The sequence below is a fragment of the Hydrogenophaga sp. UC242_53 genome (assembly GCF_042696965.1).
Classification (GTDB): Bacteria; Pseudomonadota; Gammaproteobacteria; order Burkholderiales; family Burkholderiaceae_C; genus Hydrogenophaga.
Genome location: NZ_CP170552.1, coordinates 4,925,076 through 4,979,648, shown reverse-complemented (window position 1 = coordinate 4,979,648; position 54,573 = coordinate 4,925,076). Strand labels below are relative to the sequence as shown.

Below are 54,573 nucleotides of genomic sequence, written 5' to 3'. Positions count from 1 at the left end.
GGAGACCAGGTGCGTGCCGTCCTGCAGGTACAGGCGCACGCCGGGGATGCCGACTTCCTCGGCGTCCTGGATGCGGTTGCGGTTGCAGTCCATGAACACCTTGCCCATCACGCAGGCTTCCTGGAAGAACACGCCGCCGGTGATGCGGATGCGGGCCTGCGCGCGGTTGGAGGTGACGGGCACGCCCCCCACCACACCTGCGGCCTGGGCGCGGTTGATGCCATCGCCCTGCTGGGCGCCGACACCGACGCGCACGCGGTAGGTCACGGTGACCGGCGTGTTGGCGGCGAAGTTGCCCAGCGCGAAGTTCAGCACCGGGCCGGGCGAGCCGGCCGGGTCGGCCACGACCACGCCGTCCTGCGCCACCGTGCCCGGGATCAGGCGCAGGCCGGCCGGCAGGCTGTCGGTGATGACCACGTTGCTCGCCGCGCCGTTGGGGCTCTGCACGCGCAGCGTGTACTGCACCGAGTCACCGATCTCGACCACGTCGCGCAGCACCTGCTTCTGCAGGAACAGGCCGGCGCCGTTGAAGGGTTCCAGCGGGATGTGGTTGTGGATCAGGTCGGGCATGCCCGGCGCCAGGTTCAGGCGCAGGTAGTAGGTGGTGGGCTGGCCGATCGGCGGCGGGCCGGCCTGGGCCTGCACCAGGTAGGGCGAGGCGCCCGAGGGCGTGAACACGCCAGGGGCCGGCGGGATCGAGGCGATCGGCGTGGGCGCGTAGTTGGGCGCCGAGGCGCTCAGCGTGTACTCGCCGGTGGGCGCGCCCGGGGCCAGCAGGAACTGGTAGAAGCCCAGCGGCCCGGTGGTCATCTGCGCGCAGTTGCCCACGGCCACGTAGCTCGCGCCACCCACCAGCATGGTGGCGGGGTTGAAGCCGGCCGGGCCGCAGAAGCGCACCAGCGAGGCGTCGACCGGCGCGCGGGTGTTGGCGTCGTAGACCACGCCCGAGGGGTCGAGCGGCAGGTCCTGCTGCTGCAGGTTGGCGCCGGGCTGCAGCGAGACGGCCAGGTGGTCGCGCTCGCGGGCCAGGCGCGAGTTCGTGTCGGCGCCGCTGTTCTGCGGCGTGCCGTAGATGACGTTGTTGGCCGGGTCGCGGAAGTACACCTTGTAGTCGCCGGGCACCAGGCCGATCACGCCGTAGGCGCCGTCGGCCCCGGTGCGGAACAGGCTGCGGCCGTCGGGCATGCTCACGCAGCCCTGCGCGCTGTTGGACGGCACCAGGCGGCAGGCCACGGCCTGGCCGTCGCTGCCGACCACTTCCACCGCCCAGTCGGGGATGGGTGTGTCATTGCCGTCGCGGCGGCGGTCGCCGTTGTTGTCGCGCCAGACGAAGCCCGAGAGCGCGGCGGGCAGCGAGGACAGCGGCACGCCGGTGGCGTCCAGGCCCGGGGTCTGGTACGGCGTCTGCGGCACGCTGCCCGGTGGGATCACGCCCGAGGGCGGCTGGCCCGGCCCGCCGGTGGGCGTGCCGTTGTCCACCGCGTCGGTGCGGATGCCGGTGGGGCCGGCCGTGGCCTGGTTGAAGCGCGTGGTGGTGGCGCCGGCCGTGACGATCACCGGGATGTCGACCGACACCCAGGCGCCTGCGGGCAGGTTCGCCGAGCCCAGCAGGTCACCGCCCGCGGTGCCGGTGAAGCCGGCGTTGGGCGTGAACACGCCGCCGTTGCCGCCGCCATGGGTGATGGCGGGCGCGCCGGCGCGGGTCATGAAGTCGGGCAGCGTGTCGCGCACGTCCACCGTGACCGGGTAGGCGCTGTCGTTCTGGTAGATCACCTGCCAGACCACCTCGGCACCGGGCGAGACGCCCAGGGCGGCGGCCGGCGAGACGATGCGGGCGGACTTGTAGCCGCGCACGCCCTCGCCCTGCGTTTCACCGAAGTTCACCTGCAGCGCCGCGCCGGGCGTGGCGACGAAGCGCAGCGCGATGGTCTCCACGGCGCCACCGAGCGGACCCACGGTGCCGGCGCTGCCACCGGTCACGGGGCCGGGCGTGTTGCGCACGCTGGTGTAGCCCAGCGGCTGGGTCTGGCGCACGGTGTAGTTGCCCGGCGCCAGGCCGGTGAAGCTGTACTGGCCGCTGGCGTTGGTGGTGGTGTAGCGCGTGATGGGGTTGCCGAACGCGTCGGTGCCGACCAGGCCCAGGGTGCCGCCGGGCAGGCCCACGTCGGTGCCGCCGAACTGGCCGTCGAAGTCGCGGTCTTCGTAGACGCGGCCGGCGATCTGGATGTTGGCGACCAGCGGGAAGTTGTGGTGCGCCGTGCTCTGGTTCGCGGCCACGGCGATGTTGGCGATGGACGCGGGCGCCGCGCCCGGCGCGCTGGGCGTGCCGTTGGGCGCGCCCGCCAGCGTGCCGGCGCTGGTGATGCCGTGGGTGGTGCCCGTCGGCAGCGCCGGCATGAGCACGCGGTAGTTGCCCACCGGCAGGCCGCTGAAGCTGTAGGCGCCGCTGGCGTCGGTGGTGGTGGTGGCGATCAGCGCGTTGCTCGCCTGGTCGCGCAGCTCCAGGGTGCGGCCCGGCACCGGCTGGTCGTCGGGCGTGAACACGCCGCCGCTGTTGTCGGGGTCGAAGTAGACGACGCCCGAGATCTGGCTGCCCGGCAGGGTCTTGGTGAAGTGGTTGTCCACCGAGGCGGTCTTCACGCCGCTGAGGTCGATGCCGGTGATCGCGGGCACGGCCTGGGTGCCGCCGGCCGTGCCGCCGGTGCTGCCCGGCCAGGCCAGCGGCGCGGTGCTGTTGAGGAAGCCGGCCGGGGGCGCGCAGGTGGTGCAGGTGACCGTGTAGCTGGTGCCCGGCGGCACGCCGGTGAAGTTGTATTGGCCGCTGGCGTCGGTGGTGGTGGTGATCGACACCGGGTTGCCGTTGAGGTCGTTGCCGGTGAGCGTCAGCGTCTGCGGCACGTTGTTCGCGCCGCCCGCGCCGCTGCCCACGCCGGCATCGCTGCCGTTGAAGGCGCCGTCGCCGTTGCCGTCGGTGAAGATGCGGCCGCTGATGCTGCGGTCGTTGCCGATCTCGCCGAAGTTGTTGCCGGCCGAGCGCGCGTTGGGCGGCAGCACGATGCCGGCGATGCGGCTGGTGCCGGCCGGGATGCTGTAGGCCGGTGCGCCGTGGCTGATGGCGGGCGCGTTGTTCGAGGCCGTGCCGGCGGTGCCGGTGGCGCCGCCCGAGCCCAGGTCGTTGACCGTGCCGGCCGTGGGAATGCCGTTGACCGTGCCGGCGGGCTGCGCGCCCTGCGTGACCACGTAGCCCGGGCAGGTCGGGGCCGCCAGCGGGCTGCAGCTGGGCCGCAGGTCGGTGAAGCGGTAGCGGCCGCTGGCGTCGGTGGTGGTGGTCAGCGAGACCGGGTTGCCCCGGTCGTCCACGCCCACCAGCGTGATCTGCACGCCCGGCAGGCCGGGCTCGGTGCCGTTGGGCACGCCGTTGTGGTTGTCGTCGCGGTAGACCTGGCCAGCGATCTCGGACGCGCGCAGTTCACCGAAGTGGTTGCCCACCGAACTGGCACGTTGCCGCCGGCCGCGTCGAGCCGGATGCCGCTGCGCAGCGAGACCGCGTTGATGCCGTCCACGCTGGGCGTCGCAACCTGGCCGGTGCCGCCCACCAGGCTGGCTTCGGCCGCGGTCGCGGCGGTCACGCGGGCCTGGTAACTGCGGCTCGAGGCGTTGAGCGCGCTCGACGGCGCGAGCGCGCTGCCGCCCACCGAGTCGCTGCCCGAGCGCAGGTAGCGCACGGTGTAGGCCGAGCCCAGGGTGGCGGAATCCACCAGGCCGCTGAACACGTAGAAGCCGCCCGCGTCGGTGGTGGTCTTCTGCAGCACCTGGCCGTCGCTGGCGCGCAGCAGGCTCACGGCCTGGCCGGCCAGCGGCGCTTCACCGGCGGTGAAGGCGCCGTCGTTGTTGGCATCGAGGTAGACGCGGCCGGAAATGGAACCCAGCGGGCTGACCACCAGCGGGGCCTCGGCCGGCGTGGGGTTGCTGCCCGCGTCGGTGCGCAGCGCGCCGGCCAGGATGCGGTTGGGGTAGGTGCCGGCCACGCTGGCCGTGACGTTCACCGAGATCGTGCAGCCGCCGGGCGGGATGCTCGCGCCGCTGGCGTAGCGCACCAGCGCCGTGCCGGCCGCGGCCGTGACCGAGCCGGTGCTGCAGGTGCCGCCGATGGCGGGCGTGGGCGCGACCAGCACGCCGGCCGGCAGCGTGTCGTCCAGCGCCTGCGCCAGCGTCTGGGCCGCCGGGTTGGCGTTGCCCAGCGTGATGGTCAGGCGGGACACGCCGTTGGGCGAGATGCTCGGCGGCACGAAGGCCTTCACCACCGTGGGCGGCTCCAGCACGCGCACCGGCGCGCTCGCCGGGTCGGGGTTGCTGACCCCCTCGTTGCTGGTGATCGCACCGGCGGGGATGGTGTTGGTGTACAGGCCCGGCACGTTGGAGACGGTGTCGAAGGCGAAGCTGCACGAGCCCCCGGCCGGCACGGTGGCGCCGGCGATCTGGGCGCTGTCGGCCGAGGCGACGGCGCTCACCGTGCCCCCCGCGCAGGTGGTCGAGGCGTTGGGCACCTGGGCCACGAACAGGCCGGTGGGCAGCGGATCGCGCAGCACGACACCGGTCAGGGCCTGGGCGGCGTTGGGGTTGCTGATGGTCACCGTGAGGCGGTTGCGCCAGCGCCAGGTGCCACGGTGCCCTGCGCGAACGCCTTGGCGATGGTGGGTGGCTGCAGCACGTGCAGCGTGGCGCTGGGGCCGGGCTGCGGGTTGGTCACCGCGCCGTCGTTGGCGATCACGGTGCCGCCCGGCATGGTGTTGACGTAGGCGCCCGCGACCGGCACGACCACGTTGACGCGCACCTCGCAGACGCTGGGGCCGACGGGCAGCTGCGCGCCCCGGAACGAGACCTTGTCACCGACGGCGGTGATCACCGCGCCCGCGCAGGTGGTGCTGACATTGGCCGGGCTGCGCCACGACCATGCCGGCGGGCAGGTGGTCGGTGGTGGAGATGTTGGTGAGCGGCTGCGGCAGCGAGTTGCGCACCTGGATCACCAGGCGCGCGGGCTGGCCGGCCGCCACGGCGGAGGGCTCGAAGTGTTTCTCCACGCCCATGCCCGCGAGCGCGCCGAGGTTGGCGGTGAAGGGGCTGGCGTTGGTCACGCCCTGGGTGTTGGTGATGGCCCCGGCCGGCAGGGTGTTGTTGAGCGTGCCGACGACGCTGGAGGTGATGTCCGCCGAGACCGTGCAGCTCGCGTTGCCCGCGAGCGTGCCGCCGCTCAGGCGCACCACGCGCGTGCCGGTCACGGCCTCCACGCGGCCGCCCGGGCAGGTGGTGGCGGCGTTGGGCACCACGCCGACCACCATGCCGGCGGGCATGTTGTCGGCCACCGCGAGCTCGGTCAGCGCGGTGGCGGTGGTGTTGTCGATGACGATGGTCAGGCGCGAGACGCTGCCAGGCCCGGCGATGGAGGTGGGCGCGAAGCTCTTGGTCAGGTTCACGCGGCTGGTGACCTTGTTGAGCGTGGCCGTGGTGGTGCCGGTGCTGCGCACGCCGCCGTCGGCCGTGACGGCGCCGGGCGCGAGCGTGTTCACCGACGGTGTGCCGCTGGTGCTCAGCACGTCGAACAGGAAGTCGCAGCTGGTGCCGCCGGCGATGGTGGCGCCGCTGATCGAGGCGGTGCTGCCGCCGTCGGGCGCGTTGAGCACCACCGGGCCGGCGCAGGTCGTGCTGGCCTTGGCCGGGGTCGCGAGCGTGAGGCCGGTGCCGGCCAGCGGGTCGGTGGCGCGCACGCCGGTGAGCTGGCCGTTGCCGGTGTTGCCCAGCGTGATGCGCACGCGGCTGGTGCCACCCACCTGCACCGGGTTGGTCAGGAAGGTCTTGCGCAACGGTCAGCGCGGGCAGGTACTCCAGCGTGGCGGAGGTGGCGTTGAGGTTGCGCACCGTGGTGCCGGGCACGTTCGCCACCGTGCCGGTGGCGCTGACGGTGGCGGCCGCGTTGCTGCCGTTGTAGGCCGGGATGCTGTTGGTGTGCACGCCGATCGTGCCGCCGACCACGTTCACGCGCACGCTGCACTGGCCGGGCGAGAAGGGGCTGGTGCCCGCGCGCGCCGGCAGGCTGCCGCCGCTGAGCGAGAAGGACGTGTCGCCCGGGTTGGCGCTGACGCTGCCGCCGCAGGTGGTGGTGGCGTTGGCCGGGTCGGCCACGCGCAGACCGGCGGGCAGGCTGTCGCTGAAGGCGAGGCCGGCGAGCGCCGAAAAGTTGTTGTTGGTCAGCTCGATCTGCGCCACCGAGGGCGCGCCCTGGAAACGCTGGCGCGCGGTCACGCCGTCGAAGGTCTTGGTGACCACCAGCGGGTTGACCGCCGTGAGGCTCACCGCGCCCGAACTGCCCGTGACCGTGCCGTTGCCGGCGCTGAAGCTGCTGTTGGTGAGCGTGGCGCCCGGCACGGCGTTGGCCGGCACGCGCGCGGTGAAGCTCACCACGCAGGTGGTGCCGCCCGGTGCGGCGCCGGGGAAGTTGAAGCTGAAACCCGGCGTGGTGGCCAGCGGCGTGGGCATGGGCACGCCGCCGGCGAAGCTGCAGCCGCCGCTGATGACGGGCGTGATGCCGCCGGTGGTGGCGTCCACGTAGACCATGCCCGCCGGCAGGGTGTCGGTGAAGTTCACGCTGGTCTGCGGCGTGAGGCTGAACGAAGTGACCGCCACCGAGAAGAGCGCCACGTCGCCGGGCGCCACGGTGGTCGGGGTGATCGCCTTGGCGACCGTGAGCGCGTTGTCGCGCACCTCGATCGGCGCCGAGCTCGCGGGCGAGGTGAAACCCTGGGTGTTGCTCACCGCGCCGCTGGGCAGCGCGTTGGTGTGGGTGCCGGTGGTGGTCGAGGTGACGTTGAACTGGACGCGGCATTCGCCGCCGGCGGCGATCTCGGCGCCCGCGAGCACGAAGCCCTGGCCCCCGGGCCCGGCGACCAGGCTCGCGCCCGCGCCGCAACCGCTGAGCTGGGCCGCGCCGATGGCGCCCGAGTTGGTCAGCGCGGCCGGCCAGCGCGCGCCCACGGTGGTGTCGCTCAGGCCGACGCCGGTGAGCGCGGCGGCGCTGTTGTTGCCGATGCGCACGGTCATCAGCGAGTCGGCGCCCGCCGTCAGCGGCGTGACCGAGAAGCCCTTGCGCACCGTGATCGGGCTGTTGACGGTGATGTTGGTGGTGTCCGCGGGCGAGGTCAGGCCACGCGTGTTGCCCACGGCGCCGGCGGGCAGGCTGTTGACGTCGGCCAGCGAGGCGGTGGCGGCCGGCAGCACGCCGCGCACGGTGAATTGCAGCTGGCAGGTGCCGGGTGAGCCGGCGGGAATCGCGCCGCCGGTGAGGGTGACGCTGCTGGCCGTGAAACCTGCCGTGCTGCCGCAGGTGTTGGAGACCACGCCGGTGACCTGCAGGTTGGAAGGCAGGTTGTCGGTGAAGCTGGTCAGCGGGATGTTGTACGCGCTGTTGGGGTTGCTCAGCGTGATGGTCGCGGTGCGCGAGAGGCCCTGGGTGAGCGTGGCGCCGCCCAGGTTCTTGGACACCGTGGGGTTCCTGAGTTCGGTGACCGACACGCTTTGCGTCGCCGCCGAGACCGCCGCGGGCGAGAGGTCGCCGGGGTTGATGACGTTGTCCCAGATGTCTCCGCCGTCGTAGGAGGTGAGGTCCACCGAGATCGTGCAGCTGCCGTCCACGCCGCCGACGTGGGGCGGGATGGTGAAGCCGCTGACCTGGAGCCGGTCGACGCCGCCGGGGCCCGCGCCGAGGTTGATCGACGCGCCGGCGCAGGTGCTCGTGGGGGCCACGTAGCCCGGATGGCCGGCGGGATAGAACCGCAGCTGCGGCGGCAGGGTGTTGGTCAGCGCGGCGTTGTCTTCCTGCGTGTCGCTGTTGCTGATGGTGATGGTCAGTCGCGTGCGGTCGCCCACCGCGATCGTGCTGGCGCTCACCGCCTGGCTCACCACCAGCGTGGCCTGGGCCGCGCCCACCGAGAACACCGTGGCCGCCGCCCACAGGCCGAGCGCGCGAACGGGCCGGCCGAACGCGCGCAGGAAGGCTGGCGAACGCGCAGGCGCGCCCTCACCCGTGGCCTGCGCAGCGTGCAAAAAATCGAAGCATGTTTTTTCCCTCTGAGTGGCACGCGAACGACCGTCGCGTGTCCCTTGGGGCGCCCGGCCCGGTGGACCTGAAACGCCATCGCACGGCGGCGCATGGACCGGGGCCCAGGCACTTCAATGCATTTGGTTACAAGTGCGCACTGTATCGGGACGTGCAGCTTGTTACAAATTCACGACTTAATTAGTGCGTTAAAAGTCATGAATTTGAAAAAGTGCTGTAGGAAAAAACATGCCTGAGCATGAATTCAATTGTTAAAAGATTGTTGTTTTTATTTTGTTTTTTGAAATACCATCCAAATTTTGGACAAATTTTCAGCTCTATATTCGATAGCAGCCGCGAGCACTCACTCACTTATATTAGTTAACAATTAGTTAAAAGATTGTTAAAAATCAATCCGACGAACGGTTGGGAGGGATTGCACGGCGTTTCGCCATGAAAAAAGCGCCGAGAGACCCTCACGGCGCCTCGGCGCGGCCACCCACTGGCGTGGACCTCGGCGCGGCGGCCGGCCCTAGGCCTCGCTGTGCCGGGCGAGGAAGGCGTGCAGGGCCGCCGCCCCCGCGCCGGGCGGCGCATCGCCCGCCGTGCAGAGCAGCAGACGCCGCGTGGCCCAGGCATCGCCGAGCGGGCGCACCACCACGCGCTCGTTCGCCAGGCGCAGCGCCGTGGCCTGCGGCACCACCGCCACGCCCACGCCCTCGCCCACCAGCTGCATCACCGCGTCCAGCCCGCGCACCCGCACCCGGTGGTGCAGGCCCCGGCCATGCTGCAAGGCCTGGTCGTGCAGCAGGCGGCTCAGGCCGCTCTCCACCGGCAGCCCGACGAAGGGGCGGTCCAGCAAGTCCACGAAAGGCAGCGGTCGGCGCGTGGCGCGCGCGCCCTGCCGGGGCAGCACCGCCACCAGCCGGTCTTCGCGGAAGACCCGGGTGGCCAGGCCTTCGGTGCCCACGTGGTCGGACACGATGCCGATGTCGGCCTGCTCCTGGCGCATGCCGAGCAGCGCGTCGAGGCTGCTGAGTTCGCGCAGGTCGACGTCGATGTCCGGGTGCTCGACCAGGAAGCGGCCGAGCAGCCCCGGCAGGTGCTCGGTCATGGCGGCGGTGTTGCAGATCACTCGCACCGTGCTGCGCACGCCGTGGGCATGGGCCGCCATGTCGGCGTGCAGCGCTTCCATGCCGCGCTGCAGGCGCGCCGCGTGCAGCAGCAAGGTGCGGCCGGCGTCGGTGGTGCGCACGCCCTGTTTGGAGCGCCGCAGCAGGGTGGCGCCGAGCGCGTGCTCCAGCTGCTGCAGCCGCGTGCTCGCTGCGGCCAGCGAGAGGTGGATGTGGCGCGCCCCGGCGGTGATGGAGCCGTGCTCCACGACGGCGGCGAACAGGCGCAGGTCGAACGGGTCGACGCGGTAGGTGGGCGCGGCGCGGGGGGCGGTCATGGGCGATCCTCCGGAATCGGCGAAGGATACCTCTGGCGATGCGCGATGGACAGACCGGGCCCCGGACCGCACCATGCCGCCCCATGGACCTCTCGCTGCTCGGGCTGATCGCCGTCGTTTTTCTGGCCGCTGGCGCGGTCAAGGGCATTTCCGGCATGGGCCTGCCGACCTTCTCCGTCGCGCTGCTCGGCCTGTTCATGCCCACCGCCGCCGCGGCCACGCTGATGCTGCTGCCTTCGCTGTTGACGAACATCGCCCAATGCATCGGGCCGCACGCCCGTGCCCTGGCGCGCCGCCTGTGGCCCATGTGGCTGATGCTGGCGGCGGCCACGGTGTTCAGCCCGCTGCCCGATCTGGGCAGCGCCGGCGCGGGCGCGCGCCTCACCCTGGGCACGGTGCTGGTGGCCTACGGCCTGTGGGGCCTGGCCAGGGCGGCCCTGCCCGATCCAGGCCGCTTCGCGCGCCCGCTGGGCGGCGTGGCGGGCGCGCTCTCGGGCCTGCTCACCGCCGCCACCGGGGTGTTCGTGATGCCCATGGTGCCGTACCTGCAGTCGCTGCGGCTGGAGAAGGAGGTGATGATCCAGGCCCTGGGCCTGAGTTTCCTGGTGCGCAGCGCTGGCCCTGGCGTTGCGGCTCGGGCCACTGGCCGTGCTCAGCGGCGCGGCGGTGCCGCTGGCGGGCCACGCCATCGCGCTGGGGGCGGCCTTCACCGGGCTCTGGCTCGGCTCGGTGCTGCGCCGGCGCCTGCCGCTGCTGGTGTTCCAGCGCGCGCTCTACAGCGTGTTCATCGCCCTGGGTGCGCTGATGCTGGCGCGCGCCCTGTAGGGACCCCCATGCCGCCCGGCCCCGACGCGCTGGCCCTGGCCGAGGCCCTGGAGCGGGCCTACCGGCTGGCGCTGGCGGTGGAGGCGCTCGCGGCCGGGCCGACGGCCTCGGAAGGCCAGGCGATCTCGGTGATGGCCAACGGAATTGCTCGGCCTGCTGGACCAGGCCCGGGCGTCGATGCTGCGGCCCAGCACCAGCAGCCGCACCGGCTGGTGAAAGCCCGCGCTGTTCGCGGCCAGGGTCTGCACGGCCTCGCTCAGCGCGGCCCCGTCCACCCCCTCCTCCTCGGCCACCATCAGGGTGGCGCGGCGCGGCCGGAACGCGCGCAGGGCCTGCGGTTCGCCGATCAGGTAACCGGCGTCCCAGGGGTCCGAGGGTTGGCGTTGGCGCCACCACATCGCGTCCTGGCCCTTCACGCGCAGGCGCAGCAGCAGGCCCGCGAGCGCACCACCGGCGGCGGCGAGCTGGTCGCTGCCGTCGAGCCGACGCGAGAACGCCTCGACCAGCCCGGCCCGCTCGGCCGCTGGCCCCTGCGCCAGCGTCGCCAGCGCAAAGCGCTCGTCTGTGAAGCACCACGCCTGCAGGGCCGCCCAGGTGGCGGGGGCCAAGGCACGGCGAGCCCCAGACCCCTCGGCGATGGGCCGGGTGGACTCGACGCGCATCACCGCGCCGTCGAAACGGGCCAGCAGCAGGCCGGCGCGCGCGGCCAGCGATGCGGAAAAGGAGCGTGGCGGCGTCATGGCGCGGGCGACTGGGCCAGGAAGAAGCGCAGCATCTCGGCCGAGGCGTCGGGGCCGCTGCCGTCGGTGTACGAACCCGACGCATGCCCGCCCGACCAGGCATGGCCGGCGCCGTGCAGGGTCCACCACTCCACCCAGGGCCGGCCCGCCGCGTCGGCGTGCACGGTGCGGGTGTAGCGCCGGCCACCGGGCACGGTGGCCGTCTCGGTGTGGACGTGCAGGCCTTGCGGGCCGTGGGCCTGGGCGGCGTGTTCGACGACGCGCTCGCCATTGCGCGCCTGCACGGTGTGGTCGCGGTCGCCATGGAAGACGATGGTGGGCACGGCCCGCCCGGTGGGCGGCGGCGCGGCCGCGCCCCGCCCCTTCATCGCGGCCAGCGCCGAGGGGATGTCGCTCGCGCTGCGGTAGGGCAGGCCCGAATGCACGCCCACGGCGGCGAACAGATCGGGGTGCGTCTCGCCCAGGATCACCGCCATTGCCGCGCCGGCCGAGAGGCCGGCCACGAAGATGCGGCGCGGGTCCACCGCGTGCTCGGCCGCCACGGCCCGCACGATGCCCGCGATGAGCGCGGGCTCGCCGCCCTCGCGCCCCTGGTCCTCGGCGCGGAACCAGTTCCAGCAGCGCGATGGGTTGGCGCCCGCGGGCTGCTCGGGGTAGACCACCAGACAACCTTGGGCGTCGGCCAGGCGGTTCATCTGCGTGCCGGCGGCGAAGTCGTCCGCCGACTGCGTGCAGCCATGCAGCATCACCACCAGCGGCAGGGGCGCGGCGCTGGCCGCGCCGGCGCGCGCGGCGGGCAGGTAGAGCTTGTAGTCGCGCGACCCGGTGGGATGGGTGAAGCGGCGGCGCAGGAACTGGCCCTCGCCCGGGTCGCGTGCGACGACGTCAATGACCTCGGCGCCCCCAGCGGCCGTGGGGGACGGGGCCGGGCGGCGCGGCGCGAACACGTCGGCCAGACCGGCGCCCGCCAGCGCTTGGCGGATGGTGTCGGTGACCCCCTGCAACGGGCCCGGGCGACCGTCCAGCCCGGCGCGGGCCAGGGCCTGCTCAATGGTGTGCTGCACGCTCACCGGGATCGTGGGATGGGGGGTCATGGGCGCTTTCGAAGGAGGAAGACAGAGGAAAAAAACCGGTTCAGACGGTGCGGTCGGCCAGCGCGCGGCGCACCGCGGCGCTGGCGTGGAAGGCGCCGAGCACCGAGACCGACTCGATCGCGGCGCGCGCGAGCTCGGGCGTGACGTCGTCGTCGATGCGCGCCAGGCCCACGACCTGCACGCGCAGGCGCTCGCCCGCCGCCACGGCGCGCTCGAGATCGGCCCGGCCGAGGTGCTGCAGGCCCAAAGTGAGGGTGCGGCGCGCGACGGTCTGCCGCAAGGTGTCGCCGTGCTGGGTCAGCAGGTTGCGCACCGCCGTGCGGACCAGGTCGGACCGGTTCGAATAGAAACCTTCCTGCACCAGCAGGTCCACCTGGCCAAGATCGACCACGCCGAGGTTCACGGTCATCTTTTCGGAGTCCCCGATGCGGGGCTTGGGTTCGAGGGTTCGGTCGGTCATTTCACCATCCATATGGATTCCATATGGATGGCATTTAAACAGCTTTCCAAGGGTGGCGCAATCGGCCCCATACTTTGAGCACCCTTTTTCTCCCTCAGCGCCCATGCCACCTTCCAACGAAGCGCCACCGGCCCAGACGCCCGAGCCGCCCCGCCCCAGCCCGCCGTCCATGTCGCCGGTCTCCGGTTCGCTCATGCTGCGCGTGCTGCTGGGGGCGGTGACGGTCGCCTTCATCTGGATCCTGCTGCCCTTCTACGGCACCATCCTCTGGGGCGCGATCATCGCGCTGCTGTTCGCCCCGCTGAACCGCTGGCTGCTGCCGCGCCTGGGCCAGCGCCGCAACCTCGCGGCGCTGACCACCATGCTGGCCGCCGTGGTGATCGTGGTGCTGCCCACGGTGCTGGTGGCCGCCTCGCTGACGCGCGAGGCCAGCCAGCTCTACGCCCGCATCGAGTCGGGCGAGATCAAGCCCGCGCAGTGGCTGCGCGGCGTGTTCAACGCCCTGCCCGACTGGCTCACCGACCTGCTCGCGCGCTTCGGCCTGGGCAATTTCGACCTGATCCAGCGCAAGCTCACGCAGGCGCTCACGCAGGGCAGCCAGTTCATCGCCACGCAGACCTTCAACCTGGGGCAGGACATGCTGGGCCTGGTGATCGGCCTGTTCATCGCGCTCTACCTGGCCTTCTTCCTGGTGCGCGACGGCGGCTCCCTCGTGCGCTCGATCCGCCTGGCGATCCCCCTGCCGCCCGACGACAAGCAGGAGCTGCTGGAGCAGTTCGGCACCGTGCTGCGCGCCACCGTGAAGGGCAACCTCGTGGTCGCGCTGGTGCAGGGCGCGCTGGGTGGCCTGGCGTTCTGGGTGCTGGGCGTGAACGCCGCGCTGCTGTGGGCGGTGCTGATGGCGGTGCTCTCGCTGCTGCCGGCGGTGGGCGCGGGCCTGGTCTGGGGCCCGGTGGCGATCTGGCTGTTCGCCACCGGCGAGGTCTGGCAGGCCGTGGGCCTGGCGCTGTACGGCGTGCTGGTGATCGGCCTGGTCGACAACGTGCTGCGCCCGCTGCTGGTCGGCAAGGACACCGGCATGCCGGACTACCTGGTGCTGATCAGCACGGTGGGCGGCATCGCGGTCATGGGCATCAACGGTTTCGTGATCGGTCCGGTGATCGCCGCGATGTTCGTGGCGGTCTGGGACATCCAGACCGCGACCCGGGTGCGCGCGCGCGCGGCCGCCTTCGGCATCGACACCACGGAGCCCGCCGCCCCACCCGCCATCGCGCCGCCCGCCCCGCCCATTGACACCGGCGGCGAACCGCGCTGACCATGCAGACCATGAACAAAAAACTCGCGCTCTGCATCGCCACGCTGCTGCCGTGGCTGGCCGCCTGCTCCACCACCACACCCACACCGCCCGCGAGCGAGCGCTCACCCATCATGTGCACGCAGGATGTGCTGCAGTGCCCCGACGGCCGCTTCGTCGGCCGCACACCGCCGGGATGCGTCTTCGTCTGCGCCGCCAACACGGCCCCGGCCGCGCGCTGACATGCCCTGGCGCCACCCGCGCCTGAGCCTTCTGGTGGCCGCGCTCGCGTGGTTCGGCCTGGGCCTGCAGCTGCTGCTCTCGCTGCGGCTGGTCGTCGCGCAAGGTGGCACGCCCCTGGGCGGGCTGGTGGTCTACCTCGGTTATTTCACGGTGCTCACCAACCTGCTGGTGGCCGTGAGCCTGAGCCTGGCGCTTTGGCGGCCGGGCAGCGCCGCCGGGCGCTGGTTCCGGCGGCCCGGGGTCGCCACGGCGGTGGCCGTGAACATCGCGCTGGTGGGCCTCACCTACCACCTGCTGCTGCGCCACGTGTGGGATCCGCAGGGCCTGCAGAAGCTGGCCGACATCACCCTGCACTACGCCGTGCCGCTGCTGGGCGTGCTGCACTGGTGGCTGGCGGTGCCGCCCGCCCGCATGGCCTGGCGCGCGCCGCTGGCCTGGGCCGCCTGGCCGCTGGCCTACCTGGGCTACGCGCTGCTGCGCGGCCTCTGGCTCGGCACCTACCCCTACCCGTTCATCGCGTGCGCACGCTGGGTTACCCACGCACCCTGCTGAACGCGCTGGGCCTGCTGGTGGTGTTCCTGCTGGTGGGTCTGGCCTTCGTGGCGGTCGGCCGCGGGCGGCTCAGGCGATCGCCGCGCTGAGCAGGCGCTGCACCAGCGGGTGCTGCACCTTGCGCGCGGTGCCGATCGCATAGAAGTGCTCCTGCACCCCGTCGCAGGGCGCGACCCAGGCCAGGCCATAAGCCTGCGCGAGCTGCTCGCGCATGCGCTCGGCGGCCGGCAGCACGCCCATGCCCGAGGCGCCGAAGGTGCGCAACAGGGCGCTGTCCTCGAACTCGCCCACCACGCGCGGCGCCACCCGCTGGCGCTCGAACCACTGGTCGATGCGCAGGCGCACCGAGGACTGCGCCGTGGGCAGCAGCACCGGCACCTGCGACAGGCCGCGCGGAAAGTCGCTCCGCGCCTGGGCCAGCAGGGCCGAGGGCGCGTACCAGCCCAGGGGCGAGGCGCCCAGCGCGTGGCTGTACAGCTTGAGGTTGGGGTTGGCCGGCGCGGGCCGGTCGGACAGCACCACGTCGAGCCGGTGCAGCGCGAGCGCGGCCAGCAGGTCGTCGAAGCTGTCCTCGTGGCAGAGCAGGCGCAGGTTCGCTTCGGTCAGCACCGGCGCGAGCAGCTCGCGCACCGCCAGTTTGGGCAGGCCGTCGGAGATGCCCACCACCAGGCGCACCCGCTGCTGGCTGGCGGCATCGCTCACCGCGCCACGCAGCTGTTCGCCGAGCGAGAAGATCTGCTCGGCCAGCGCCAGCGCGGTCTGCCCGGCCTCGGTGAGCGCCAGGCCGCGCCCGGCCGGCTTGAACAGCGCGTGGCCGAGCGACTGCTCCAGCTGGCGCACCTGCGCGCTCACGGTCTGCACCGCCATGCCCAGGCGGGCCGCCGCGTGCGACATGCCGCCCTCCTTGGCCGTGACCCAGAAGTAATACAGGTGCTTGTAGTTGAGTTCCGGGTCCATGCTTCGTATTTTTAGGATATTGCTTCTCTGATTTGCTGCTTTTTGCGAAGTTCAAAACTGCGTATCGTCGAGGCTTTCCCTCTCCAAGGACATCGACGCCCATGCGCACCTATCCCACCAACAGCCCGCAGGCGGCCGCGCGCCTGCTGGCCATGGCCCTGGTGGCCGACGGCAACTACTCGTTGACCGAAATCCGCGCGCTCGACCGCATCCGGGCCTCGCGCCGGCTGGGCCTGAGCGCCAGAGCCCTCAAGACCGTGCTCGACCACTTCTGCGAGGACCTGCTGGCCGCCGCCCAGGGCCGCTGGAGCGGCTCGGCCGACATGGACGACGCCCTGCGCCAGCAGCTGCTGGACGAGGTGCGCGACCCCGCCCTGCGCACGCTGGTGGTGGACCTGTGCCAGGCCATCGTGCAGGCCGACGGCCACGAGGCCGATGGCGAAGCCGCCCTGCTGGACACCTTCACCCGGGCCTGGCGGCAGCAGCCGGCGACCCGCCGGGTCGCCTGGTCGGTGGGAGCCCTGTCATGAAGCCGCTCATCTGGGGGGTGTTCGGCCTGCTGGCCCTGTGCTGGACCGGCCTGGCCGCGGCCTCGGTGCAGATCACCGAATGGCTGCTGACCCTGGTGGGCACGGGCCAGGCGACCGACCTGGCCACCGCCGCGGGCCAATGGCCGGTGCCCGACTGGCTGGCCCTGTGGGTCGATCCGGCCTGGGTGAAAACCATGCAGGGCGCGTGGCTGGGCCTGGTGCAGTGGCTGGGCCAGGTTCTGCCCTCGGGCAGCGGCCTGATGGCCTGGGTCACGCCCCTGGTGTGGATCGCCTGGGCGCTGGGCCTGTTGTGCCTGCTGGTGCCGGCGATCGCGCTGCACTGGCTGGCCGGCCGCCTGAAGCTGCCGCCGCGACCCGTCAGGGGCTGAGCCCCCGGGCGCGGCGCGCCGAAACCACCGCAGCGTGCGCAATGCACGGACCGGGGAGAAACGGGCCGGCGCGTCACGAGGGAAGTGAGGACCGACCCCTAAAATCGGCCCACACTTCCCTGGACGCACACCTTGACGCCCAACACCACCCCCGCGCCGACCGATGCCTGCCCGCTCTATGTGGACCTGGACGGCACGCTCACGCGCAGCGACACCCTGCACGAATCGGCCATGCTGTTCGTGCGCGCCAACCCGCTGAACCTGCTGCGCATGCTCACCTGGCTCCCGCTGGGCAAGGCCGGCTTCAAGCAGCGGCTGGCCAGCGCGGTGCGGCCCGACCCCGCGCGCCTGCCCTACAACGAGCCCTTCGTTCAGTACCTGCGCGACGAACACGCGCGCGGCCGGCCCCTGGTGCTCGCCAGCGCGGCCGACGCGCGCATCGTGCAGGACGTGGCCTCGCACCTGGCCGTGTTCGACGACAGCCTGGGCACCAACGCGCAGGCCGACGGCATCAACCTCAGCCGCGGCAACAAGCGCGCGGCGATCGACGCCCACGCCCGCGCCCAGGGGCACGGCAGCTGGGCCTACGCCGGCAACAGCCGCGACGACCTCGACGTGTGGGCCGGCAGCGCCGAGGCGGTGGCGGTGAACGCCCCGAGCGGCGTGGTGGCCTCGCTGCAGCGCACGCACCCGCAGGCGCGGGTGTTCGAACGCGAGCCGCTGAGCCTCAAGACCGTGCTGCGCGCGATCCGGCTCAAGCAATGGTCCAAGAACGGCCTGCTGTTCATCCCGCTGCTGGCCGCGCACTCGCTGGACCCGGCGCTCTGGGGCGCGGTCTTCCTCGCCTTCATCGCCTTCGGCCTGTGCGCCTCGGCCACCTACCTGGTCAACGACCTGCTGGACCTGCCCAACGACCGCGCGCACCGCATCAAGCGCAACCGCCCGCTGGCCTCGGGGGCCATCGGCATCACCACCGCCGTGGGGCTGGGCGCGGCCATGCTGGTGCTGGCCTTCGTGCTGGCCTTCGCGGTCTCGATCGGCTTTGCCGTGATGCTGCTGGCCTACACCGTGACCACGCTCGCCTACTCGATGTACCTCAAGCGGCTGGCGCTGATCGACGTGCTGGTGCTCTCGGGCCTGTACACGCTGCGCATCGGCGCGGGCGCGGTGGCCTCGGGGGTGGACCTGTCCAACTGGCTGCTGGCGATCTCGATCTTCCTGTTCCTGAGCCTGGCGCTGGTCAAGCGCTGCGCCGAGCTCGAAGAGCTGGCGGACGACCGCAGCACGCTCGCGCCCGGCCGGGGCTACCAGCCGCGCGACCTGGCCTCGCTGCGCGCCATGGGCATGTCCAGCGGCTTCATGGCGGTGCTGGTGCTCACGCTCTACATCGACAGCCAGAACAGCCAGAAGCTCTACGCCCACGCCGACTGGCTGTGGGCCGCCGCGCCCGTGCTGCTGCTGTGGGTCATGCGCATCTGGCTCAAGACCGGGCGGCGCGAGCTGCACGGCGAGGACCCGCTGCAGTTCGCGCTGAAAGACCCGTTCAGCTGGGCCACGCTGCTCGTGATGGGCGGCATCGGCTTCGTGCGCCCCGTCGGTTTCTGAACCCAGGACACCCCCTCCCATGAAATCCATCGCCCTGGGCCTGGCCCTGTTCTGCGTGCTGCTGTCTTCGGCCGCGCAAATCGCCATGAAGCGCGGCATGGGCGCGCCCAGCGCCGCCGCCGACGTCGGCGGCACCTACCTGCAGGCGCTCAGCAGCCCGCTGGTGTGGGTCGGCCTGATGCTCTACGGCGCCAGCGCCGTGCTCTGGCTGTGGGTGCTCTCGCGGCTGGACGTGAGCGTGGCCTACCCGCTGGTGAGCCTGGGCTTCGTGGTCACGCTCGCGCTGGGCGTGCTCTGGCTCGGCGAACCCTTCTCGTGGCTGCGCGTGGCCGGCTGCACGCTGATCGTGGTGGGCGTGAGCCTGCTCGCCCTGGACGCCTGATTCCCTGACCATGCACGCCTCCGAGTTTTCCGCCCACACCTCGCGCCAGATCTTCTGGGTCGCGTTCGCCGCCACCCTGCTGCTCAAGCTGGTCATCGCCGCCGGTTTCCCCATCACCGGCGACGAGGCCTTCTTCTACCAGTGGGGCGTGTTCCCGTCCTGGGGCTACTCCGACCACCCGCCCATGGTGGGCTGGCTGATCGCGGCGCTGCGCCAGATCAGCGACCACCCGCTGGCGCTGCGCAGCTTCACGCTGCTGCTCACCAGCCTCATCGCGCTCGGCGTGGTGGACCTGCTGCGCCGCTTCCTGCCCGAAGACCGCGAGGCCAGTGCCTGGCTGGCGGGCGCTGTCTACCTGGCGATGCCCTGGTCGTGGATGTTCGTGCTGGTGACCACCGACACGCCGCTGATCTTCTTCATGGTGCTCTCGGCCTGGTGCTACCTGCGCGCCGACACCAGCGCGCAGCGCAGCGCGCCCTGGTACGCGCTGGCCGGCGCCTTCCTCGGCCTGGCCTTCCTCTCCAAGTACTTCGCGGCGCTGCTGGGCTTCGCCTACGCGGCGCACTGCTTCGGCTGGCGGCGCGAACGCTGGTGGGGCCCGTTCCTCATCTTCGTGCTCGCCCTGCCCTCGATCGCGCTCAACATCGCCTTCAACGCCACGCACGGCTGGAGCAACGTGATGTTCAACGTGTTCAACCGCAACGAGGGCTCGGCCTGGTCGTTCGAGACCTTCGGCGTGTACCTCGCGATGGCGCTTTACCTGCTCACGCCCTGGCTGCTGTGGCGCGCCGCCGCCGCGCGCGTGGCGCCCGGCGTCTCGCCCACCACCTCCCGCACCCTGGCCGTGCTGTGGCTGTTCCCGCTGATCCTGTTCGCGCTGCTGAGCACGCGCCGCACCATCGGCCTGCACTGGGTGCTGGGCTTCGTGCCGCTGTTCGTGGTCTGGGCCGGCCTGCGGCTGGACCCGCGCGCGCTGCGCCGTTGCCTGACCTGGACCGTGGCGCTCTCGGTGCCCCACCTGCTCGTGGTCGCCGCCATCGCCTGGGCACCGCTCGCCTGGTGGCAGCCCTTCAAGATCTACGACCGCGCGGTCTTCCTGCGCGAAACCGCCGCCGTGGTCGCCGCGCTGGAGAAAGACCTGCCGGCGGGCGCCACCCTCATGGGCCGCACCTACAACCCGGCGGCCATGCTCGCCTTCCACCACAAGCAATACGTGCCCGTCTTCGGCGTGGGCAAACACCATGCGCGGCAGGACGACCAGATCATCGACTTCCGCCGGTACGACGGCCAGCCCATCCGCGTGTTCCTCTACGACGAACCCCAGCTGGCGGACTTCGAACCCTACTTCGAGCGCGTGAGCGCCAAACGTTTCGAGGTGGACGGCGTCGCCTTCTACGCCGTCGACGGCCAAGGCTTCAAATACCAGCCCTTCCACGACACCGTGCTCGCCGAAGTCGCGCGCGAATTCCACGACATCCCGACATGGCTGCCCATCCTCGGCAGCCCCTTCTGCGAGCGCTACGGGTTCGCACACTGTTCGCCGGGACGCTGAAGCAACAGAACGAATGAGGGGGAGCCCGCCCCCGATCCCGAATCCGATCCCGCCTGTGCCGTGTGGCCGGGCCGAGACCCGGCTCGCCACGAAAGAAAAACCTTACATCAGGAGAGCGCAAACGGAACCCGAGGCGCCACCGCGCACATCAACTCATAGCTGATGGTGCCCGCGGAAGAAGCCACCTCATCGATCGGCAGCACCTCGCCGGAAGACGACGAGGCCCGCCCCCACAACACCACCTCCGCCCCGATCCCCGCGGACGGAACGGAAGAAAGATCCACCGTGATCATGTCCATGCTCACCCGCCCGATCAGGCGCGTGCGCACCCCATCCACCAGCACCGGCGTGCCCGTGGGCGCGTGCCGCGGATAACCATCCGCATAACCACAGGCCACCACCCCGATGCGCATCGGCCCCTCGGCCGTGAACGTCGAGCCGTAGCCCACGGTATCGCCGGCCTGCAGCGTCTGCGTGCCGATCACCCGGCTGGACAGCGTCATGGCCGGTTGCAGGTCCCAATCGCTCACCCGCTTTTCGGGGAAATCGGGCGCGCTGCCGTACAGCGCGATGCCCTCGCGCACCCAGTCGGCCGACAGGCTCTGCGCCCCGCGCAGCGCCAGCTTCGCGTGGCGCAGGATGGCCGCGCTGTTGCACAGCGTGCGCTCGCCGGGCAGGTCGGCGGTGGCGGCCTCGAACGCGGCCACCTGGTGCGCGATGCCGCGCGCGCCGTCGGCGTCGCTGAAGTGCGTCATGAGCGAGATCTCGTCCACCTGCGGCAGCGCGTTGAGCCGCGCCCAGGCGCTGCGGAAGGCCGCGGGCGTGAACCCCAGGCGGTTCATGCCGCTGTTGAGCTTGAGAAAAATGCGGTGCGGCACCTGCGTCTTGTGCGCGGCCAGCCAGTCGACCTGCTCGGTGCAGTGCACCGTGTGCCACAGGTGCAGGCGCGAGCACAGCTCCAGGTCGCGCGGCTCGAACACGCCTTCGAGCAAATGGATGGGGCCGCGCCAGTCGAGCGCGCGCAGGCGCTCGGCCTCGGCCAGGTCCAGCAGGGCAAAACCGTCGGCGCTGCGCAGCGCGTCGAAGCAGCGCTCGATGCCATGGCCGTAGGCATTGGCCTTGACCACGGCCCACACGCGCGCATCGGGCGCGAAGTGGCGCGCGCGCGCCAGGTTGTGCTGCAGGGCGTCGGCATGGACGGTGGCAAGGATGGGACGGGGCATGGCGGCAGGGTGCGGTCTTCGTCGAGGGAGCGTGCGGGAAGTCGCGGGTTGGACTGCCGGGTGAAAACCCGGTGGAACCCGCCCCGGTATTTTCAGGGTGGCGTGCTATAACCCGGCATCGTCTGGAGACCCGTCAACTGTCGCACAAAAAAGGCCGGTGCATCGGCTCAGCTCCCCCTGGCTGAAACGCCCCGGCACACAAAATCATCTCCATGAAGCGCGGCTTCTACACCATCATGACGGCGCAGTTCTTCAGTTCGCTGGCGGACAACGCGCTGTTCGTGGCCGCGATCGAACTGCTCCGCACGCGCGGCGCACCCGAGTGGCAGAGCGCCGCCCTGGTGCCGCTCTTCGCCCTGTTCTACGTGGTGCTCGCGCCCTTCGTCGGCGCCTTCGCGGACGCCAGGCCCAAGGGCCAGGTCATGTTCATCAGCAACGCCATCAAGGTCGCGGGCTGTCTGCTGATGCTCGCGGGCGTGCACCCGCTGCTGGCCTACACCCTGGTGGGCCTGGGCGCGGCGGCCTACTCGCCGGCCAAGTACGGCATCCTCACCGAGCTGCTGCCGCCCTCGCAGCTGGTCAAGGCCAACGGCTGGATCGAAGGCCTCACGATCGCCTCCATCATCCTGGGCGTGCTGCTCGGCGGCCAGCTGGTGAGCCCCTGGATCTCGGCCCGGCTGCTGGCCCTCGACCTGCCCGGCATCCACCATGCGGCCGAAGCGGCGGTGGCCGCGCTCGTGGTGGTCTACGCGCTGGCGGCCTGGTTCAACACGCGCATTCCGCTCACCGGCGTGACGCCGCGGCCCATGCCGAAGAACCCGCTGGCCCTGCTGCCCGATTTCTGGCGCTGCAACAGCCGCCTGTGGCGCGACCGCCTGGGCCAGATCTCGCTGGCCACCACCACGCTGTTCTGGGGCGTCTCGGGCAACCTGCGCTACATCGTGCTGGCCTGGGCCGGCGCCGCGCTGGGCTATGGCACCACCCAGGCCTCGTCGCTGGTGGGCGTGGTGGCGCTGGGCACCGCCGTGGGCGCGGTGGTCGCGTCGATGCGCATGCGGCTGGACCAGGCCACGCGCGTGATGCCGCTGGGCATCGCCATGGGGGTGCTGGTGATCCTGATGAACTTCATCGACAACGTCTGGGTGGCCGCGCCCTTCCTGGTGCTGCTGGGCGGCCTGGGCGGTTTCCTGGTGGTGCCGATGAACGCGCTGCTGCAGCACCGGGGCCACAACCTGATGGGCGCGGGCCGCTCGATCGCGGTGCAGAACTTCAACGAGCAGGCCTGCATCCTGAGCCTGGGCGCGCTTTACAGCTTCTCCACCGGCATGGGCTGGTCGGCGTTCGCGGCCATCACGGCGTTCGGCGTGCTGGTGGCTGGCTGCATGGCGCTGATCGCGCTGTGGCACCGCCACAACCAGCGCACGCACCCGCACGAACTGGAACGCCTGCTGGAAATCGCCCGCCGCGACGACCTGCACGGTTGAGGCGCAACGCGCGAAGTGACGCCCGTCCAGAAACACCGCGGAACCGGCTTTGCCGGGCCGCTGGTGTTGCCCCCTGGAGGGGGTCGCGCGAAGCGCGGCGGGGGTGCTTCCTAGAACCCGACGTTGGTGGGCGCGAAACCGTTGAGGCTCACCAGGCGGTGCTGGGCCAGCACCTTGTAGAGCTCGGCCTCGCCCACGGAGCGTGAGAGGTAGGCGTCGCTGCCGGCCAGCCCGGCTTTCATGCGGTCCATGCTGCCCGCGGTGGGCGCGAACATGATCACCACCGGTGCGCCCTTGGGGCCCTTGGTCTGCTTGGCGGCGCGGCAGATGTGGTTGGCGTCGGGCTCACCCTTGAGGCGGTCGATCGCCACCACGCGGTAGGCATGGGCCTTGAGCATCACCAGCGCCTGCGCGCCTTCGCGCGACCAGTCCACCGTCAGGCCGTACTTCTTGAAGCGCTTGAGCAGGATGCGCCCTTCCACCAGGCTCTCGGCGACCAGCAGCATGTCGCCGCGCGGCACGTCGGGCGCGGGCGCGGCCTTGTCGGCGCTGAGGCGGGACTTGGGTGAGCGGGTGCGGGGCGCGGCCGGCGCGGGCAGGTCTTCGAGGCTGCCGAAGTCGGTCATGCGCATCACGCCAGGGCGTGCGGCCGGCGCGGGCGCTGGCACGGCGCTGCCGCGCGCGGGAGCAGCAGCAACCACCTCGCCGCGCACCAGCGGCCGCGTGGGCGGAAACTCGGTGTCGGGCGAGCGGCGCCGGCCGACGCGCGCGGCCGGCGCCACAGCAGGCAGCGGCAGCAAGGCCCCATAGGGCTGGGTCAGGGCAAAACCCCGGTCGGCCCCCGCGCCGGGCGCGACCTGGGGCGGGTGCTGGGGGGTGGGCATCGCGCGCCCGCTGGCCAGCTGCATGCTCGCGTCCAGGCCCTGGAACTGGGACGGCGGGAAGGGCTCGCCGCCGTTCGCGGCATCGGGCGCGCGGCGCCGCGCGGGCGGGGGCCGGGTGGCGCCCACGATCTCGTCGAGCGCGGCCAGCATGCGCACCAGCTTGACGGGCTTGCGCTGCAGCGGCCAGCCGGTGCCGCCGTCGGAGCTGCCCACCAGCATCACCCGGCCGGGCAGCTCGGCGTCGCGCACCAGCACCACGGCCTGCACGTTGTCGGCGTTGACGATCAGGATCTGCGCGTCCATGACCTCGTCCTGCACCAGGTAGCCCGGCGGCCGGCGCGAGGCCAGGCGAAAGAACGATTCGAATGTCGACGACTCGGTCTGGGAGAACCCCACCAGCGCCACGGTGTATGCAGCCACCATCTCCAGCCCCAGATTCGTTATTGGATGTTGCGGGTCAGTATGCCCGCACCGCCCAGGCCGGGGGAAGGGGGAAGCGTTACGCCAGCGCCCGCGAATGCACCTTTCGTCGTACATCCCCGCTGCGGCGCACAATCCGTCACACTGCACCCACACCCGTCCCAGGAGCCCGCATGAGCAGCATCTACGACTTCGAAGCCCAGTCCATCGACGGCAAGCCCGTGCCTTTGCGGCAGTTCGAGGGCAAGCCTTTGCTGATCGTCAACACCGCGAGCGCCTGCGGGTTCACGCCGCAGTTCGGCGGGCTGGAGAAGCTGCACCAGGCGTATGGCGCGCGCGGCCTGGTGGTGCTGGGTTTTCCGAGCAACCAGTTCGGCGGCCAGGACCCGGGCAGCAACGACGAGATCGCCAGCTTCTGCCAGCTCAACTACGGCGTGAGCTTTCCCATGATGGGCAAGATCGACGTCAACGGCGCGAACGCGCACCCGCTCTACCAGTGGCTCACGGCCGAGGCCCCGGGCCTGCTGGGCAGCAAGGCCATCAAGTGGAACTTCACCAAGTTCCTCGTGGGCAAGGACGGCCGCGTGCTCAAGCGCTACGCGCCGCAGGACGCGCCGGAGAAGCTGGCGAAGGACATCGAGGCCGCGCTCGCGGGCTGAGGCCGAACAGCGGGCGCAGCCACGCCGAGCGGCGCACCAGGCCATCGGTGAGCACCCAGCAGCCCAGCACCGTGCCCAGCAGCAGCACGGCCGGCTCCGCCACCGGCCCGAGCGCCAGCGGCGCCAGCAGCACGGCCAGCGCCAGGATCAGCGTCTGGTGCAGCACGTACCAGGGGTACACCGATTCGTTGGCCCACCCCAGCCAGGGCCAGGGCCGGTTGAGCCGGTGGTGGGCCCAGCCCAGCACCGCCACCAGGGTGGTCCACAGGTAAGCGTCGGCCGCGAGCCGCGCCGCCAGGCGCCAGCCGGGCGCCCCGCCCACCGCCGCGGTGCGCAGGCCCACGTGCAGCGCGAACCAGCCCAGCGCCAGCGCCAGGGCGATCCAGCGCAGGCGGCGCAGCGCGGCCCAGAGCCCCGCGTCCACCCCGATCCAGTACCCGTACACGAACAGCGTGAAGTACACCGCGTGCAGCCAGGCGTCGTGGATCAGATCGTGGGTGGGTGGAAAGCGCGGCCAGAGGGTGAACGAGTACAGGGCCAGCGGCACCACGGGCAACAGCAGCAGCGCCGGGCCGCGCAGCCGGGTGAACGCTATGCGCAGGCGCTGGCCTGCGGCCGAGTCCAGCACCGGCGTGAGCAGCGCCAGCACCCCCGTGTACACCCACAGGTAGGCGAGGTACCAGAGGTGGTTCCAGGTGACACCGGCCTCCCAGCCGTCGAAGGCGCCGCGCGGCCAGGGGCCGCCGGTGAAGTAACGCGCCAGGAAGGCCAGGAAACCCGGCCCGATGCTGCCGTTGTCGACCACCTGCACATACACCTGGTAAGGCACGACCACGGCCATGCCGAACGCCAGCGGCACCCCCAGGCGCAGGCTGCGCCGCCCGATCAGCCTCAGCGGCGCGTGGCCCTGCCGCAGGAACGCGAAGGCCACGCCGGAGATCAGGAACACCAGGTCCATGCGCCAGAGGTTGAGCGCGCGCATCGGCCACTGCAGCCATTCGGCGACGTGCGGGCTTTTCAGATGCCAATGCCAGTCGGCGACGTAGTACATCGCCACGTGGTACAGGATGACCAGGCCGAAGGCCAGGGCGCGCAGGGCATCGATGTCGTGTCGGCGGTTCATGAAGGGCCCCTCGGTCGGACGGGAAAGGCGCCGATTCTTGGCCCGGCGCGCGCTCCCACGCAGCGCTTTGGGACGACCCGTGGGCCGGCTGTGACGGGTGGCTCACCGCAGGGATGGGCGGGGCGGCCCCTCGGGCCTAGACTGGCGGCCATGGCCTATGCACCCGACTGGTTTGCGCGCTACCCGGCGATCCGCCGCCGGGTCGAAGTGGCGTTCTGGGTGGGGGTGCTGGCGCTGCAGGCGGCCTTCAACACCCTGGTGGCCTGGGTGGACCTGCCGCGGGTCGCCGCGTGGCAGCCGGTGGTGTGGGAGGTCTCCAGCGCCCTGGCCACCGGCCTGCTGATCCCGGCGATCGTGGTGTTCGAGCGCGGCGTGCCGCTGCGCTGGGAGACGCTGCGCACCGCCCTGCCGCTGCATCTGGTGGCCAGCGTGGTGTTCTGCGTCCTGCATGTGGCGGGCATGGTGTTGCTGCGCCAGGCCGCCTACGCGCTCGTGGGCGCGCGCTATGGCTTCGGCGATTGGCCGCTGCAGCTGGCTTACGAGTACCTGAAGGACGTGCGCAGTTACGCCCTGATCGTCGCGGCGCTGATGAGCTACCGCTTTCTGATGCTGCGGCTCACCGGCGAGGCGAAGCTGCTCGATGCCCCGGAGCCGGCCCCTGGCGGCGCCGACGCGGCGCCCTTGCCCGCGCCGCGTCCGGCGCGTTTTCTGGTGCGCAAGCTGCGCCGCGAGTTCCTGGTGGCCGCGTCGGACATCGAGTGGGTGCAGGCCCAGGGCAATTACGTGGGGTTGCACGTCAATGGGCACGACTATCTGCTGCGCTCGACGTTCACCGAGTTCCTGCAGCAGCTGGACCCGGAGCGTTTCGTGCGCGTGCACCGCAGCCACGCGGTGAACCTCGACCATGTCGCCGAGATCGAGCCGCTGGACAGCGGCGATGCGCGCCTGACCATGCGCGATGGCTCCACGGTGCCCTGCAGCCGCCGCCATCGGGATGCGATCGGCCAGCGCGGCCGCGTCTCACCCGGCTCAGCGGCGGCGGCGCGCTGAAGGCCCTGGCGGGAGACCTCGCGTCAGGACAGTGGCGGGATCCGACTGCTCCGGCCCTGCTCGCGGGCGTCTGCCCGGGCACGCAAACGTCACTTCATCAACACCACGGTTGGCGCGCACCCTCTGTGGCAACCGCGAATGGGGGCCTGCGCATTCGGACGCCGCCACTGTCCTGCAAGAAGCGTGGGCACACCCAGCTTGGCACGCCTACTTTTGTCGTGGGGCGGGTGGTCCGGGCAGGAGGGCGCCGGCCCCATTCGCGGTTGCCACAGAGGGTGCGCGCCCACCCGGTGTTGACGAAAGGGTGGCGGTGGGCCCGGGCAGACGCCCGCGAGCGGCCGGCGCCAGCCTGCCCGGACCACCCGACCTCGTCAACCCGGTGGAGCGGAAAACTCAGAACCCCAAAGCCTCGTCTAGCACCTCGACCCAGTGCCGCACCGGCGTGGCCGTGCCGCTCTGCAGGTGCGTGATGCAACCGATGTTGGCGCTGGCGATCACCGCCGGCCGCAGCTCATCCAGGTGGCCGAGCTTGCGGTCGCGCAGGGTGTGCGCGATCTCGGGGTTGAGCACCGAGTAGGTGCCGGCCGAACCGCAGCACAGATGCGCCTCGTTGTTCGCCACCTGCACCGTGAAACCCAAGGCACCCAGGTGCTGCTCCACACCGCCCTTGAGTTGCTGGCCGTGCTGCAGCGTGCAGGGCGGGTGGAAGGCCACCACGCGCGCCGCGTCCGGCGCCTGCTTCAACAAGGGCCGCAGCACCGGCACCAGCGCGGGCAGCAGCTCGCTCAGGTCGCGCGTGAGTTCGCTCACGCGCGCGGCCTTGGCCGCATAGGCCGGGTCGCCCTGAAGGATGTGCCCGTACGCCTTCACCGTCACACCACAGCCCGAGGCGTTCATCACGATGGCCTCGACGCCGCCTTCGATCAGCGGCCACCACGCGTCGATGTTGGCGCGCATCTGGGCGCGCCCGCCGTCCTGGTCGTTCAGGTGGAACTTCACCGCGCCACAGCACCCGGCCTCGGGCGCGAGCACCCCCTGGATGCCGGCGGCGTCGAGCACGCGCACCGTGGCGGCGTGGATGCTGGGCATCATCGCCGGCTGCACGCAGCCCGCGAGCAGGAGCACGCGGCGCGCGTGCGTGCGCGTGGGCAAGGCGCCGGCCGCGCGCGGCGCGGGCACCTTGTCCTTGAGCAGGCCGGGCAGCAACGGTCGCACCATCTGGCCGAGCTTCATGGCCGGCGCGAACAGCGGCGAGGTCAGGCCCTCCTTGAGCAACCAGCGCACGGCCTTTTCACCCATCGGGCGCGGCACCTTTTCGTCCACGATCTGGCGGCCGATGTCGACCAGGTGGCCGTAGTCCACCCCGCTCGGGCAGGTGCTTTCGCAGTTGCGGCAGGTGAGGCAGCGGTCCAGGTGCAGCTGGGTCTTGCGCGTGGGCTCGGCGCCTTCGAGCACCTGCTTCATCAGGTAGATGCGCCCGCGTGGGCCGTCGAGTTCGTCGCCGAGCAGCTGGTAGGTGGGGCAGGTGGCGGTGCAGAAGCCGCAGTGCACGCACTTGCGCAGGATGGCCTCGGCCGCGCGGCCGTCGGCGCGCTGCTGGTATTCGGGAGAGAGCTGGGTTTGCATGGTCGCTCGGTTCCGGTCAGCCCATGCGGCCCGGGGTGAAGATGCCCGCCGGGTCGAACTCGGCGCGCAGGCGTTGCGTGATGGTCTGGATGGCGGTGGCCGCCGGGTGGAAGCGCGGCACGCCGGGCGCGCCGTCGGCCCCGGCGCGGAACAGCGTGGCGTGGCCGTTCACGGCCGCGGTGGCCGCGCGGATCTGGCCGGCCGCGCCCGCGGGCGCCCACAGCCAGCGCTGCGCGCCCTGCCATTCGATCAGCGGGGCCCAGGGCAGGTCCAGCACCGGCGCGGTCTGCGGCACCGACAGGCGCCACAGGCCCAGGTCGGCCGCCGGTGCCTCGAAGAACGGCAGGCGCTGGTCGCGGGCGTCGGCCCAGTCGCGGCCGGCCTGCGCGGGGTCCAGGCGGGTGCCGCCGGCCTCGCGCGCCAGGCGCTCGCAGGCGGCCTCCACCGCCGCGACGGCACCGCGCAGGCGCACGGTGAGGCGGTCCGCGGTCCAGCGGCTGGCGTTGACCGGCAGTGGCTGGCCGCCCCAGCGGTGCACTTGCTCCAGCGCCTCGTGCTGGCCGAGTGCAAACACGAGCGTGGCCTCGGCCGGCGCCACCGGCAGCACCTTGAGGCTGACCTCGGTGATCACGCCCAGCGTGCCCAGGGAGCCCGCGAGCACGCGGCTCACGTCGTAGCCGGCCACGTTCTTCATGACCTGGCCACCGAAGGTGAGCAGCTCGCCGCGCCCGTTGATGAAGCGCGCGCCGAGCACGTAGTCGCGCACCGCGCCGGCGCTGGCGCGCGCCGGGCCGGCCAGGCCCGCGGCGACCATGCCGCCCACAGTGCCGCCAGGGCCGAAGTGCGGTGGTTCGAACGGGAAACACTGGCCGCGCTCGGCCAGCACCGCCTCCAGCTCGGCCAGTGGCGTGCCCGCGCGCACCGTGACCACCAGCTCGGTCGGCTCGTAGCTGACGATGCCCGACCAGCCGGTGGTGGACAGGGTGTCACCCGCGACGGCCTCGCCGTAGAAGGCCTTGGTGCGGCCTCCGGCGATGTGCAGGGGTGCGTGCGCGGCCGCGGCGGCGCGGACCCGGTCGATCAGTTCGCCGGGGGTCTCGTGGGGCGGGAAAGACATGGCGACGATGGTAGTCGCCCGACCTCTTTCCGGCTTTGAATTTTCTGCACGCCGCGATGCAATCGCGGCGTGCCCTAACGGGTGTAGCCCATGCACATGCCGGCGTTGGGCCGGCCCTGGCACTCGCGCTTGAGGCGCTTGTCGCGCGCGGCCGGCGCTTCTTCCGACGGCGCCTTGTGGAACGTGACCTTGGACGGCGCTTTTCGCTGACCGCCGCTGGCGGCCTGCCCCGGCAGGCTGCTCAGGCCCAGGCTGGCGAACAGAACGAGGGCGACAAGGCGCGGTGGTGCACGGAACATGGGACTCCTCCTGAATGTGGGTGTCGGGCGCGCATCATAGGCGCGGCCGGCAGGCGATATCAGGGGGGGTATCGCAGCGGCGCCAGCTGCGCGGCGATGCGCTCGGCCTCGGCACGCAGCAAGGTCAGCAGGCGCGGCTGGCGGGCCGCCAGGTCGGCCCCGGTCGCGGCCAGGCTCAGCGAGGCCACCGGCGCCCCCGACGGGCTGCGGATCGCCACGCCCAGGGCGGCGATGCCCGGGATGATGTCCTCCTGGTTGAAGCCATAACCGAGCCGGCGCGAGCGCTGCACCATGCGCCGCACCGCCGTCTGGCGCGCCTCGCCCCGGCGCACGATGGCCTGCAGGTTCTGCGCTTCCAGCCGCGTCTGCTCGGCGCGGGGCAACGCGATCAGCATGGCGACCCCACCGGCCGAGAGGCTCAATGGGCGGCGCGTGCCCACGTCCACGGTGTAGGCCTTGAGTGCCTTGCGGCCCTCGAAGCGCGCCACGCACACCGACTCGGCGCCGCTGCGCACGTTCAGGAACACGATGTCGCGCGTTTCGGCGGCCAGCCGCGCGAGCCCGGGCGCGGCCAGGCGTTCGATCGCGAAGTGCGGCGCGGCGGCCACGCCGAACTCGTGGGCCAGCGGCCCCAGCGAGTAGCGCCGCGTGCCCGGCACCCGCACGGCCAGCCCCTCGTCGAGCAGGCAGGCCAGCATGCGGTGCACGGTCGAATGTTCCAGCCCGGCCTCCTGCGCGAGGTCGCTCAGCCGCCAGCCGGTGGCGGTGCGCATGGACAGCAGGCGCAGCAGGCCGATGGCGCGGTGCAGGCTGCGGGCCCCATCGGGCGAAGAAATGGCGGAAGACATTTTGTCCACTATACGGAAAAACCGGGCGCACCCATGCCCCTGCCATCGACCGCGCTCGGAATAATTTCCCCAGGGCCGATCACGGGATCGGCACACCAACGGAAAGTGGGACACGATGCAGACATTCGAGGATTTCGCGGTCACGCGCCAGGCGATGGACAGCGATGTGGTGGTGCTGGGCGCCGGCGCGGCGGGCGTGGCGGCGGCCCTGGCCGCGGCGCGCGGCGGCGCGCGCGTCACGCTGGTGGAGGCCGGCGCCCTGCCCGGCGGCGAGCTGGTCAGCGGCATGGCGATCGACGGCGCGCTCAACGCGCGCGGCGAATGGATCCTGGGCGGCACGGGCCGCGAGCTGCTGGCCGAGTGCGAGCGCCTGGGCGGCTACATCGGGCCGCTCAACGACTGGCGGCTGATCTGGTACGTGTGCCTGGACCCGGAGGTGATGAAGCTCGCGGTGGCGCGCTGCCTGGCGCGCGCCGGTGTGCAGCTGCTGCTGCACACCACCGCCACCGGCGTGGTGCGCGACGGCGGCACGGTGCACGCGCTGCAGGTGCGCAACAAGGAGGGCCTGACCGAGATCCGCGCGCCGCTGTTCATCGACTGCTCGGGCGACGCCGACATCGTGCGCGCCGCGGGCGGCCAGGCGCTGCACGGCGGCAGCCAGGGCGAGATGCAGCCGGTCTCCATGATGTTCCGCATGGCCGGCGTGCGCACCGCGCCGCTGCTCGAGTTCCTGCACGCGCACCCCGAGCACTTCGCGCTGGGCGAGAGCGAGGCGATCCGCCAGGGCCGCACCGACCAGGCCCTGGCGCAGGCCGCGCAGGCCCAGGGCGAGCCCACGGTGTTCCTCAAGGGCGATGGCCCGCTGGTGGCGGGCGCGATCGAACGCGGCGAGCTCTACCCCACGGCGCTCATCATGGTCCAGCCCACCTCGCGCCAGCGCGGCGAGGTCTGCCTCAACAGCACGCGCGTGGGCGGCATCGACGGCACCCGCACGCAGGCCCTCAGCGCCACGCTGCGCCACGCTGTCCGACCAGGTCTGGCAATGCAGCGCGTTCATGCAGCGCCATGTGCCGGGCTTCGAGCAGGCCGGTTTCAGCGGCATCGCCACCCGCGTGGGCGTGCGCGAGACGCGCCGCATCGTCGGCCACGACAGCCTGTCGGAAGACGACGTGCTGAGCGCGCGCAAGCGCGACGACGGCATCGCCAAGGGCTCGCACCACGTGGACATCCACCAGTCGGGCACCGGGCAGATCCGCATTCCGGTGCGCGATGGGGGTTCCTACGACATTCCCTGGGGCTGCCTGCTGCCGCAGGGCGTGCGCAACGTGGTGGCGGCCGGGCGCATCTTTTCCTCGGACCGCGGCGCCAACGGCTCGGCGCGCGTGATGGGCCCCTGCCTGGCCATGGGCCAGGCCGCGGGCACCGCCGCGGCCCTGCTGCTCGACAGCGGCGCCGGTGTTGCCGACTTCGCCACCTTGCCCGTGCAGGCGCTGCGCTCGCGCCTGCAGGCCGACGGCGCCATCCTGGACGGCACGCACTGATCCCGATTTCCCCCACCACAATGAGGAGACACACCATGAAAAAAACCATCACCGCCCTGCTGCTGGCCGCCTGCGGCCTCACCGCGCACGGCGCGAGCGACTACCCCAGCGCTCCCGTGCGCATCGTGGTGCCGTTCCAGGCCGGTGGCCTGACCGACATCCTGGCGCGCGCGATCGCGCAGCACGCCAGCCCGCGCCTGGGCCAGCCCTTCGTGGTGGAGAACAAGCCCGGGGCCAGCGGCAACATCGGCGCCGACACCGTCGCCAAGAGCAAGCCCGACGGCCTGACGCTGCTGATGGGCTCGATCGGCACCAACGCGGTGAACGCCCACCTGTTCTCGCGCATGCCCTACGACACGCTCAAGGACTTCACGCCCATCAGCCTGGTGCGCCAGCGGCACGCTGATGCTGGTGACCAACCCGGCCGTGCCGGCCACCGACATGCGCTCGCTGCTGGCCTATGCGCGCGCCAACCCCGGCAAGCTGACCTACGCCTCCGGCGGCGCGGGGGCCTCGCAGCACCTCGCGGGCGAGTTGCTCAAGACGATGGCGAACGTGGACATCGTGCACGTGCCCTACAAGGGCGTGGTGCAGGGCGTGACCGACGTGGTGGCCGGTCAGGTGAACATGACCTTCGACCTGGCCACGGTGGAGCCGCACATCCGCGCCGGCAAGCTGCGCCCGATCGCGGTGGCGCAACGCGCGGCGTTCGTCCGCCTTCCCCGAGGTGCCCACCATCGCCGAGTCCGGCGTGCCCGGCTACGAGGTCAGCGCCTGGTACGGCCTGTTCGCGCCGGCCGGCACGCCGCCGGCCATCGTGCAGCGGCTGCAGGCCGAGGTGGTGAGCGCGCTGAAAGACCCGGCCCTGCTGCAGCGCCTGAGCGCGCTGGGCGCCGAGCCCGCCGGCAGCACGCCCGAGGAGCTGTCGCGCTTCGTGCGCAGCGAGTACGACAAGTGGGGCAAGGTGGTCCGGCAGGCTGGCATCCGGCTCGACTAGAGAACCCCCGCCGGTGCGGCCCGCCGCTGAGGCTCGCGGCCATGCAGGTGGACCGCGAAGGTGTCCCAGGGCAGTGGCGCGCCGGCCTGGCGAAGCAGGCGCCCCACCTCGCCCCGGTGGTAGCTGCCGTGCACGATCACGTGCAGCAGCATTTCCTCGCGCGTCATGCACCCTCGGTCTCCATCGGTGAAGGCGAAAGGCCAGGGCTCGGCCAGCGCCTCGGGGGTCAGGTCGCGCAGGTGGTCCAGGTACCAGCGGTCCGCGTTGCGCAGGGCCTTCCCCAGGGCCGCCAGCGTCGGCGTGTCGGGCGTGTTGTCCGCCGTGAAGCCGTGCGGCTGCCCGGTCAGGTGGGCCATGAAGATCCGGTTGACGGTCAGGACGTGGTTGAGCAGCCGCAGCGCGTCGTGCCGCGCCGGGGCGTGGCCCCCGGCATCGAGCCCTTGGAGTGCGTCGACGAGTTCGCCGTGCGCCCAGGCCTGGTAGCGGAACAGGCTTTGCAGCGATGCCAGAGAGCTCATGGCCCATCTCCTTCAGAATGTGAGTCAATGGCTCACATCCTCTGACCTGGGAGGCCGCATGTCTACTCGCATTCCCGCCGCGTCCGCGCCCATGCGCAAACAACCTCGCCAGGCCCGCTCGCGCACGACGGTGGACGCGATCGTCCAGGCAGGGGCTCGCATTCTGGGCCAGCGCGGCTGGGCGGGGTTCACGACCAACGCGGTCGCGGAGGCCGCCGGCGTGAGCATCGGATCGCTCTACCAGTACTTTCCCGACAAGCACGCGCTGATCGACGCGATCCGCCGCCAGCACCTGGACGATTGCCTGTCGGCGGTGCAAAAGCCGGCCGCCGGGAAAAGCCTGAGGCGGTACGTCGAAGCACTCGTCGACGACATGATCGCGGTGCACGCCGGGAACCCTGGCCTGCACCAGGTCCTGCTCGACGAGGTCCTGGCCGCCGAAGGCCTGCGCGACCCGCACAGCGCCTTCGAAAAAACCTACCTGGGCTGCCACGCCAGCGCCGTCGCCCACTACCGCGGCCAGGCGACCGCGGCGGCCGCGGACGCGCTCGCGGGCACCCTCGTGTCCGACGCGCTGGATGGCGTCATCCACAACGCCATCCGCCGCGGCGAGCTGGCGTCGACGGCGGTCCGCTCGGAACTGGTGCGCCTGCTGCTGCTGTACCTGAGGGACGTCGCCCGCCGCCGAGCCCCGGCATGAAAAAAGCCCGCGGGCCTGTCGGCTCGCGGGCTGGACCTCCCACCAGGGGGAGATCGATCCCAGGAGAACTCAGCGGTTGTAGGCCGTCTCGCCGTGCGAGGTGATGTCCAGGCCTTCGCGCTCGGCTTCTTCGCTGACGCGCAGGCCGACCATCATGTCCACGATCTTGTAGGCCACGAACGACACCACGCCGGACCAGACGATGGTCACAAGCACGCTCTTGATCTGCACCCAGAGCTGGGCGCCGATGGCGTAGTCGTCGGCCTTGACGCCGCCCAGGCTGGAGGCGGCGAACACCGCCGTCAGGATGGCGCCGACGATGCCGCCGACACCGTGCACGCCGAACACGTCGAACGCGTCGTCGGCACCCAGCATCTTCTTGAGACCACCCACGCCCCACAGGCAGACCAGGCCGGCGATCAGACCGAGGGCGATGGAGCCCATCGGGCCGATGAAGCCAGCGGCCGGCGTGACCGCCACCAGGCCGGCGACGGCACCCGAAGCGGCACCCAGCATGGAGCCCTTGCCCTTGTGCAGCGCTTCACCCGCGATCCAGGACAGCGTGGCCGCGCCGGTGGCGAGGATGGTGTTGATGAAGGCCAGACCGGCCACGCCGTTGGCGGCACCCGCCGAGCCGGCGTTGAAGCCGAACCAGCCGACCCACAGCAGCGAGGCACCGACCATGGTCAGCGTCAGGCTGTGCGGGGTGAGCGCTTCCTTGCCGTAGCCGATGCGCTTGCCCACCACGTAGGCACCCACCAGACCGGCGATACCGGCGTTGATGTGCACCACGGTGCCGCCAGCGAAGTCCAGCGCGCCGTCGGCGCCCAGCAGACCACCGCCCCAGACCATGTGGGCCATCGGGATGTAGCTGAAGGTGAACCAGATCACGGAGAACAGCAGCACGGCCGAGAACTTGATGCGCTCGGCGAACGAGCCCACGATCAGCGCGCAGGTGATGGCCGCGAAGGTCGACTGGAAGGCCACGAAGACGAACTCGGGGATCGTCGGCAGCAGGCCCGAGAGCGTGTCGGCCGTGATGCCCTTGAGGAAGACCTTGTCGAAGCCGCCCACGAACTTGCCTTCGCCCACGAAGGTCAGGCTGTAGCCGTAGACGCACCAGAGGATGGTGATCAGCGAGAAGATGACGAACACGTGCATCAGCACCGACAGCATGTTCTTCGAACGGGCCAGGCCGCCGTAGAACAGGGCCAGGCCCGGGATGGTCATCAGGATGACCAGCATGGTGGAGGTCAGCATCCAGGCGGTGTCGCCGGTGTCCAGCGCGGGCGCGGCAGCGGCCGGCGCGGCTTCGGCGGCGGCAGCGGGGGCTGCTTCAGCCGCAGCGGGGGCCGCGGCCGGCGCCGCTTCGGCAGGGGCGGCGGCCGCGGGGGCCTCCGCGGGCGCGGCGGTCTGCGCCATGGCGTTCAGGCCACCGAAGGCCAGGCCCATGCCCAGGAACAGGGTTGCGATGAGTTTTTTCATGTCCGTGATCTTTCTTGTTCAGGGGGCGGCGATCAGAGCGCTTCCTTGCCGGTCTCGCCGGTCCGGATGCGCACCACCTGTTCCAGGGAAGTGACGAAAATCTTGCCGTCGCCGATCTTGCCGGTGCGCGCGGCACCTTCGATGGCTTCGATCACGCGCTCGACGAGCTCGTCGGACACGGCGGCCTCGATCTTGACCTTGGGCAGAAAGTCGACCACGTACTCCGCGCCGCGGTACAGCTCGGTGTGGCCCTTCTGGCGGCCGAAGCCCTTGACTTCGGTGACGGTGATGCCTTGCACGCCCATGCCGGAAAGTGCTTCGCGCACTTCGTCCAGCTTGAACGGCTTGATGATGGCTGAAACCATTTTCATGCTGTGATTCCTCTTCTAGAACGGAAGGGTGCTCAGACCGGAGGGCCGACACCGCGGTTTGCGGAGGGACCATGGAACTCCACGGCCCGGATTCAATCGCTTACACCCCCAAGCATGGACCGTGCCAACGGCCCCCGCCCGCGTACCCCCCCGGGTTCGGGTCCTGGCGGCCACCTACAGTTGGGCCGCGCGCCCGGATTTTTCAGGCGCCACCGCCGCCCCGATCGCCCACGGCCACACCAAAGCTGTGCGCACCAATTGGGTGCGGCCCACGGGGCGCCTTTTGCCCCAGCGGGTGGCCTGGGCGCGCACCGAAACAGGGAGAAACCACACATGAGTCTGTCATTGGTGCACAGCCGCGCGCTGCTCGGCCTGGAAGCCCGCCCGGTCTGCGTCGAGGTCCACCTCGCCAACGGCCTGCCCAGTTTCACGCTGGTCGGCCTGGCCGACACCGGCGTGAAGGAAGCGCGCGAGCGCGTGCGCTCGGCCATCGCCAACGCGGGGCTGGAGTTCCCGTCGAACAAGCGCATCACCGTGAACCTGGCGCCGGCCGACCTGCCCAAGGACTCCGGCCGCTTCGATCTGCCGATCGCCCTGGGCATCCTCGCCGCCAGCGGGCAGATCGACGCGGCGCGGCTGGCCGGCTGGGAGTTCGCGGGCGAGCTCTCGCTCGGTGGTGAGCTGCGGCCGGTGCGCGGCGCGCTGGCCATGAGCCTGGCCGTGCACCGGCAGGACACCGAGCGCCCGACCCGCCTGGTGCTGCCGCCGGGCAGCGCCGAGGAAGCGGCGCTGGTGCCGCAGGCGCAGGTCTACCGCGCGCGCCACCTGCTCGATGTGGTCGCGCGCTTCCTGCCCGAGCGCGAGTCCGACACGGCGCCACCGCCGCCACCCGACGAGGCCGGCTGGGCCCGCCTGGCGCCCACCGCGCGCGCCGCCCTGCCCCGCTACCCCGACCTGATCGACGTCAAGGGCCAGGTGGCCGCCAAGCGCGCGCTGGAGATCGCCGCGGCCGGCGGCCACAGCCTGTTGCTGGTCGGCCCGCCGGGCTCGGGCAAGTCCATGCTGGCCCAGCGTTTTGCCGGCCTGCTGCCGCCCATGGGCACGCTGGAGGCGCTGGAGTCCGCCGCCGTGGCCTCGCTGGCCGGGCGCTTCAGCCTGGAGCGCTGGGGCCAGCGCCCGACCTGCGCGCCCCACCACAGCGCCAGCGCCGTGGCCCTGGTGGGGGGCGGCTCGCCGCCGCGGCCGGGCGAGATCTCCATGGCGCACCAGGGCGTGCTGTTCCTCGACGAGCTGCCGGAATTTCCACGCTCGGCGCTGGAGGCCCTGCGCGAGCCGCTGGAGAGCGGCCACATCCGCATCTCGCGCGCGGCCATGCAGAGCGAGTTCCCGGCGCGCTTCCAGCTCATCGGCGCGATGAACCCCTGCCCCTGCGGTTTTCTGGGCCACCCCACGCGCGCCTGTCGCGACACGCCCGACCAGATCGCGCGTTACCAGGGCAAGCTCAGCGGCCCGCTGCTCGACCGCATCGACCTGCATGTGGAGGTGCCCGCGCTGCCGCCGGACGACCTGCTGCACGGCGCGGCCGGCGAGCCCAGCGCCACCGTGCGTGAGCGCGTGCACCTCGCGCGCCAGCGCGCACAGGCCCGCCAGGGCAGCACCAACCAGACCCTGGCCGGGCAGGCGCTGGACGCGCACGTGAACGCCGAACCGGCCGCGCTGAAGTTCCTGCACACCGCCGCCGCGCGCCTGGGCTGGAGCGCGCGCAGCACGCACCGCGCCCTGCGCGTGGCGCGCACCATCGCCGACCTCTCGGGCGCGGAAGCGGTGGCCACCGCGCACGTGGCGGAGGCGGTGCAGTACCGCCGGGTGTTGCGACACTCAGAACCCCAAAAATGAGGTATTTACATTGATTTTTGGTTTTGAAAAATAGGAAGAAGGAATTCAAAATCAAGGATGCATATGCAAAAGGGACTTCGTTTTTGGTTATGGGTATTGCTGTTCCTCGGGGCCACCACGCACCTTCGGGCCAACGCCGAAGCCACATGCTTCTCCCTGTACTCGTGGGGCGATGTCTCCTTCCCCGCCGAGTGGGCGCTGACGCCGCAGCAAAAACTGCAGCACGAGTTCTTTGATGGTTATCGCGCCTACCGAGGGGATCCCTCCATGGCCGAATTCCTCTATGCGAGCTTCGGCGCCATCCCACTCCGATGTGATCCTCCGGCCCGTGGGCAGTACACCCGCTGTGAGTACTGGGGCGGGTCCACTTCATCAGGGGTGCTTTACAACGTTCCCGAGCCTTATAGCTACCGGGTGGAAGTGCGGGAACTGCGGGCGCTCAACACCCTCTGCGATGCCAAGGGGGTGTGCAAGCAGAGCGATGACCCCAACGCCTACGCAGCCTGCGTGACACCCACCTACATGCCCTACACCGTGACGCTGGTTGGCACCCACGACACCGTCGACAAGGAACTCACGCCCATCGATCTCACGGCCCAGGTATCGCTCGACGGCAGGCCGATCACCCAGCACCCCGTCAAGGTTCAGCTTTCCGACAACGGCCAGCATGGCGGCCTGCTGTGTGGGGCGGGATGCAACCACTGGCGAACCGACAGCAACGGCCGTCTGCTGCTGCAGTACGTGCCCAAGCAACGCTCCAACACCCCCATCACCTTCACCGCCACCTGCACCGACTGCAGCAACTCGGGGTGGTGGACGGTGAAGTCGCGAAAGGAAGTGGTGATCGGGTTCTTCAACGGGGTGGCGAATACGAGAGAGGCAGCACAGAAAAGCATTGACCGGCTCGAAGTCGAATTCGGCTCTCAGCACAATGAAGCGCCACTCAAGTACGACTGGTTCTACAACCAGACCGCTTGCGGGGAAGGTGTGATGGGCAAACCCTCGTGCCTTGAAGACGTGGCCGAGGTGTTCGAGCAGCGCAGCCGGGAACTGGGCGGCGTGTTCGCCGACCGCTGGGAAACCTTCTGGGACATTCTGACCGGGCGCCATCAGCACGACACCTCGACCACCGGGCGCCTGCTCCACCTGCTGGGCACCGGGGGAAACGCCTTGTTGCAGTGGCTGGACGCCACCGCCAGCGCCGCCCTCAACCAGCTGACAGCCAGCACGCTCAAGCTGCTCACGCTGTTCACCCAGTCCCCCACCTACGAAAACCGGGCCGCCCACCTTGAACGGCTGCTGCGCTATGCCGACGAGGGCGCCAGCCTGCTGCTGGTGGCCCACTCGCAAGGCAACCTCTTCGTCAACAACGCCCACGATGCCATCCGGGCTGCGCGTCCGAACGTCGCGGCCCAGGTGGTGCATGTCGCTCCAGCTTCGCCCACGCTGCGAGGCGACTATGTGCTCGCCAGCATCGACCTGGTCATCAACGGTTTGCGCCTCACCGGTGCCAACAGCGTGCCGCCCGCCAACATCACCATTCCCCCGCGCCTCAGGGACGCGACGGGCCATGGCTTCGAGCCTACCTACCTCGACACGGCGCGCGCGGCCTACGCCCGCACCCGGGGCTTGATCGTCCAGTCGCTGGACACGCTCATCCACTGACCCACCCACGCACCATGAACCATCATCGTTTTCTCATTTCAATGTTTTCGCTGTTGCTGGTCGCTTGGCTGCCGGCCTGCGGCGGTAACACCACGTCCAGCAACGCGCCGGGCGGCACGCCGCCCCCCGGTTCACCCGCCCCGGCATCGCCCACCCTGGCCGAACAGATCAAGGCCCTGGAAGACAGCGGCCAACTGCCCCAACTGGACCGCTCCAGCGATCTTCGAGGGCCCGATGGCGACAACAACGGCATCCGCGATGACATCGATGCCTGGATCGCGGCCCTGCCCATCACGGATGTGCAAAAGAAAGCAGCGCAACAGGCCGCCCGTGTGCGGCAAGCCGAGTTGCTGGTGGACCAGAACAACAAGGCCGAACTGGACAGGCTGGGCGATGTGTCAATGGCCAGTGTGAAATGCTTGCGACTATCTTTCATGCCTGACTACCAACAGGGCTATGACTTGAGCAGCAAGATCGAAGCCATCACCGCCAACACCAAGCTGCGCGCCAAGCAATACCTTGCCTACAACCGCGCTGTCTCGGGCAGCGCCGGTCGATTGCCCGAGGGCAACACGTGCGATCCCTGACCACGTCTGTCACCGTGGCATCCCATGGCGGACGCTCTTTCAACGACCCGTCGGAAGCCCCTAGTCGATCCGAATGCCCGCTTCCTTCACCACGCTGGCGTAGCGCTGCACGTCGTTCACCAGCGTGCGCATGAACTCATCGCGCGAACGCGGGGCGACCAGCTGCCCCAGGCCGGCCAGCTTGGCCTTGATGCCCTCCTGGGCGAGCGAGCGGTTCAGGCTGGCGTGGAGCTTGTCCAGCACGTCGGTGGGCGTGCCGGCCGGCGCAAGCAGGCCGAGGTTGCTGGAGATGTCCACGTCCTTGATGCCCGACGAGGCCAGCCCGGGCACGCCGGGCAGCATGGGGGAGGGGTTGGCGCTGAGCACCGACAGCGCGCGCAGGCGGCCACCGGCGATGTGCGGCACGGCGCCGGCGTCGGCCACGGTGAAACGCACTTCGTTGGACAGCAAGGCGGTGAGGGCCGGGCCCACGCCTTTGTAGGGCACGTGCAGGAATTTGACGCCGGCCGAACGGGCCAGCAACTCGGCCGAGAGGTGGGGCGCCGCGCCGTTGCCGCTGGAGGCGTACGTGATCTCGCCGGGCTGGGCGCGCGCGGCCTGGATCAGCTCCTGCACCGTGTGTTCGCGCGCCGCGCTGTTGACGGCCAGGATGAAGGGCGACTCGGTGACGAAGCCCACCGCCGTGAACGACTTCACCGGGTCGTAGCTCAGCTTGTTGTACAGCGCGGCGGCCGACGCGTGGCTGATGGTGCCGGTGATGTAGAGCGTGCTGCGCATCGGGCGCGGCGGCCGCGACGTTGGCCGCCCCGATGGTGGTGCCGGCGCCGGGGCGGTTGTCGACGATGACGGGTTGCCCCAGGTCCTGCGCCATGCGCTCGGCGATCGTGCGGGCCGCGACGTCGGTCGAGCCCCCCGGCGGGAAAGGCACGACCAGGCGGATGGGCCGGTTCGGGAAAGGCGCCTGCGCGTGCGCGGGCATGGCCAGCGCGGCGGCCATGCCGGCCGCGGAGATCAACACGGTGCGACGGTTGGGGTTCATGGTGAGGGCCCTCGGGTCAGATGGATTGTTCGGCTTCGCTGCGCACCACGTCCAGGCCGCAGGCGGACATCAGCCGGGCCAGCGTGCGAATCTCTTCGGGGCGGGGGCGCGGCATGGGCGCGCGCATCAGGGGCGAATCGATCAGGCCGCGCAGCCAGGTGGCGATCTTGTAGCGCACGTGCAGTCGGCCCGGCTCCGAATACACGTATTCGTGCAGCTGCGCCATGCCGCCGTTCCAGATCTCGCGCGCGGCCTTCAGATCGAGGCGCTCGAAGGCCTCGATGTGCGCCAGCATGGGCTCCATCGCGTAGTTGAAGGAGCCGCTGATGGCGCCGTCGAACTGCCAGCCGGAGGCCAGGTAGTCGTGGAAGAGGTGGGCACTGGACGGCAGGACCGCCACGTTGGGCAGGTGCTCACGCAGCGCGCGGGCGATCACCCGGGCGCCCTGGGGCGAATAGGTCATCTTCCAGCCCATCACATTGGGCACGGCGCGGCAGATCGCCAGCGTGGCCTCCAGCGGCAGGCCCAGCCCCCACTGCGGTGTGGCGTTGGAGATCGGGTGCGCGAAGATGGGCAGGTCCACCGCCTCCTGCTGCAGGCGGATCTGGTCCAGCCACACCTCGGGGTAGCGGGCCGCGTCCCAGGCCACCGACACGTCCATGGAACCGGCGGGCGGGATGACGAAGATGCCGTCCACGCCGAATTCCTTGGCGTCCTGCGCCGCCTGCACGGCGTCCTTGGTCGTCCAGCCGAAGGTGCCGGCCAGCACCGGCAGCCGGCCGCGGGCTTCCTCCATCACGATCTCCAGCACGCGGCGCTTCTCCTCGCGGCTCAGGTACGAGACCTCGCCCGCTTCGGGGTTCGCGATCAGGCCGCCGACCTGAGCGAAGCGGTGGTCCGCGTAGTAGCGCACCAGCCGGCGCAGCCCGGGCTCGTCGATCTCGTCGTCCTTCAACGGAAGGACCATGGCGGTGTAGAGGCGGTGGGACAGTTTTTTCCGGTCGTCGTCGGACATGGGCATGTGAGGTCTCCTGAGGGCATTGAAATGGCGGTGTCCACGCACGAGATCTCTTGCCCGACCCATGCCAAGAACGGTTCCGAGCGGGAATTACAGCCCCAGCCCGTCCCTGCATCAAGCGGAAGATTTTGAACAACTCATCAGGAAGATTGAACAATCCAGGAGGGGTCGGCCGTCCGGCGGCGGGCGGCCCGTTCCAGCCGCGCCCGCAACGCGAGGTCGTCCCACGGCATGGCCTCGAGGCAGTAGCGCCACTGCGCCTCGGGCACCGGTGCACCGGACTCCATGGCATCGCACAGGCGCAACACCGCCAACCTCCGATGGCGAAAGCGGATGCTGCGCTCCAGCAGCGCCATCAGGGCCTCCTGCGCGCGCTGTGGATTCGCCCCGGCGCACGCGGCCTGTTGCTTCATGGCCCGCACGGCCGCTCTGCTTCTGCTCATGCCGGCATTGTGGTTCCGCGTGCGCGTTTCAGGTGATCGCTCGAAGCGATCGCTATAGCACCGCGCTGACTTGTTGCGGACGGAGGGTCTTCCTACGATCCGCCCCACTCAACCAGCGCCTTTTTGCACATCACCATGAAAACCCAAGTCGCCATCGTCGGGGCAGGCCCGGCGGGCATGCTGCTTTCGGAAATCCTTCACCACCACGGCATCGACAGCGTCGTCGTGGAACGCCAGAGCCGCGACTACGTCCAGGCGCGCATCCGCGCCGGCGTGCTGGAGCAGACCACCGTGGACATGCTGCGCCAGTACGGCCTCTCGGCGCGCATGGACCAGGAAGGCCATGCGCACGACGGCATGAAGATCGTGTGGGCCGGCCGCAGCGAGTTCTTCATCGACGTGCACAAGCACGTGGGCAAGCGCTTCGTCGCCTACGGCCAGACCAGCATCCAGGAAGACCTGTTCGCGGCGGCCGACCGGCGCAACGCCCGCGTGATCTTCAACGCGGGCGAGGTCGCGCTGCACGGTGTCGACACCGATGCGCCCAGCGTCAGCCTGCAGCTCGATGGCCGCCGCGTCACCATCGAGTGCGACTACATCGCCGGCTGCGATGGCTTCCATGGCGTGTCCCGCCGCGCGATCCCGGCCGACGTGCTGAAGGAGTTCGAGAAGATCTACCCGTTCGGCTGGCTGGGCATCCTCACGCCGCAACCCCCGTTGCCGGACATCGTGTACGCCAACCACCCGCGCGGTTTCGCGCTCGCGTCCATGCGCAGCCCGACGCTGAGCCGCTACTACATCCAGGTGCCGCTGGACACCAACATCGAGGACTGGCCGGACGCGCGCTTCTGGTCCGAACTCAAGGCGCGTTTTCCGGCCAGCATGGCCGCCTCGATCGTGGAGGGGCCTTCGATCGAGAAGTCCATCGCGCCGCTGCGCAGCTACGTGGCCGAGCCCATGAGTTACGGCCGGCTCTTCCTCGCCGGCGACGCGGCGCACATCGTGCCGCCCACGGGCGCCAAGGGCCTCAACCTCGCCTTCTCGGACGTGCACTACCTGAGCCGCGCGCTCGATCACCGCTACCGCACCGGCAGCCCGGACCTGCTGGCCAGCTACAGCGAGACGGCGCTGCGGCGCGTGTGGCACTCCGTGCGCACCTCCTGGTACCTGACCAACCTGCTGCACCGCTTCCCCTCCTCGACCGCCTTCGACCAGCGCGCGCAGGAGTACGAGCTGGATTTCCTGAAGTCCTCTCCCAGCGCGCAAGTGGCCCTTGCCGAACAGTACGCCGGCCTCCCTTTGGAACACACCTGATGACACCCCAGACACGCGACTACCACGACATCCCGGGCACCTACGTGTTCGACGGCACCCATCAGCGCATGGGCTACGGGCTCAACATGTTCTGCAAATCGCTGGACATCGCGGACCACCGCGACGCCTTCCGCGCCGACCCGCAGGGCTGCCTGGCCCGCTACCCGATGACAGAGGCCCAGCGCGAGGCCGTGCTCCAGCGCGACTGGCTGGCCCTGCTGCGCCTGGGCGGCAACATCTACTACACCTTCAAGCTGGCCATCTTCGACGGCCTGAGCATGCAGCACGTCGGGGCCGCCATGTCGGCCACGCCGACGACGGTCGAGGACTTCCGGCGAATGATGGTGGGCGGCGGCCGCGCGGTCGCGGGCCTTCGCAGCCGGCAACAGAACCGGGAGGCGGCCCATGGCTAAGGTGATTGGTGGCGTGGGCACCTCGCACGTGCCCGCGATCGGCGCCGCGGTCGATGGCGGCAAGACGCAGGAGCCGTACTGGAAGCCGGTGTTCGACGGCATGCAGGCGGCCAGGGACTGGATCGCGCGCGCGAAGCCGGACGTCTGCATCGTCGTCTACAACGACCACGCGTCCTGCTTTTCCCTGGCGCTCACGCCCACGTTCGCGCTGGGGGTGGCCGAGCGCTACCAGCCGCACGACGAGGGCTACGGCCCCCGTCCGGTGCCGGTGGTCCAGGGTGCGCCCGAACTGTCCTGGCACCTGGCCGAATCGCTGATCCTGGACGAGTTCGACATCACGGTGGTTTCCGAAATGACGGTGGACCACGGCCTGACGGTGCCGCTCTCCGTGCTGTTCGGCCAGCCGACGTCCTGGCCCTGCCAGGTGATCCCGCTGTGCGTGAACGTCATCCAGTACCCGCCTCCCACGGGCCGGCGCTGCCTGAAGCTGGGCCAGGCGATCCGCAAAGCCATCGAGGCCTACCCCGCCGACGTGCGCGTGGCCGTGATCGGCACCGGCGGCCTCTCGCACCAGCTGCAGGGCGAACGGGCCGGCCTGATCAACGCCGAATTCGACAACGCCTGGCTGGACGATTTTGTCGCCGCGCCCGAGCAGGTCGCTCAAAAGGACCACCTCGAACTCCTGCGCGAAGCCGGCTCGGAAGGCCTGGAGTGCGTGATGTGGCTCGTCATGCGCGGGGCCCTGCAAGCCGAGGTCGACGTGGTGCACCGCTTCTATCACGTCCCGGCGTCGAACACGGCCTACGGGCTGCTCGTGCTCGAGGACGTGGACCCCCCGCTTCACACCACCACCTGACGATCCGGCCACGCATCGGATCGCGCCCCCTCACCCCACCAGGAGACAACATGACAACGACATCCCCACGGCCACACCGCTCTCGACTCTCGACCTGGATCGGCCGCCTGGCGGTCTGCGCCGCGCTGCTCCCGGGCGCCCATGCCGCCAGCGCCAACACGCCCGCCGACTGGCCAAGCAAACCGATCCGCCTGATCGTCGGCTTTCCGCCCGGCAGTTCCCCGGATGTGATCGCGCGGGCCCTGGTGCCGGGGCTGACGGAGGCGCTGCGCCAACCCGTGGTGGTGGAGAACAAATCGGGCGTGACCGGCATGATCGCCGCCGAGGCCGTCGCGCGCGCGCCCAACGACGGCTACACCTTCCTGGTGACGTCCGGCAGCGCGATGTCGATTTCCGTGCACACCCTGCCGCGCCTGCCGATCCAGCCGGACAAGGACCTGATGCCGGTGGCCGCGGCGGCCCGGATCGAACTGTTCCTGGTGTCGGATGCGCGCCTGGGCTTCAACGACTTCCAGGGCTTCCTGGCCTACGCCAAGGCCCACCCCGGCAAGCTGTCCTACGCGACCCCGGGCAACGGCAGCGCGCCGCACGTGGCGGCCGAGATGCTCAAGGAGCAGGCCGGCATCCGGGCCGAGCACGTGCCCTACCGGGGCTCGTCGCCCGCGCTGCAGGACCTGCTGGGCGGTGTCGTGCAGTTCGCCTTCGACCCCGGCATCGCGCTCGAACACATCCGCGCGGGCCGGCTTCACCTGCTGGCGGTCGGCACCACCAAACGCTCACCGCTGTTCCCGGCCACGCCCACCATCCAGGAGCAGGGCCTGGCGGGCTTCGACGCGGGCACCACGCACGGCGTCTACGCCCCCGCCGGCACCTCCGCGGCGATCGTGGCCCGGATGAACGCCGAGATCAACAAGCTGCTGGCCTCGGCAGCGGTGGCGCAACAGATCCGCGCCCTGGGCGCGGAAGCCACGCCCATGACCCCCGCGGACTTCGGGGCGCAGATCCGGCGCGACAGCGAGCGCTACGGCGCCATCGTCAAAGCCCGCGGCATCAAAGAGTAAACCGCCATGCGCCTCTTCTCCCATGACGAACGGCCCGTGCACCTGGGCGCCTACCCCAGCGAGCGGCTGAGCCGCCGGGCCGCCGCGCCCGACCTGGACCACATTCGCGAGACCGGCGTGCTGCGCCCACCGCGCGAACCCGGGCCCCGTTCCACGCTCGCGTCCTCCATCAGCCGCTTCATGTGCGCGCTCGACCAGGTGCGCGAAGGCGACCGCAACCCGACCGAGGCGGAGATTCCCTCGAGCCCGCGCGAGCGGGCCGAACACCTCAAGTCCGCCGCCTACTTTCTGGACACCTCGATCGCGGGCGTGTGCCGTCTGGATGCCGGTGATCTGCTGGCGCAACCGGTGGAACACCCGGACTTCCGCACCGCGACCTACGAGCAGTCGGAAACCAAGCTGCGGCTGCGCTTCAACCCCAACGCCGTGCTGCGCCAGATGAAGCGTTCGATGGCCTTGTGCGAGTCGGGCATCGAGCACCACACGCACGCGCTGGTCCTGATGGTCGAGCACCCCCGCGACCCCTCGAAGGACGAGCCCGGTTCGGACTGGATCGTCGGCATGCAGGCCTGGCGCGCCGCGCTGCGCGCGGCCGAGACGGCGGCGGTCCTGGCCAACTACCTGCGCATCCTCGGCTACGAAGCACGCAGCCACACCGCCACCACCACCAACGTGAACCTCCTGCGCCTGGCGGTGTCCAGCGGGTTGGCGCGGCGGGAAGGCGACACCGTCGTCAACCCCTTCATCGGCGACCGTTTCGGCCTGGCCGTGGTCACCACCAACCTGGCGCTCGAGCCCGACCAGGCCCTGGCGCCACCCTCGCTCGCCGAACGCTTCCATGCCCAGGGCCCGAGCTGGTGGATCGGCTCGGCGAGCCCGAAGAACGCCTCCAATGCGATCGACTTCCAGGGCCGCCACTACCGGGACAGCCGCTACCCGGTCGAGACGCTCAAGCGGGTCGACGAGACCACCACCTACATCGACGAAGCCCGCATCCCGCGCGTGCCCAAGAGCAGCGAGTTCTTCCTGCGGGCCGCGTTCGGCGACCTGGGCAAGACCACGCAGGACATGTCCAAGGACGGTTATTCGGTCGCCAAGGCGCCCCTGGCCGCGGCGCTGCGCCTGGCGCTGAACGTGTACTCGGTGCTGCAGCGGGGCGAGCCGGCGGCCGAGCAGGCCCCCTACAGCGATCCGGCGCACAACGCGGACCTGGTGAAGGCGACGCTGCACTTCCTCGGCGCGGACCTGGCGGGCCTTTCCCGCGCGCCGGCGTGGGTCTGGTACTCGCACCGGCAGGACGGCACCGAAATGCCGGTGGCCCACCCCTTCGCGGCCACCGTGATGATCGACCAGGGCTACGAAACCATGGAAGGCGCCTCGGGCGACGACTGGATCTCCAGCGCCCAATCGATGCGCACCTACATGCGCGCGGGCCTGGTGTGCGGGGTCCTCGGCGACCACCTGCGCAACCTCGGCTTCAGCGCCACGGCCCATTCGGCGGCCGACAGCGACGTCATCCAGACCCCGCTGGTGCTGCTGGCCGGCCTGGGCGAGGTCAGCCGGATCGGCGAGACGATCCTCAACCCGTTCCTGGGCCCGCGCAGCAAGACCGGCGTCATGACCACGGACTTTCCGGTCCAGCCCGACAAACCCATCGACTTCGGCCTGCAGAACTTCTGCGACTCCTGCAACAAGTGCGCGCGCGAGTGCCCATCGGGCGCGATCTCGGCGGGTCCGAAGGTGATGTTCAACGGCTACGAGATCTGGAAAGCCGACGTCGAGAAATGCACGCGCTACCGGATGACCAACCTGGGCGGCGCCATGTGCGGCCGCTGCATGAAGGCCTGCCCCTGGAACCTGCCCGGGCTGGTGCAGGAGAAACCCTTCCGGTGGGCGGCCATCCACATGCCGGTCGCGGCCCAATGGCTCGCGCGGCTGGACGATGCCCTCGGACGGGGTGGCATCAACGCCAGGAAAAAGTGGTGGTGGGACATCACGAACGATGGCACCGGCCGGATCGTGCAGGCCCAGGAGGTCAACACGCGCGGCCTGAACAAGCACATCCGGTTGAAGCACGAAGACCAGACGCTGGCGGCCTACCCCGCGCCGCTGGCCCCCCTGCCCCTGCCGATGCCCAGTCCCCTGGACCGCGAGGCCGGCATCGAGGCGTACCGGCAGCTGCTCAGCCCCCAGCAACACCAGCAGCGCATCAAGGACGGCGACACCGACAACCTCGTTCCGCCCCTGCGCCCGCTGGTCGAGGCGCCGCCCGTGATCGTCGCGCGCATCGGCCGCCGCTGGCAGAGCTCGGCCGACGGCAAGATCGACCTGTTCGAGATCGTGTCGAAAGACGGCCAGCCCCTGCCCGCCTGGGCGGCCGGCGCCCACGTCGACGTCACCGTCACGCCGGAGTACATCCGGCAGTTCAGCCTGGCGGGCAACCCCGCCGAGCGCGGGCACTACCTGCTGGGCATCCTGCGCGAGGACCAGGGCCGGGGGGGCTCGCTCAAGATCCACCAGATGCTGCGGCAGGACACGCCGGTGGTGATCTCGCGGCCGCGCAACCACTTCCCCATCGTGCCCTCGGCCCGGCGGCACGTGCTCATGGCCGGCGGCATCGGCGTCACCCCGCTGATCGCGATGGCGCACGAGCTGCACGCGATGGGCGCCGACTTCGACCTCTACTACAAGTCCAGGACACGGGCCCAGGCCGCGTTCATTCCGGAACTCGAGGCCATGCCCTGGGCCAGCCGGGTGCACTTCCACTTCAGCGACGAACGCCGGCTCGACATCGCGGACGTGCTGCGCGATCCGGTGCCGGACAGCCACCTGTACACCTGCGGCCCCTCGGCCTTCATGGACGCGGTGTTCGACACCGCCAGCGGATTCGGCTGGCCCGAGGAGAGCCTGCACCGGGAGTACTTCTCGGTCCCCGAGGCCCCCGCGCGCGCGCGCCACCCCTTCGTGCTGCGCCTGGCGCGCTCCGCCAGGACCATTCCCGTGACCGCCGAGCAATCGGCGGTGCAGGCGCTCGCCGCCTGCGGGCTGCAGGTGGACGTCAAGTGCAGCGACGGCCTGTGCGGTGTGTGCGCCGTTCCCTACATCGAAGGCGAGGTGGACCATCGCGACTTCGTGCTGAGCAAGGAACAACGGAAAACCAGGATGGTGCTGTGCTGCTCCCGCGCCGCCGAGGCGGATGCGGAGGTCGTGCTGGATCTGTAACCGGCGGCGCCGCCAGGCGCTGCCATTCGCGCTCGCCCCGAGCGCTTCCCACGGAAGGAGACAACATGAAGAAGAAGAGTGTGATCGGCGCGTGCCTGCTCGTGCCGCCCCTCGCGTTCGCCCAGGCCCCGGGCGGCACGTCATCGGTCCAGCTGTATGGGCGCCTGGACGCGTCCGTCAACGCCGTGCGCATGTTCGGCACGGCCTTGACGGCCGCCCGCCGCCACACGCTGCTGTCCAGCGACACCTCGCGCTGGGGCGTGCGCGGCACGGAGGATCTGGGCGGTGGGCATCAGGCCTTCTTCAAGCTGGAGCAGGGCTTCAACGCCGACACCGGCACCTTGTCCAGCCCCACGCAGGCCTTCAACCGCGAAACCGTGGTGGGCCTGCGCCACGCCACGCTGGGCAGCCTGGCCCTGGGCAGCCAGTTCACGCCCAGCATCGCGATGTCGCTGCGCATCGACCCGTTCCAGCGCTCGAGCATGGGTGCCATGCAGACGCTGTTCCAGCGCGGGGGGGCGGCGGGCAACCTGGGCTATCCGGTTCAATACAACAACGCGATCCAGTACACCTCGCCCACCGTCGGCGGCTTCGTGGGCCGCGTGATGGTGGCGACCAACGAGGGCGCCTCACCGTTTGGCCATCCCGCCAGCTATGCCCTGGAATACGCCCAGGGCGCGCTGTACGTCGGCGCCGTCTACGACCGCCTGAACACCACCGGCGCCTCGGCGGGCCAGCCCGGGCGGGCCTCGGTCTCCACCGACACGGTCAGCCTGGGCGCGAGCTACGACTTCCGGGTGGCGAAGCTGTACGGCTATCTCACCAAATCCGATGTCGATGGCTCGTTCGGCATGCGCGGCGGCTCCGTCGGCGTCAAGGTGCCGGTGGGGCCGGGTGAAATCAACGCCACCTACCAGGTGCGCAACGTCGACGACGCCGCCGGCTCGGACGCGCGCCTGTGGGCGGTGCAGTACCTGCAACCCCTGTCCCGGCGCACCTCGGTGTACGTGAGCGTCGCCCACCAGCGCAACGACGGTGCGGCCGCGTTCGGCCTGTGGCCCAGCCGCGCCGACGCGGGCGGCAGCCCGGCCGCGGGCGCGGACGTCCGCGGGGTCCAGATCGGCATGCGCCACGTCTTCTGACCCGGGCGGAAAGGCTCAGGGCCTGACCCCCAGGGCCAGCGCGCGCGCGCACGAGCGGCACATGGCGACGAAGGCCTGGGCCGCTGGCGAGAGCGGGGGCTCGCGGCGGTAGACCACGCTGTTGACATAGCGCGGCACCGCCTCCCGCAGCTTGAGGGTCGCGAGTCCGTCGCCCATGAGACCGCGGTCGATCATCACGGCCGGGATGACGGCCATCCAGTCGGTGCCGCGCACCAGGGCCGCCAGCTGGGTCAGGGACTCGCACGTGGCCGCGATGAGGGGCGCCGGCAACCCGTGCTCGATGTGGTACTGCGTCACCGTGCCACCCGGGCCGCCCGGCGAGCCCAGCAGCACCCATTCGGTCTCGAGCAGCTCGCGGATGGAATCGGCGCCCGCCAGCGGGTGGTCTTCCCGGGCGATCACGGCCAGATCGCTGCGGAACAGCTCCACGCTCGTCAGGTTCGGTGACACGCCTTCGCCAGGCACCGCCGTGATCGCGAGTTCCACCTTGCCCTGTTGCAAGGCGGACTCCAGGTGCTCGTACACCCCGCTGGTCAGGTTCAGCCGCACGTCGGGGAAACGCTTGTGGAAGTCCGGCACCACGTGGTGCAACAGGGTCGCGGTCGGCGTGGGGCCCAGGCCAATGCTGAGGTGACCGCCGCTCTTGCCACGCAGGCGATCGGCGTCGCTGAGGATCTGGCGCGACTCGCGATCGACGATCTGCGCGCGCTCGTAGATCTGCCGGCCCTCCGCCGTCAAGGTGATCCCATGGGTCGATCGCACGATCAGCCGCAGCTTCAGCTCGTTTTCAAGCGCCTGGATGCTGGTGGTCAAGCCCGCCTGGGACACGTCGAGCTCTCGCGCGGCTCTGCGAAAACTGCCAAACTCGACAATGGCCAGGAAAGTTCGCAGCTGCTGAAGTGTCATGTCGTGATCACCGCAGGAAGCGGCCCGGGAATTATCGCGGACAAGCGCACGCGATAAGGCTCGAGATTTCCCGCATGCCACCGTGCCCGCGCGGCCATTCGACTGCTGTTAAGGTTCCGCTTTCACCGCCGCTTTCACCGCTTCAGGAGACTTCCTTGACGTACCCCAACACCCAACTCTTCATCCAAGGCCATTGGCGCGATGCCCAAGCGGGCGAGACGCTGGCCGTGTTCAACCCGGCGACCGGCAAGGAAATCGGGCGCGTGGCGCACGCGCGCCAGGCCGATCTGGACCTGGCCCTGGCCGCCGCGCAGAAGGGCTTCGAAACCTGGCGCGACACGCCGGCCATCGAGCGCGCCAAGGTGATGCGCGCGGCCGCCGGCCTGATGCGCGAGCGCGCCGGCGCCATCGCCCGCCTGCTCACGCAGGAGCAGGGCAAGCCGCTGGCCGAGGCCAAGGGCGAGGCCATGGCCGCCGCCGACATCCTGGAGTGGTTCGCCGACGAAGGCCTGCGCGTCTACGGCCGCATCGTGCCCTCGCGCGGCAACCTGGCCCTGCGCCAGATGGTGCTGAAAGACCCGGTCGGCCCGGTGGCCGCGTTCACGCCCTGGAACTTCCCCATCAACCAGGTCGTGCGCAAGCTCGCGGCGGCGCTGGCCACGGGCTGCTCCATGATCGTCAAGGCGCCCGAAGAAACCCCGGCCGCGCCGGCCGAACTGGTGCGCGCCTTCGCCGACGCCGGCCTGCCCGCGGGCGTGCTCGGCCTGGTCTACGGCACGCCGTCCGAGATCTCCAGCTACCTGATCGCGCACCCGGTCATCCGCAAGATCACCTTCACCGGCTCCACGCCGGTGGGCAAGCAACTCGCGGCCATGGCCGGCCAGCACATGAAGCGCGTGACCATGGAGCTGGGCGGGCACGCACCGGTGATCGTGGCGGAAGACGCCGACGTGGCCCTGGCCGTGAAGACCGCGGGCGGCGCCAAGTTCCGCAACGCGGGCCAGGTCTGCATCTCGCCCACGCGTTTCCTGGTGCACGAGAGCATCGCCAAGGAGTTCTCGGCCGCGCTTGTCAAACACGCGGCCGGCCTCGCGGTGGGCGACGGCACGGCCGAGGGCACGCAGATGGGCCCGCTGGCCGAACCCGCGCCGCGTCACGGCCATGGCCGAGTTCACCAAGGACGCCGTGGAGCGCGGCGCCACGCTGGCCACCGGCGGCGAGCGCATCGGCGACGAAGGCAACTTCTGGCGGCCCACCATCCTCACCGACGTGCCACTCGAAGCCCGCGTGTTCAACGACGAGCCCTTCGGCCCCATGGCCGCCGTGCGCAGCTTCAACACCCTGGACGAAGCCATCGCCGAAGCCAACCGCCTGCCCTACGGCCTGGCCGGCTACGCCTTCACGCGCTCGCTGAAAAACGCCGACCTGCTCGCGCGCCGGGTGGAAGTGGGCATGCTGTGGGTCAACATGCCCGCGATGCCCTCGGCGGAAATGCCGTTCGGCGGCATCAAGGATTCGGGCTACGGCTCCGAAGGCGGTCCCGAGGCCATGGAGGCCTACCTGAACTCGCGCGCCGTGGCGATCATGAACGTCTGATCGCTCGATGCGAAGGCCTAGGAACCCGGGTTCCTGGGCCTGGCCACCGGCGCCAGCAACTGATGCGCCTGCAGGCCGAACACGTGGGCAATGCGCTCCACGTTGTCCAGTGAAATGTTGCGCGCCTGCCGTTCCACGTGGCCGATGAACGTGCGGTGCAACCCGGCCTCATGGGCCAGGTCTTCCTGGGACCAGCCCCGCTCGGCGCGCAGCCGGATCATGTTCAGGGCCAGGGCCTCTCGGGCCGAAATGAGGGTTGGGGGAGCGCTGGCCGATGAACGAGACATCGCTCAAGTCTCTGGCTGTGACGTGTTTGAGTCAGCCTCCTTTAAGTCACATTATGATGCGCATACCGCAATGTCAGTCGCTGCACGCGAATTCCAGAAGAACTCGCGTGCAGCCGCAAGGAGATGTGTATGGGCTTTTTTTCAGGAGCGCCGGAAGTGTTCCGAAGGCGCAAGGCCGAAGCGGCCATTCAAACGCAGTTTGAACTGTGCCGCAACATGGGTGTCTCTCTGGGTCGCCCAGCGACCCTGGCCCGGCAGGTCGTTGAACTCGCATTCAACGACCTGCCGGGATTGTCCGATGGACGCCTCCAGGGCTGGGCCCTGACGACCACTGTGCTGGTCATGGCGTTCATGCGCAAGGAATCGCCTCAGGCAATGCGCATTCTCTGCGCCGTGGCATTGACCAGGATGCTGCTGGCGGCGAGCGATGAGGGCTCGCTGTGCGCCCTCTCCCTGGAAGAGGAAGCGCTGCTGCAAACTGCCCAGGAACTGATCCTGCAGTTCAACGCACAGCAGCGGATCACGTCAGACCTGTGATGGGGCTTGGCGCCCCGCCAACCTCCTCACTTGTTCGGGCCGATGCGGTGCGTGAAGGCAACG

The 54,573-nt window shown here is 70.6% G+C and carries 51 protein-coding genes and 5 pseudogenes (2 of these 56 running past the window's edge); 31 read left to right on the top strand and 25 right to left on the bottom strand.

Annotation, left to right across the window (positions count from 1 at the left end; genetic code table 11):
- The 5 genes from ACFJI0_RS25015 to ACFJI0_RS24995 form a co-directional block, all read right to left on the bottom strand.
- On the bottom strand, nt 1–3,414 hold the 5' portion of the coding sequence (locus tag ACFJI0_RS25015) for an SdrD B-like domain-containing protein (RefSeq protein WP_382325825.1). 327 nt of this gene lie to the left of the window's left edge; 3,414 of the gene's 3,741 nt are visible here — the first part of the coding sequence; its start codon is at nt 3,412–3,414; its stop codon lies off the left edge, out of view.
- A complete protein-coding gene (locus tag ACFJI0_RS25010; RefSeq protein ID WP_382322764.1) occupies nt 3,330–4,634 on the bottom strand; it encodes an SdrD B-like domain-containing protein in 1,305 nt (434 codons plus the stop codon). Before ACFJI0_RS25010 ends, ACFJI0_RS25015 begins: the two co-directional genes overlap by 85 nt.
- The gene (locus tag ACFJI0_RS25005) at nt 4,631–4,906 is read right to left on the bottom strand and encodes a hypothetical protein (RefSeq protein ID WP_382322763.1); all 276 of its coding nucleotides are present in this window, start codon (nt 4,904–4,906) and stop codon (nt 4,631–4,633) included. The genes ACFJI0_RS25010 and ACFJI0_RS25005 overlap by 4 nt, the downstream gene beginning before the upstream one ends.
- Nucleotides 4,903–8,097, bottom strand: a complete 3,195-nt coding sequence (locus ACFJI0_RS25000) for a hypothetical protein (RefSeq protein WP_382322762.1) — start codon at nt 8,095–8,097, stop codon at nt 4,903–4,905. Before ACFJI0_RS25000 ends, ACFJI0_RS25005 begins: the two co-directional genes overlap by 4 nt.
- A gap of 524 nt (nt 8,098–8,621) precedes the next feature.
- Nucleotides 8,622–9,539 (bottom strand): LysR family transcriptional regulator, encoded by a 918-nt coding sequence (locus ACFJI0_RS24995; protein ID WP_382163321.1) that lies wholly within the window; start codon nt 9,537–9,539, stop codon nt 8,622–8,624.
- Nucleotides 9,540–9,577: 38 nt separating this feature from the next.
- On the opposite strand from ACFJI0_RS24995, the pseudogene ACFJI0_RS24990 reads away from it, so the two are divergent.
- Nucleotides 9,578–10,093: pseudogene (locus ACFJI0_RS24990) on the top strand (sulfite exporter TauE/SafE family protein); the annotation flags it as partial.
- Between the two features lie 73 nt (nt 10,094–10,166).
- On the top strand, nt 10,167–10,364 hold the full coding sequence (locus tag ACFJI0_RS24985) for a hypothetical protein (RefSeq protein WP_382325912.1): 198 nt from the start codon (nt 10,167–10,169) through the stop codon (nt 10,362–10,364).
- On the opposite strand, the gene ACFJI0_RS24980 is transcribed toward ACFJI0_RS24985, so the two are convergent.
- The 3 genes from ACFJI0_RS24980 to ACFJI0_RS24970 are packed head-to-tail and all read right to left on the bottom strand — an operon-like array spanning nt 10,313 to nt 12,658.
- The gene (locus ACFJI0_RS24980; RefSeq protein ID WP_382325910.1) at nt 10,313–11,104 is read right to left on the bottom strand and encodes a hypothetical protein; all 792 of its coding nucleotides are present in this window, start codon (nt 11,102–11,104) and stop codon (nt 10,313–10,315) included. The genes ACFJI0_RS24985 and ACFJI0_RS24980 overlap by 52 nt on opposite strands.
- Nucleotides 11,101–12,198 (bottom strand): alpha/beta hydrolase family esterase, encoded by a 1,098-nt coding sequence (locus tag ACFJI0_RS24975; RefSeq protein WP_382322761.1) that lies wholly within the window; start codon nt 12,196–12,198, stop codon nt 11,101–11,103. The genes ACFJI0_RS24980 and ACFJI0_RS24975 overlap by 4 nt, the downstream gene beginning before the upstream one ends.
- A gap of 40 nt (nt 12,199–12,238) precedes the next feature.
- Nucleotides 12,239–12,658, bottom strand: a complete 420-nt coding sequence (locus tag ACFJI0_RS24970; protein WP_382322760.1) for a CopG family transcriptional regulator — start codon at nt 12,656–12,658, stop codon at nt 12,239–12,241.
- Between the two features lie 169 nt (nt 12,659–12,827).
- Between ACFJI0_RS24970 and ACFJI0_RS24965 the strand changes: the two genes are divergently transcribed.
- Genes ACFJI0_RS24965 through ACFJI0_RS24950 form a run of 4 tightly spaced genes read left to right on the top strand, consistent with a single transcriptional unit; the run spans nt 12,828 to nt 14,836 of the window.
- Nucleotides 12,828–13,973 carry an AI-2E family transporter gene (locus tag ACFJI0_RS24965; RefSeq protein WP_382325822.1) on the top strand — a complete coding sequence of 382 codons (1,146 nt, stop codon included), beginning with the start codon at nt 12,828–12,830 and terminating at the stop codon, nt 13,971–13,973.
- A gap of 11 nt (nt 13,974–13,984) precedes the next feature.
- Nucleotides 13,985–14,194 carry a hypothetical protein gene (locus ACFJI0_RS24960; protein WP_382322759.1) on the top strand — a complete coding sequence of 70 codons (210 nt, stop codon included), beginning with the start codon at nt 13,985–13,987 and terminating at the stop codon, nt 14,192–14,194.
- Between the two features lies 1 nt (nt 14,195).
- Complete coding sequence (locus ACFJI0_RS24955) at nt 14,196–14,747, top strand: Pr6Pr family membrane protein (RefSeq protein WP_382322758.1); 552 nt, start codon at nt 14,196–14,198, stop codon at nt 14,745–14,747.
- The gene (locus ACFJI0_RS24950; protein ID WP_382322757.1) at nt 14,714–14,836 is read left to right on the top strand and encodes a hypothetical protein; all 123 of its coding nucleotides are present in this window, start codon (nt 14,714–14,716) and stop codon (nt 14,834–14,836) included. Before ACFJI0_RS24955 ends, ACFJI0_RS24950 begins: the two co-directional genes overlap by 34 nt.
- Here ACFJI0_RS24950 and ACFJI0_RS24945 read toward each other — a convergent pair.
- Nucleotides 14,817–15,704, bottom strand: coding sequence for a LysR family transcriptional regulator (locus tag ACFJI0_RS24945; protein ID WP_382322756.1), 888 nt, complete (start codon nt 15,702–15,704; stop codon nt 14,817–14,819). The two genes, ACFJI0_RS24950 and ACFJI0_RS24945, sit on opposite strands and share 20 nt — an antisense overlap.
- A gap of 101 nt (nt 15,705–15,805) precedes the next feature.
- On the opposite strand from ACFJI0_RS24945, the gene ACFJI0_RS24940 reads away from it, so the two are divergent.
- From ACFJI0_RS24940 to ACFJI0_RS24920, 5 genes are all read left to right on the top strand, one after another.
- Complete coding sequence (locus tag ACFJI0_RS24940; protein ID WP_382322755.1) at nt 15,806–16,234, top strand: TerB family tellurite resistance protein; 429 nt, start codon at nt 15,806–15,808, stop codon at nt 16,232–16,234.
- Nucleotides 16,231–16,623, top strand: coding sequence for a hypothetical protein (locus ACFJI0_RS24935; RefSeq protein WP_382322754.1), 393 nt, complete (start codon nt 16,231–16,233; stop codon nt 16,621–16,623). The genes ACFJI0_RS24940 and ACFJI0_RS24935 overlap by 4 nt, the downstream gene beginning before the upstream one ends.
- Before the next feature lie 132 nt (nt 16,624–16,755).
- Nucleotides 16,756–18,228 carry a UbiA family prenyltransferase gene (locus ACFJI0_RS24930; RefSeq protein WP_382322753.1) on the top strand — a complete coding sequence of 491 codons (1,473 nt, stop codon included), beginning with the start codon at nt 16,756–16,758 and terminating at the stop codon, nt 18,226–18,228.
- Between the two features lie 19 nt (nt 18,229–18,247).
- Nucleotides 18,248–18,610 (top strand): SMR family transporter, encoded by a 363-nt coding sequence (locus ACFJI0_RS24925; RefSeq protein ID WP_382163338.1) that lies wholly within the window; start codon nt 18,248–18,250, stop codon nt 18,608–18,610.
- A 10-nt stretch (nt 18,611–18,620) separates the two neighbouring features.
- A complete protein-coding gene (locus ACFJI0_RS24920) occupies nt 18,621–20,162 on the top strand; it encodes an ArnT family glycosyltransferase (protein WP_382322752.1) in 1,542 nt (513 codons plus the stop codon).
- A 107-nt stretch (nt 20,163–20,269) separates the two neighbouring features.
- Here the strand turns inward: ACFJI0_RS24920 and alr are convergent, their stop codons facing one another.
- Nucleotides 20,270–21,385, bottom strand: coding sequence for an alanine racemase (gene alr / locus ACFJI0_RS24915; protein WP_382322751.1), 1,116 nt, complete (start codon nt 21,383–21,385; stop codon nt 20,270–20,272).
- A 212-nt stretch (nt 21,386–21,597) separates the two neighbouring features.
- Between alr and lplT the strand changes: the two genes are divergently transcribed.
- On the top strand, nt 21,598–22,869 hold the full coding sequence (gene lplT / locus ACFJI0_RS24910) for a lysophospholipid transporter LplT (RefSeq protein WP_382163344.1): 1,272 nt from the start codon (nt 21,598–21,600) through the stop codon (nt 22,867–22,869).
- A 110-nt stretch (nt 22,870–22,979) separates the two neighbouring features.
- Here the strand turns inward: lplT and ACFJI0_RS24905 are convergent, their stop codons facing one another.
- Entirely contained in the window at nt 22,980–24,176 is a 1,197-nt protein-coding gene (locus ACFJI0_RS24905) for a hypothetical protein (protein WP_382322750.1), read from the bottom strand.
- Between the two features lie 170 nt (nt 24,177–24,346).
- Between ACFJI0_RS24905 and ACFJI0_RS24900 the strand changes: the two genes are divergently transcribed.
- Nucleotides 24,347–24,832 carry a glutathione peroxidase gene (locus ACFJI0_RS24900; RefSeq protein WP_382163347.1) on the top strand — a complete coding sequence of 162 codons (486 nt, stop codon included), beginning with the start codon at nt 24,347–24,349 and terminating at the stop codon, nt 24,830–24,832.
- Here the strand turns inward: ACFJI0_RS24900 and ACFJI0_RS24895 are convergent.
- Complete coding sequence (locus ACFJI0_RS24895; protein ID WP_382322749.1) at nt 24,762–25,955, bottom strand: acyltransferase; 1,194 nt, start codon at nt 25,953–25,955, stop codon at nt 24,762–24,764. The two genes, ACFJI0_RS24900 and ACFJI0_RS24895, sit on opposite strands and share 71 nt — an antisense overlap.
- Before the next feature lie 150 nt (nt 25,956–26,105).
- Between ACFJI0_RS24895 and ACFJI0_RS24890 the strand changes: the two genes are divergently transcribed.
- Entirely contained in the window at nt 26,106–27,005 is a 900-nt protein-coding gene (locus ACFJI0_RS24890) for a LytTR family DNA-binding domain-containing protein (RefSeq protein WP_382322748.1), read from the top strand.
- Nucleotides 27,006–27,398: 393 nt separating this feature from the next.
- Here the strand turns inward: ACFJI0_RS24890 and glcF are convergent, their stop codons facing one another.
- The 4 genes from glcF to ACFJI0_RS24870 all read right to left on the bottom strand — a co-directional run bounded on the left by glcF (nt 27,399) and on the right by ACFJI0_RS24870 (nt 30,895).
- A complete protein-coding gene (gene glcF / locus ACFJI0_RS24885) occupies nt 27,399–28,631 on the bottom strand; it encodes a glycolate oxidase subunit GlcF (RefSeq protein ID WP_382322747.1) in 1,233 nt (410 codons plus the stop codon).
- Between the two features lie 16 nt (nt 28,632–28,647).
- A complete protein-coding gene (gene glcE / locus ACFJI0_RS24880; RefSeq protein WP_382322746.1) occupies nt 28,648–29,748 on the bottom strand; it encodes a glycolate oxidase subunit GlcE in 1,101 nt (366 codons plus the stop codon).
- A 74-nt stretch (nt 29,749–29,822) separates the two neighbouring features.
- On the bottom strand, nt 29,823–30,047 hold the full coding sequence (locus ACFJI0_RS24875; protein WP_382163356.1) for a hypothetical protein: 225 nt from the start codon (nt 30,045–30,047) through the stop codon (nt 29,823–29,825).
- A 59-nt stretch (nt 30,048–30,106) separates the two neighbouring features.
- The gene (locus ACFJI0_RS24870; protein WP_382322745.1) at nt 30,107–30,895 is read right to left on the bottom strand and encodes an IclR family transcriptional regulator; all 789 of its coding nucleotides are present in this window, start codon (nt 30,893–30,895) and stop codon (nt 30,107–30,109) included.
- Nucleotides 30,896–31,010: 115 nt separating this feature from the next.
- On the opposite strand from ACFJI0_RS24870, the pseudogene ACFJI0_RS24865 reads away from it, so the two are divergent.
- The 5 genes and pseudogenes from ACFJI0_RS24865 to ACFJI0_RS24845 all read left to right on the top strand — a co-directional run.
- Nucleotides 31,011–31,589 (top strand): annotated as a pseudogene (locus ACFJI0_RS24865) (FAD-dependent oxidoreductase); the annotation flags it as partial.
- Between the two features lie 160 nt (nt 31,590–31,749).
- The gene (locus ACFJI0_RS24860; protein WP_382325820.1) at nt 31,750–32,436 is read left to right on the top strand and encodes an FAD-dependent oxidoreductase; all 687 of its coding nucleotides are present in this window, start codon (nt 31,750–31,752) and stop codon (nt 32,434–32,436) included.
- A gap of 20 nt (nt 32,437–32,456) precedes the next feature.
- Nucleotides 32,457–32,765, top strand: a pseudogene (locus ACFJI0_RS24855) (Bug family tripartite tricarboxylate transporter substrate binding protein); the annotation flags it as partial.
- Between the two features lie 76 nt (nt 32,766–32,841).
- Nucleotides 32,842–33,099 (top strand): annotated as a pseudogene (locus ACFJI0_RS24850) (tripartite tricarboxylate transporter substrate-binding protein); the annotation flags it as partial.
- 88 nt (nt 33,100–33,187) lie between these two features.
- Nucleotides 33,188–33,433 (top strand): tripartite tricarboxylate transporter substrate-binding protein, encoded by a 246-nt coding sequence (locus ACFJI0_RS24845; protein WP_382322744.1) that lies wholly within the window; start codon nt 33,188–33,190, stop codon nt 33,431–33,433.
- On the opposite strand, the gene ACFJI0_RS24840 is transcribed toward ACFJI0_RS24845, so the two are convergent.
- On the bottom strand, nt 33,430–33,951 hold the full coding sequence (locus ACFJI0_RS24840) for a DinB family protein (protein ID WP_382322743.1): 522 nt from the start codon (nt 33,949–33,951) through the stop codon (nt 33,430–33,432). The genes ACFJI0_RS24845 and ACFJI0_RS24840 overlap by 4 nt on opposite strands.
- 91 nt (nt 33,952–34,042) lie before the next feature.
- On the opposite strand from ACFJI0_RS24840, the gene ACFJI0_RS24835 reads away from it, so the two are divergent.
- The gene (locus tag ACFJI0_RS24835; protein WP_382322742.1) at nt 34,043–34,651 is read left to right on the top strand and encodes a TetR/AcrR family transcriptional regulator; all 609 of its coding nucleotides are present in this window, start codon (nt 34,043–34,045) and stop codon (nt 34,649–34,651) included.
- A 69-nt stretch (nt 34,652–34,720) separates the two neighbouring features.
- On the opposite strand, the gene amt is transcribed toward ACFJI0_RS24835, so the two are convergent.
- Nucleotides 34,721–36,136 (bottom strand): ammonium transporter, encoded by a 1,416-nt coding sequence (amt, locus tag ACFJI0_RS24830; protein ID WP_382163367.1) that lies wholly within the window; start codon nt 36,134–36,136, stop codon nt 34,721–34,723.
- Nucleotides 36,137–36,168: 32 nt separating this feature from the next.
- A complete protein-coding gene (locus tag ACFJI0_RS24825) occupies nt 36,169–36,507 on the bottom strand; it encodes a P-II family nitrogen regulator (RefSeq protein WP_291124926.1) in 339 nt (112 codons plus the stop codon).
- Nucleotides 36,508–36,840: 333 nt separating this feature from the next.
- Between ACFJI0_RS24825 and ACFJI0_RS24820 the strand changes: the two genes are divergently transcribed.
- The 3 genes from ACFJI0_RS24820 to ACFJI0_RS24810 all read left to right on the top strand — a co-directional run bounded on the left by ACFJI0_RS24820 (nt 36,841) and on the right by ACFJI0_RS24810 (nt 40,655).
- Nucleotides 36,841–38,403, top strand: coding sequence for a YifB family Mg chelatase-like AAA ATPase (locus ACFJI0_RS24820; protein WP_382322741.1), 1,563 nt, complete (start codon nt 36,841–36,843; stop codon nt 38,401–38,403).
- A 63-nt stretch (nt 38,404–38,466) separates the two neighbouring features.
- Nucleotides 38,467–40,068, top strand: coding sequence for a hypothetical protein (locus ACFJI0_RS24815; RefSeq protein ID WP_382322740.1), 1,602 nt, complete (start codon nt 38,467–38,469; stop codon nt 40,066–40,068).
- A gap of 41 nt (nt 40,069–40,109) precedes the next feature.
- Nucleotides 40,110–40,655 carry a hypothetical protein gene (locus ACFJI0_RS24810; RefSeq protein ID WP_382322739.1) on the top strand — a complete coding sequence of 182 codons (546 nt, stop codon included), beginning with the start codon at nt 40,110–40,112 and terminating at the stop codon, nt 40,653–40,655.
- Nucleotides 40,656–40,715: 60 nt separating this feature from the next.
- Here the strand turns inward: ACFJI0_RS24810 and ACFJI0_RS24805 are convergent, their stop codons facing one another.
- The 3 genes from ACFJI0_RS24805 to ACFJI0_RS24795 all read right to left on the bottom strand — a co-directional run bounded on the left by ACFJI0_RS24805 (nt 40,716) and on the right by ACFJI0_RS24795 (nt 43,155).
- Complete coding sequence (locus ACFJI0_RS24805; protein ID WP_382322738.1) at nt 40,716–41,432, bottom strand: Bug family tripartite tricarboxylate transporter substrate binding protein; 717 nt, start codon at nt 41,430–41,432, stop codon at nt 40,716–40,718.
- A gap of 278 nt (nt 41,433–41,710) precedes the next feature.
- The gene (locus tag ACFJI0_RS24800; protein WP_382322737.1) at nt 41,711–42,715 is read right to left on the bottom strand and encodes a dihydrodipicolinate synthase family protein; all 1,005 of its coding nucleotides are present in this window, start codon (nt 42,713–42,715) and stop codon (nt 41,711–41,713) included.
- Between the two features lie 137 nt (nt 42,716–42,852).
- Nucleotides 42,853–43,155: a hypothetical protein gene (locus tag ACFJI0_RS24795; protein WP_382163373.1), complete on the bottom strand. Its 303-nt coding sequence runs from the start codon at nt 43,153–43,155 to the stop codon at nt 42,853–42,855.
- A gap of 135 nt (nt 43,156–43,290) precedes the next feature.
- On the opposite strand from ACFJI0_RS24795, the gene pobA reads away from it, so the two are divergent.
- The 6 genes from pobA to ACFJI0_RS24765 all read left to right on the top strand — a co-directional run bounded on the left by pobA (nt 43,291) and on the right by ACFJI0_RS24765 (nt 51,163).
- Nucleotides 43,291–44,469 (top strand): 4-hydroxybenzoate 3-monooxygenase, encoded by a 1,179-nt coding sequence (pobA, locus tag ACFJI0_RS24790; RefSeq protein ID WP_382322736.1) that lies wholly within the window; start codon nt 43,291–43,293, stop codon nt 44,467–44,469.
- Complete coding sequence (gene ligA / locus ACFJI0_RS24785) at nt 44,469–44,882, top strand: protocatechuate 4,5-dioxygenase subunit alpha (protein WP_382163377.1); 414 nt, start codon at nt 44,469–44,471, stop codon at nt 44,880–44,882. Before pobA ends, ligA begins: the two co-directional genes overlap by 1 nt.
- Nucleotides 44,875–45,738, top strand: a complete 864-nt coding sequence (locus ACFJI0_RS24780) for a class III extradiol dioxygenase subunit beta (RefSeq protein ID WP_382322735.1) — start codon at nt 44,875–44,877, stop codon at nt 45,736–45,738. Before ligA ends, ACFJI0_RS24780 begins: the two co-directional genes overlap by 8 nt.
- 50 nt (nt 45,739–45,788) lie before the next feature.
- The gene (locus ACFJI0_RS24775) at nt 45,789–46,799 is read left to right on the top strand and encodes a Bug family tripartite tricarboxylate transporter substrate binding protein (RefSeq protein ID WP_382322734.1); all 1,011 of its coding nucleotides are present in this window, start codon (nt 45,789–45,791) and stop codon (nt 46,797–46,799) included.
- A 6-nt stretch (nt 46,800–46,805) separates the two neighbouring features.
- On the top strand, nt 46,806–50,021 hold the full coding sequence (locus tag ACFJI0_RS24770; protein ID WP_382322733.1) for a 4Fe-4S dicluster domain-containing protein: 3,216 nt from the start codon (nt 46,806–46,808) through the stop codon (nt 50,019–50,021).
- Between the two features lie 65 nt (nt 50,022–50,086).
- The gene (locus ACFJI0_RS24765; protein WP_382322732.1) at nt 50,087–51,163 is read left to right on the top strand and encodes a porin; all 1,077 of its coding nucleotides are present in this window, start codon (nt 50,087–50,089) and stop codon (nt 51,161–51,163) included.
- Nucleotides 51,164–51,178: 15 nt separating this feature from the next.
- Here the strand turns inward: ACFJI0_RS24765 and ACFJI0_RS24760 are convergent, their stop codons facing one another.
- Nucleotides 51,179–52,090: a LysR family transcriptional regulator gene (locus ACFJI0_RS24760; protein ID WP_382322731.1), complete on the bottom strand. Its 912-nt coding sequence runs from the start codon at nt 52,088–52,090 to the stop codon at nt 51,179–51,181.
- A 155-nt stretch (nt 52,091–52,245) separates the two neighbouring features.
- Here ACFJI0_RS24760 and ACFJI0_RS24755 point away from each other — a divergent pair.
- Nucleotides 52,246–53,686, top strand: a pseudogene (locus tag ACFJI0_RS24755) (NAD-dependent succinate-semialdehyde dehydrogenase).
- A gap of 17 nt (nt 53,687–53,703) precedes the next feature.
- On the opposite strand, the gene ACFJI0_RS24750 reads toward ACFJI0_RS24755, so the two are convergent.
- Nucleotides 53,704–53,907, bottom strand: a complete 204-nt coding sequence (locus tag ACFJI0_RS24750; protein WP_382163390.1) for a helix-turn-helix domain-containing protein — start codon at nt 53,905–53,907, stop codon at nt 53,704–53,706.
- Nucleotides 53,908–54,102: 195 nt separating this feature from the next.
- Between ACFJI0_RS24750 and ACFJI0_RS24745 the strand changes: the two genes are divergently transcribed.
- Nucleotides 54,103–54,510 carry a hypothetical protein gene (locus ACFJI0_RS24745; RefSeq protein ID WP_382322730.1) on the top strand — a complete coding sequence of 136 codons (408 nt, stop codon included), beginning with the start codon at nt 54,103–54,105 and terminating at the stop codon, nt 54,508–54,510.
- Between the two features lie 26 nt (nt 54,511–54,536).
- Here the strand turns inward: ACFJI0_RS24745 and ACFJI0_RS24740 are convergent, their stop codons facing one another.
- Nucleotides 54,537–54,573, bottom strand: the final stretch of a protein-coding gene (locus ACFJI0_RS24740) for a DoxX family protein (protein WP_291120091.1). It continues 362 nt past the right edge of the window; only the last 37 of its 399 coding nucleotides appear in the window; its start codon lies off the right edge, out of view; its stop codon occupies nt 54,537–54,539.

Excerpts from the sequence above, each read along its gene's own strand:
- ACFJI0_RS24805 (WP_382322738.1), bottom strand. The coding sequence starts at position 41,432 with ATGCGCAGCACGCTCTACATCACCGGCACCATCAGCCACGCGTCGGCC.
- ACFJI0_RS24905 (WP_382322750.1), bottom strand. The coding sequence starts at position 24,176 with ATGGTGGCTGCATACACCGTGGCGCTGGTGGGGTTCTCCCAGACCGAG.
- ACFJI0_RS24980 (WP_382325910.1), bottom strand. The coding sequence starts at position 11,104 with ATGACGCCGCCACGCTCCTTTTCCGCATCGCTGGCCGCGCGCGCCGGC.
- ACFJI0_RS24940 (WP_382322755.1), top strand. The coding sequence starts at position 15,806 with ATGCGCACCTATCCCACCAACAGCCCGCAGGCGGCCGCGCGCCTGCTG.
- ACFJI0_RS24840 (WP_382322743.1), bottom strand. The coding sequence starts at position 33,951 with ATGAGCTCTCTGGCATCGCTGCAAAGCCTGTTCCGCTACCAGGCCTGG.
- amt (WP_382163367.1), bottom strand. The coding sequence starts at position 36,136 with ATGAAAAAACTCATCGCAACCCTGTTCCTGGGCATGGGCCTGGCCTTC.
- ACFJI0_RS24835 (WP_382322742.1), top strand. The coding sequence starts at position 34,043 with ATGCGCAAACAACCTCGCCAGGCCCGCTCGCGCACGACGGTGGACGCG.
- lplT (WP_382163344.1), top strand. The coding sequence starts at position 21,598 with ATGAAGCGCGGCTTCTACACCATCATGACGGCGCAGTTCTTCAGTTCG.
- ACFJI0_RS24750 (WP_382163390.1), bottom strand. The coding sequence starts at position 53,907 with ATGATCCGGCTGCGCGCCGAGCGGGGCTGGTCCCAGGAAGACCTGGCC.
- ACFJI0_RS24745 (WP_382322730.1), top strand. The coding sequence starts at position 54,103 with ATGGGCTTTTTTTCAGGAGCGCCGGAAGTGTTCCGAAGGCGCAAGGCC.
- ACFJI0_RS24935 (WP_382322754.1), top strand. The coding sequence starts at position 16,231 with ATGAAGCCGCTCATCTGGGGGGTGTTCGGCCTGCTGGCCCTGTGCTGG.
- ACFJI0_RS24775 (WP_382322734.1), top strand. The coding sequence starts at position 45,789 with ATGACAACGACATCCCCACGGCCACACCGCTCTCGACTCTCGACCTGG.
- glcF (WP_382322747.1), bottom strand. The coding sequence starts at position 28,631 with ATGCAAACCCAGCTCTCTCCCGAATACCAGCAGCGCGCCGACGGCCGC.
- ACFJI0_RS24895 (WP_382322749.1), bottom strand. The coding sequence starts at position 25,955 with ATGAACCGCCGACACGACATCGATGCCCTGCGCGCCCTGGCCTTCGGC.
- ACFJI0_RS24870 (WP_382322745.1), bottom strand. The coding sequence starts at position 30,895 with ATGTCTTCCGCCATTTCTTCGCCCGATGGGGCCCGCAGCCTGCACCGC.
- ACFJI0_RS24960 (WP_382322759.1), top strand. The coding sequence starts at position 13,985 with ATGAACAAAAAACTCGCGCTCTGCATCGCCACGCTGCTGCCGTGGCTG.
- ACFJI0_RS24945 (WP_382322756.1), bottom strand. The coding sequence starts at position 15,704 with ATGGACCCGGAACTCAACTACAAGCACCTGTATTACTTCTGGGTCACG.
- ACFJI0_RS24825 (WP_291124926.1), bottom strand. The coding sequence starts at position 36,507 with ATGAAAATGGTTTCAGCCATCATCAAGCCGTTCAAGCTGGACGAAGTG.
- ACFJI0_RS24760 (WP_382322731.1), bottom strand. The coding sequence starts at position 52,090 with ATGACACTTCAGCAGCTGCGAACTTTCCTGGCCATTGTCGAGTTTGGC.
- ACFJI0_RS24920 (WP_382322752.1), top strand. The coding sequence starts at position 18,621 with ATGCACGCCTCCGAGTTTTCCGCCCACACCTCGCGCCAGATCTTCTGG.
- ACFJI0_RS24810 (WP_382322739.1), top strand. The coding sequence starts at position 40,110 with ATGTTTTCGCTGTTGCTGGTCGCTTGGCTGCCGGCCTGCGGCGGTAAC.
- pobA (WP_382322736.1), top strand. The coding sequence starts at position 43,291 with ATGAAAACCCAAGTCGCCATCGTCGGGGCAGGCCCGGCGGGCATGCTG.
- ACFJI0_RS24815 (WP_382322740.1), top strand. The coding sequence starts at position 38,467 with ATGCAAAAGGGACTTCGTTTTTGGTTATGGGTATTGCTGTTCCTCGGG.
- ACFJI0_RS24975 (WP_382322761.1), bottom strand. The coding sequence starts at position 12,198 with ATGACCCCCCATCCCACGATCCCGGTGAGCGTGCAGCACACCATTGAG.
- ACFJI0_RS24925 (WP_382163338.1), top strand. The coding sequence starts at position 18,248 with ATGAAATCCATCGCCCTGGGCCTGGCCCTGTTCTGCGTGCTGCTGTCT.
- ACFJI0_RS24820 (WP_382322741.1), top strand. The coding sequence starts at position 36,841 with ATGAGTCTGTCATTGGTGCACAGCCGCGCGCTGCTCGGCCTGGAAGCC.
- alr (WP_382322751.1), bottom strand. The coding sequence starts at position 21,385 with ATGCCCCGTCCCATCCTTGCCACCGTCCATGCCGACGCCCTGCAGCAC.
- ACFJI0_RS24890 (WP_382322748.1), top strand. The coding sequence starts at position 26,106 with ATGGCCTATGCACCCGACTGGTTTGCGCGCTACCCGGCGATCCGCCGC.
- ACFJI0_RS24875 (WP_382163356.1), bottom strand. The coding sequence starts at position 30,047 with ATGTTCCGTGCACCACCGCGCCTTGTCGCCCTCGTTCTGTTCGCCAGC.
- ACFJI0_RS24995 (WP_382163321.1), bottom strand. The coding sequence starts at position 9,539 with ATGACCGCCCCCCGCGCCGCGCCCACCTACCGCGTCGACCCGTTCGAC.
- ACFJI0_RS24970 (WP_382322760.1), bottom strand. The coding sequence starts at position 12,658 with ATGACCGACCGAACCCTCGAACCCAAGCCCCGCATCGGGGACTCCGAA.
- ligA (WP_382163377.1), top strand. The coding sequence starts at position 44,469 with ATGACACCCCAGACACGCGACTACCACGACATCCCGGGCACCTACGTG.
- ACFJI0_RS24955 (WP_382322758.1), top strand. The coding sequence starts at position 14,196 with ATGCCCTGGCGCCACCCGCGCCTGAGCCTTCTGGTGGCCGCGCTCGCG.
- ACFJI0_RS24780 (WP_382322735.1), top strand. The coding sequence starts at position 44,875 with ATGGCTAAGGTGATTGGTGGCGTGGGCACCTCGCACGTGCCCGCGATC.
- ACFJI0_RS24965 (WP_382325822.1), top strand. The coding sequence starts at position 12,828 with ATGTCGCCGGTCTCCGGTTCGCTCATGCTGCGCGTGCTGCTGGGGGCG.
- ACFJI0_RS24860 (WP_382325820.1), top strand. The coding sequence starts at position 31,750 with ATGGCCCGCTGGTGGCGGGCGCGATCGAACGCGGCGAGCTCTACCCCA.
- ACFJI0_RS24900 (WP_382163347.1), top strand. The coding sequence starts at position 24,347 with ATGAGCAGCATCTACGACTTCGAAGCCCAGTCCATCGACGGCAAGCCC.
- ACFJI0_RS24800 (WP_382322737.1), bottom strand. The coding sequence starts at position 42,715 with ATGCCCATGTCCGACGACGACCGGAAAAAACTGTCCCACCGCCTCTAC.
- glcE (WP_382322746.1), bottom strand. The coding sequence starts at position 29,748 with ATGTCTTTCCCGCCCCACGAGACCCCCGGCGAACTGATCGACCGGGTC.
- ACFJI0_RS24795 (WP_382163373.1), bottom strand. The coding sequence starts at position 43,155 with ATGAGCAGAAGCAGAGCGGCCGTGCGGGCCATGAAGCAACAGGCCGCG.
- ACFJI0_RS24765 (WP_382322732.1), top strand. The coding sequence starts at position 50,087 with ATGAAGAAGAAGAGTGTGATCGGCGCGTGCCTGCTCGTGCCGCCCCTC.
- ACFJI0_RS24770 (WP_382322733.1), top strand. The coding sequence starts at position 46,806 with ATGCGCCTCTTCTCCCATGACGAACGGCCCGTGCACCTGGGCGCCTAC.